Origin of the sequence: Micromonospora sp. NPDC047644 (assembly GCF_040704315.1) — a bacterium.
In the GTDB taxonomy this organism is placed as follows: domain Bacteria; phylum Actinomycetota; class Actinomycetes; order Mycobacteriales; family Micromonosporaceae; genus Micromonospora.
This window is the reverse complement of sequence record NZ_JBEYSY010000008.1, coordinates 172699-230036: the sequence shown is the minus strand read 5'-3', so window position 1 is coordinate 230036 and position 57338 is coordinate 172699. Positions and strand designations below refer to the sequence as shown.

The following is a 57338-nucleotide window of genomic DNA, read 5'->3' as shown; positions in this document are numbered from 1 at the left end:
CGTTCGGCCCCGCTGGGCCCGGCCAGCAGGTGTCGCAACTGGTCCGCGACGCTGGGTGCCCTGTCGACGCGCCGGACCACGGGGACGATGCGGTTGTTCCGGACCAGGCAGAGCGTCTCGACGGCGCTGCCGGCCGGTGCGGTGGTGTCGGCGGGAGCCGCGCTGCTCAACGGCCCTCGCGGGGCCGGCACCGCGCGTGGGGTGTCGTCGGTGGGGATGCCACATGCGCTCAGCAGCACGACGAGGGCCAACGGGACGAGACGGCGGGGCCTCACGACAGGCTCCCGGGCAGGGTGACCCGGAAACAGGCGCCCCCGCCCGGACGGTCGGCGACCGTCACCTGCCCCGCGTGCGCGGCGGCGTGCTGCGCGACCAGCGCCAGCCCCAGGCCGGTGCCGTCGCCGGCGCCACGGGTGTGGGCGGCTCGCCCCCGGACGAACCGGTCGAAGATCGCCTCGCGGTCCTCGACGGGAACGCCCGGACCGTCGTCGTCGACCTCGATGACGCCGCTGTCCCCGTCCCGGTTCAGGCGAACAGCCACCGGGCCACCGCCGTAGGTGGCCGCGTTGTCGAGCAGGTTCGTCAGGATCTGGGCGACCCGCCGCCGCTCGACCTGCCACGTCGCGGGCACGTCCGGTGCCAGGCGGACGAGGGTGCCCGGCAACTCGTACGCGTCGCAGGTCTCCCGGGCCAGCTCCACCACGTCCACCGGGGCACGGTGCGCCGGTTGGTCGCTGCGGGCCAGGTCGATCAGGTCGTTGACGAGCCGTTGGAAACGGTCGACCTCGTCGGCGACGAGCCCGGCGGCGGTGGCGGTCCGTTCGTCCTGGTGTTCCCGACGGCGGGCCAGGACGCTGGCCGCCGCGGCGAGGGTCTGCAACGGGGACCGCAGTTCGTGGCTGACGTCGGCGGCGAACCGGCGGTCCCGTTCGATGCGCAGGGCGAGGCGGTCGACCATCTGGTTGAACGACGAGGAGAGGCGGGTGAGGTCGGGGTCGGTGGCCGGGTCGAGCCGGGCGGTGACGTCACCGGCGGCGATCCTCTCGGCCGCGTCGGCGACGGCTGTCAGCGGCCGCAGCCCGTGTCGGGTGGCGTACCAGGCGAGGGCCGCCCCGGACCCGGCGACCAGAACCGCGACGCTGGTCAGCGCGAGGGCCAGCACCCGGAAGGTCTGCTCCAGCTCGCGCAGCGAGTTGACCTCGAAGTACGTTGCGGACGCCGACAGCGGCACACCGACCACCAGGGCCGGTTGCCCGTCGACGCGGACACGCTGCAGGGCCGGCTCCCCGGCGGAGACGACCCGGAGCAGTTCGTCGGGGATGGCGGCCGTGGTGCCGGGGTCGGCGGCCCTCGCGTACCACTCGCCGTTGAGGTGCAGCACCGGCCGACGGCTTCCGCCGGTGTCCAACGACCGGAGCACCTCCACCACGTCGGGGGTGTCGGTGTCGAGGCCGGCATGCACCACGGCGGCGTCGAAGTAGGCGGCCCGCAGGGCGATGCGTTCGCGGTCGTCGAGCAGGGACCGTCGGGTCAGCTCGTAGGAGATCAGGGCCATCGACGCCGAGAGCAGGAGCGCGCCGACGGCGAACGCGGCGGTCACCCGGGTACGCAGTCCGAGGCGTCTCATCGTTGCAGCTTGTAGCCGAGGCCCCGCAGGGTGACCAGGTGCCGAGGGTTCGCCGGGTCCGGCTCGATCTTCTGCCGCAGCCGACCGACGTGCACGTCGACGAGGCGTTCGTCGCCGCTGTCGTACCCCCAGACCCGTTGCAGCAACTGCTGACGCGACAGCACCCGACCGGCGTGCTCGGCCAGCTCACAGAGCAGCCGGAACTCGGTGCGGGTGACAGTCACCTGCTGGCCGGCCCGGCGCACCTCCCCCGCCTCCGGGCTGATCTCCAACTCGCCGAAGGCGACCGCCGGCACGGGCTCCGGCGCCGACGCCGGCCGGGCACGGCGGCGCAGGGCCCGCAGGCGGGCGGTCAGCTCCCGGATGGCCACGGGTTTGACCACGTAGTCGTCGGCGCCGGCTTCGAGGGCGGCCACGATGTCGTCGGTGCCGTCACGGGCGCTGACCACCACGATCGGAACGTCGTCGTCTCGGCGCAGCTGCCGGATGCACTCGAAGCCGTCGAGGCCGGGCAGCATCAGGTCGACGAGCACGTAGTCGGCCGGGTGGTGACGTTGGGCGCGCAGACCCTCCTCGGCCGTGGCCGCGCCGAGGGCGTCGTAGCCCTCCTCCTCGAGTGCCAGCAGCAGCGCGAGCCGGATGCGGTCGTCGTCCTCGATCACCAGTACGGCCGTCATCCCGGAATCATCCTCGGCCGACCGCCCGCCGGCCAACCGTGCCCGCCGGCCGGCGGTTTTGTCACACAACTGTCACAGAGCCTTGCAGTGACCGCCAACCCCGCCCAGCACCGTGGGGAGGAAGCAGGGTCGACGGAGAGGGGGACGGCGATGGCGACGCCGGTGCTGCCCGCGAGGTACACGCTGCCGCTGGTCGAGGTTCGCGTCACCGAGCTCGATCTGGCCTGTCTGCCGGAGGTCGGCGCGGTGTTCGACCGACTGTTGGCGCTGCGCCCCGCGCAGGTCGTGCTCGACCTGTCCGACTGCCAGCACCTCGACGCCGCCGCCATCGGCCTGCTGCTCGACGTGCACCGGCGGCTGACTTGCGCCGACGCGGCCCTCACCGTCCGCGATCCGAACCCCCGGGTACGGCGCATCCTGCACATCACCCGGCTGGATCAGGTGCTCTCGATCGTCAATGAGGAAGGACCAGCAGCATGACCGTCGTCCCGGACGAGTATCTGATGACCCTGATCTGCGACACGTGTGGCGAGACCATCCGCGGCACCGCGTGCGTGCTCCCCGACGCCGAGGTCGTCTGGACCCTGGTGGCCGAGCACGGCTGGAGCGGTTCGCCCTTCGCCACCGGGCCGCACCGCTGCCCGCACTGCAGCCTCCTGCCCGCCTCGACCGGTGGCCACGCCTCGTGCGACGGGCATGGCCCCGGTGGCATCCTCGGCATCGACCACCTCGACGGCACGACGGTCATCGCCGCCACCGGTGACATCGACCTCGACACCGGCGACAACCTGCGCACGGCGCTGCGGCACGTGGCCGATGTGGGCGGGCATGTGGTGGTCGACCTGAGCCGGGTGCACATCATCGACTCGACCGGCCTCGGTCTGCTCGTGCGCGCCCACCGTGATGCCCGCGAACGCGGTGTCACGCTCTGCCTCGCCGGGCCGTCGCGGTTCGTCCGCACGGTCCTGCACACGATGCGGCTGGACAAGGCGTTTCCGATCTTCGACAGCCGCGACGAGGCCCTCGCCCAGCTCTCCGATGGTGGCGGAAGGCCCCTCCCCGAGGGTCACGTGGTGGCCGTACCCCGTTGAGGGAACGGGGCGCGGTAACCGGGTGGCGAGCATGTTTCATGCTGGAGTAATGATTCGTTTCGTACTGAATGTGCTGTGGCTCATCTTCGGCGGAGGTCTCGTGCTGGCGGCCGGCTACGGCATCGCCGCGCTGATCTGCTTCGTCCTGGTCGTCACCATCCCGTTCGGCGTCGCCTCGCTGCGCCTCGCGGTCTATTCGCTGTGGCCCTTCGGCCGCACCGTGGTGCCCAAGCCGGGCGCGGGCGTCGGCTCCGGCCTGGCGAACGTCCTCTGGGTGGTGCTCGCCGGCTGGTGGCTGGCGCTCTCGCACATCCTCGCGGGCATCGCCCTCTGCGTGACGATCATCGGGATTCCGTTCGGCATCGCCAACTTCAAGCTCGTTCCGGCGGCGTTCTGGCCGCTCGGCCGTGAGGTCGTCGACGCGCCCTGAACACGGAAAACGGGAGACCTCTGGTCTCCCGCCACTTCCAACTTATAGCGCACTGGGGGGCTTGCGGCAAGACCCGGTTTATGACGCAGAATCGTCGGCCGAGGCCAGATTCTGCCGAAATGGAAGTCATGAATTGGATTCCTTGCCTACCTCCGTGTTCGATCTCCCCGATCACCTCGCCCCGAAGGCCGACCCGGCGCTCATCGCGCACGACGAACGGCACTTCGCGGCCATGGCGCGGGGCCTCGCGCAGCTGAACGCCGAGCTGTCCAACCGTCTGGACGCCGCTCGCCGGGCGCCCGGCGGCAAGGGCCGGCAGGCCGTCGACCGGGACGAGGAGGTCCGCCGGCTCACGGCTCGGCTGCGCTCGCTGAGCCGCTACGGGCTGGACCTGTGCCTCGGCCACGTGGTCGAGGCGGACAACCCCGAGCCGGTGTACGTCGGACGTCGCGGCCTCACCGACAGCACGGGTCGGCGGTTGCTCCTCGACTGGCGCTCCCCCGCCGCCGCGCCGTTCTTCGGGGCGACCCACGCCAACCCGATGGGCCTGACCAGCCGCCGCCGGTACCGCTGGACCCGCGGCCGGATCAGCGACTACTGGGACGAGGTGTTCACCCCGGACGGGTTCGTGGGGCACGCCGTCGCGCTCGACGACCAGTCCGCGTTCATCGCCAGCCTGGGTGGCGCCCGGTCGGCCCGGATGCGCGACGTGCTCAGCACGATCCAGGCCGACCAGGACGCCATCATCCGGGCCGGGTCGGCCGGCGCCCTCGTGGTCGACGGCGGTCCGGGCACCGGCAAGACCGTCGTCGCCCTGCACCGCACCGCATACCTGCTCTACTCCGACCCGCGCCTCGGTCAACGCCGGGGTGGAGTGCTCTTCGTGGGGCCGCACCAGCCCTACCTGGCCTACGTCGCCGACGTGCTGCCCAGCCTCGGAGAGGAGGACGTGCAGACCTGCACCCTGCGCGACCTCGTCGCCGAGGGTGCCACGGCAACCGTCGACGCCGACCCGGAGGTGGCCCGGTTGAAGTCCTCGGCCGAGCTGGTCCGGGCGATCGACGCGGCCGTCCGGTTCTACGAGGACCCACCGGTCGCCCCGATGACGATCACGGTCGGCGACTCCGATGTCCGCCTGAGCGCCGACGACTGGGCCGACGCGTTCCAGGCGCCGGGTCCGGGCACCCCGCACAACGAGGCGCGCGAGGAGATCTGGGAGGAGCTGCTGACCATCCTCATCGACCGGTACGACGGCGAGGAGCCGGACGCCGTGCTCCGCGACTCGCTGCTGCGCAACCGGGAGCTGCGAGCGACCGTCAACCGTGCCTGGCCGTTGCTCGACGCGGCCGATCTCGTGGGTGACCTGTGGTCGGTGCCCGCGTACCTGCGCAAATGCGCGCCGTGGCTCAGCCCGGAGGAGGTCCGCAAGCTGCAGCGCGACGAGCCCCGGGCCTGGACCGTGTCCGATCTGCCGCTGCTCGACGCGGCCCGGCAACGGCTCGGCGACGCGGAGGGGGCGGGCCGCAACCGGCGGCGCGACCCGGCCGCCGCAGCGGAACGCGAGCACATGGCCCGGGTCGTCGACGAGCTGCTCGCCGCCGACACCTACGACGACGGCGAGGGCCTGCTGTCGATGCTGCGCCAACCCGACCTGCGCGACGTCCTGACCGACGACGCCGCGCTGCCGGACGCCGACCCGGACCTGCTGGCCGGCCCGTTCGCCCACATCGTCGTCGACGAGGCGCAGGAGCTGACCGACGCCCAGTGGCAGATGCTGCTGGCCCGCTGCCCGTCGCGCAGCTTCACCATCGTGGGCGACCGCGCCCAGGCCCGGCACGGGTTCACCGAGTCGTGGCCGGAACGCCTCAAGCGGGTCGGGCTCGACCGGGTCACGGTGGCCTCGTTGAGCATCAACTACCGGACGCCGGCGGAGGTCATGGCGCAGGCCGAACCGGTCATCCGGGGCGTGCTCCCCGACGCCAACGTGCCCACCTCCATCCGCGACAACGGGCTCCCCGTCGTCCACGGCTCGGCCGCCGACCTGCGGTCGATCCTCGACACCTGGCTCGCCGACCACGCCGAAGGAATCGCCTGCGTGATCGGCGACCCGACCTTCGCGCCGACGTCGCGGGTCCGGTCACTGAGCCCGGATCAGGCCAAGGGCCTCGAATTCGACCTGGTCGTCCTCGTCGACCCGCAGGCGTTCGGCAGCGGCGTCTCGGGAGCCGTCGACCGCTACGTCGCGATGACCCGGGCCACCCAACAACTCGTGCTCCTGACCAGCAACTGAAAGCCGGGTCGCAGGCCGTCCCACACGCCCTAGTTGCCGAGCGTGACGTGCAGGATCCTCTCGTTGCTGTTGTTCGGGGTGCTGTCCTTGTCACCGACGTTGGTGGTGGTCAGCCACAACCCGCCGTCCGGAGCCGGCTCCACCGTCCGCAGCCGGCCGTAGGTGCCGCTGAAGTACGTCTGCACGTTCGTCAGGCTGTTGCCGCTGATCACCGCCCGGTACATCCGGGCGCCCCGGGCGCAGGCCACGTAGAGCGCGTCGCGGACGATCGTGATGCCGGAGCAGGAGCCCTCGGCGGTCGGGTAGGTGCGTGCCGGCGCGATGAACCCGGCCGTGCCGCAAGAGCCGCTGGTGCCCTCGCAGGCCGGCCAGCCGTAGTTTCCACCCTTGGTGATCAGGTTGGTCTCGTCCATCACCGAGTTGCCGAACTCCTGCTCCCACAGCCGGCCCTGCGAGTCGAACGCCAGCCCCTGCGGGTTGCGGTGGCCGTAGCTCCACACGTAGTTGCCGAACGGGTTGTCCGAGGGGACGGTGCCGTCCGGGTTGAGCCGCAGGATCTTGCCTTCGAGGCTGGACCGGTCCTGGGCGTAGTTGCCGTTCTGGGCGTCGCCGGTGCTGGCGTACAGCTTGCCGTCCGGGCCGAACCGCAGGCGACCACCGTCGTGGTACTTGTTCCGCCGGATGCCACTGAGCAGGACCTGCTCGCTGGCGGTGTTGAGTCGCCCGTTCTCCAGCCTGATCCGGACGATGCGGTTGTCGCTCGGCGAGGTGTGCATGATGTAGAGCCAACGGTCGCTGGAGTAGCTGCCCGAGATGGCGAGCCCCAACAGGCCACCCTCACCGTCGGTGCTCTGCACGTTCGGCACGGTGCCCAGGTTGGTCTTGGCCCCGGTGCTCGGGTTGAGCTGGATGATGTCGTGCGCGTCGCGCCGGTTGTAGAGCACGCTGCCGTCGGGCAACGTCACCAGACCCCACGGGATGTCGGTGTCGGTGGTGACCTGCCGCACCCCGCACACCGGGTTGGCGCACGCCGCGCCGGTGGTCACCGTCGCGGTGCCGCTGCGCGACGAGGCGTTGTCCTGCGCGTCCCGGGCCACCACGTAGTACTGGTACGAGGTGTTCGCCGTCAGGCCGCTGTCGGTGAACGTGGTCGCCGGCGGCGCGCCGGTGACCGTGCCCACCTTCGCGCCGGCCCGGTAGATGTCGTACGCCCGCACGCCGATGTTGTCGGTCGACGCGGTCCAGCGCAGCGTCACAGTGGTGCCCGACGCGGTGCCGGTGAGCTGTTGCGGCGCGGTGGGCGGCTGGCTGTCGGCCTGACAGGGCGGCGGAGTGATCGAGACGGTGGCGCTCGCCTGCGACACGTTGCCGGCGGCGTCGCGGGCGTTGACGTACAGGCCCCAGGTCGCCCCGGCCACCACGGTCAGGTTGGTGGAGAGCGTCGTACCGCTCACCGACGTCATCAACTGGCCGTCGTGGTAGATGTCGTAGAAGGCCACGCCGACGTTGTCCGTCGAGGCGTTCCACGCGAACGTCACCGAGTTGCAGGTCAGGCCGCTGACCCGAGGGCTGCCCGGCGCCGTCGGCGGCTGGCTGTCGGCGCTGCCGAAGGATGTCGTCCACCGTTGGTTGGACTGCCCGTTGCAGGTCCAGAGACCGACTGTGGTGCTGTTGGCGGTGCCGGCGCCGTTCACGTCCAGGCACAGACCGGACTGGACGCCGACGATCGTCTGCGAGGTAGTGGTCCGCCAGCGTTGGTTGGCCCCACCGGTGCAGTTGTTGATCTGTAGGGCGGCCGGCGCGGTGGTGTCCTGACCGACCACGTCCAGGCACATCGTGTCGTCGTAGACCCGCAGCTCACCGGCGGAGGTGAGGGTCCACGCCTGATTGGCCTGGCCGTTGCAGTCGTAGATGTTGATGCCGGCACCGGCGGTCCTGACGTTGCCGACCACGTCCAGGCAACGTCCGCTGGCCACGCCGACGACTGTCGACGGTGCCGCGGCGGCCGCCGGCACACCGACGGCCAGGCTCAGCAGCGTCACCGCCGCCATCGCCACCGGCAACAGCCGTCGTCGTGGGCGTAGTGGGTTGACTCGCATCAGTCCTCCAGGCTCAGGGCACCGACCGGCCCACCCAGACGACGAAGCGCCCGACCACGCCGAACAAGCACATCGACCATCAAAGATGCATTCGTCACACAAGTCAAACGATGTCTCTCGATCGGGGGCAAACCCACGAAACGCCGTACGCATCGCTCAGCTGTCCCGCATCGTCTCCCGGACGTGGCGACGGGCGTGATGGATCCGGGACTTCAGCGTGCCGATCGGGATGCCCAGCTGCCCGGCGATCTCCTGGTAGTCGAGCTGACACAGGTCGCGGAGCACGAGGGCCGTGGCCAGCTCCGGCCGGTGCGCCTCCAGCCGGTCCAGCGCGTCCAACAGGTCGAGGCGCGACCCGGCGATGACGCTCGTCGTCCGGGGGTCGGGCACGTCGACGGGCAGCAGCGCGCTGGGCCGCTCGGCTGCGCGTCGGCGCAGCGAGCGGTAGGTCTGGCGGGCACAGTTGGCGACCACGGTGTGCAACCAGGTGGAGAAGAGCGACCGCCCCTCGAAGCGTTGAATGTGCCGGGCCACCTGCAACAACGCGTCCTGCGCGGCCTCCTCCGCGTCCTGCCGACAGGGCAGGAACCGCCCGCACTGCTCCAGCACCCGTGGACCGATCGCGGCCAGCAGCGCGTCGAGTGCGGTGCTGTCACCGGCCGCCGCCCGCCTCGCCAGCTCCTCGGTGTCAGATTCCTTCACCACCCGCGCTCCCCCGCTCGTGGGCGTCACCGGAGTCCCGGTCGCCGGATAATACGACCGTGTCCATTCCGCCGCAGGTTGGTCGGTACCGGATCGCGCGCCCCGTCGGCGCCGGTGCGTTCGCCACCGTGTGGCTGGCGTACGACGACGAGCTGCACTCGTCGGTGGCCGTGAAGGTGCTCGCCGACAACTGGGCACAGCGGGCCGACATCCGGGGGCGCTTCCGCCAGGAGGCCCGGTTCATGCGGCAGGTCGACTCCGATCACCTGGTCCGGGTGTTGGACGTGGGTGAGCTGCCCGACGGCCGGCCGTACCTGGTGATGACGTACGCCGCCGGCGGCACGCTCGCCGACCGGCTGACCGGCGCGCCGATGCCGGTGCGCGAGGCGCTGCGGATCGCCGCCGCCATCGCCCGAGCGGTGGCGGTGCTGCACGACAACGGCGTGCTGCACCGTGACCTCAAGCCGTCCAACGTGCTGTTCGACAACACCCCGGCCGGCGACCGGGTGCTGGTGGCCGACCTGGGGCTGGCCAAGACGCTCGCGCACGCGTCCGGGTTCACGGTGGTCGCCGGCACGCCCGCCTACATGGCGCCGGAGCAGCTCGTCCCCGGCGGCGGGATCGACGTGCGCGCCGACGTGTACGCGATCGGCGCGCTGACGCACCACATGCTGACCGGCTCGCCACCCGGGCAGCCGGTGGTGGCGGCACCCCGCGTGCCCGTCGCCGTCGAGCGCGCCGTCCGCCGGGCCCTGCATCGCGATCCCGGCCGTCGCTGGCCCACCGCTGCCGCGTACGCCTCGGCGTTGGAGGGCCTGCTGGTCAGCCGACAGCTCACGGCCCGCACACCGCCGCGGCGCATCCGCCGTCTCCTCGCCGCCGTCGGCATCGTGGCCGCGACGCTGGTCATGGCCGGATCCGCCACCGCCTCCACCGCGCCGCACGGCTGGACCCGGGTGGATGACGCCACCGGCGCTGTGTCGGTGGCCGTCCCGGACGGCTGGGCGCGGCAACTGCGCGACGGCGGCTGGGACCCGGCGGTGATCGGTCTCCCGGACGAGCGCCGCCCCGGCCTGCTCGTCGGCGCGGACCTCAGCGACTGGTCCGATGTCGACAGCGTGACACCGGGGGTCTTCGTGGGAGTGCGCCGTGCCCTGCGCCCAGCGGAGCAACCGGCGCTGCCCGATCACAGCGGATGTACGCCCGTCGCCGGTCGGGCGGTCAGCGTCGCCGCGTTCAGTGGGACCGTCCGGCACTGGGCGCGATGCGGGGGCACCCGAACGTCGTTCAGCGAGGTCACCCTGGTCGATGCCGCCGGCACCTTCGGGGTGTACGTCCAGGTCAAGCAGATCGACGACGTCGACCGCACCGACGAGATCCTCGGCACGCTGCGAGTGGACACGTCGCGGGTCACGCAACGCTAGTACCGTTCCCACTCGCCGCCGAAGTTGACAGTGCGCCAGCGACGCGTCTCGGTACCGCCGTCCAGCTTGCGGACGGTGGCCTGCACGGTCTGGTCCACCACCCGGTACGAGACGAACGTCATGACCCGGTCGCCCAACGGACTGGAATCGTCTCCCAGAATGACCGGCCGCGCGTACCGCTCTCGGCCGTCGTACGAGAGCTGGACCGGCACGAGGGCCTGCCGCCGCGCCGCGCCGGGGTTGCCCAGTTCGACGAGGACGAGCGCGTCCTCGGTCGACGGCGCGTTCGCGGGCTCCTCGGTGACGAAGTCGGCGTACACCGGCCGGGCACCGTTCGGCAGGATCCGGCAGGGGATGTCGAAGCCGTTGGAGCCGTTGCGGAACTTCACCGAGTCGTCGGACTCGCCGCAGAACGTCAGATCGCGGATGACCGCGTTGGGCCAGTCGGTCCGCCTGATCTCGCTCACCGGCGAGGCCGGCCGGGAGGTGCGGGTGGCCGGAGCACCCGGGGTGGCGCTGCCGGTCGCCGGAGCGCTCGACACCGACGAGCTCGGCGGGCTCGCGCTGGTGGACGGAGAGCCGGCGGGCCCGGCGTCGCCGCCGACCCGATCAACCGGTGACGTGCAACCGGCGACGAACGTGAGGGTGAGCATCGCGCCGACGAGCAGGTTGCCGCGCATGGGTGGTCCTTCCTCCGCGGGGTCTGTCACAGGGTTTGATGCACCGGTGCGGGCGGTGGTTCACGCCACGGGGCGGCGCTTCTGCCCACCATCGGCGCACCCGCCCTCCTCCTCAAGTCGTAGGCGCATTGCCGTCTCCCGCCAGATGGCTCGGGGCGATCAGTCGAACAGGCTTGTTCCACGGCAACGGGTGACGCCGTACGGACCCGCTCCGGACACCCGCTCGCTGGGAAGGCACTGGCAGACGATGCGTCCACTCTCTCTTCTCCCGTTCCGGCGGCACCGGCCCGTCGTCCGACTCGGCGCGGTGCTCGCGAGCACTGTCGTCCTCGCCGTCAGCCTCGCCGGCTGCGGCGCCACGCAGCACAACCCCGCACCGCCCATCGACGCTCCGGCGGCACCGGCCGCCGCGAGCGGGGCGGGTTCCGCCGCCCTGACCGACACCGACGTCAACGCCTGGCTCGACGGCCTGCTGCCCGCCGCACTCGACCGCACCGGCATCGCGGGAGCCACTGTCGCCGTCGTGAACGACGGCAAGATCCTCACCACCCGGGGGTACGGGTACGCCGACACCGGCTCCGGTGGGAACCCGGCCGTACCGGTCGACCCGGACCGCCATCTGTTCCGGATGGGATCGGTGTCGAAGCTCGTCACCGCCACCGCGGTGCTTCAACTCGTGCAGGACGGCAAGCTCGACCTCGACACCGACGTCAGGACCTACCTCGACTTCGAACTGCCTCTCCGCCACGAGCGGGCCGTCACCCTGCGGCACCTGCTGACGCACACCGCCGGCTTCGAGGAGCGGATCGCCGGCCTCATCGGCACCGACAGCAGCGACCTCAACCTGCGCAGGGCCCTGATGACCGACCCACCGGAGCAGATCTACCAGCCCGGCACCGTCCCCGCGTACTCCAACTACAGCAACGCGCTCGCCGGCTACATCGTCGAACGCGTCAGCGGGACGCGCTTCGAGGAGTACGTCCAACGCAACGTCCTGGACCGGGCGGGAATGCCGTCGTCGACCTTCGCGCAGCCCCTCCCGGCGGTGCTGCGCGACCGGATGTCCAACGGGTACGACACCTCCGCCGGGCCTGCCGCGCCGTTCGAGATCGTCGGCACGCCTCCGCCCGGTGCGCTGAGCGCCCCGGCGACGGACATGGCGCGATTCATGCTCGCCCAGCTCGGCGAGCCGGTGGGCTTCGCGCCCCTGCTCGACCAACCGACCCGTGAGCTGATGCAGCGGCCGGCACTCGACGCGACGTCGTTGGGCACGCTCGCCGACGGGCCCCGGATGACCCTCGGATTCTTCGCCGAGGACCGCAACGGCCACCGGATCCTCGGCCACGGCGGCGACACCAAGTACTTCCACTCGCACCTGCAGATCTACCCCGACGACCGCGCGGGCATCTTCGTGTCCCTCAACAGCAACGGCTCCGGCGCCCTGGACAGCCACGAGCTGCGCGATTCGGTCGTGAACGGCTTCGCCGACCGCTACTTCCCCGCCCCCGCCGACCAGCAGACCGTCGGCGTGGACCCGGCGACCACCACCGCACACGCCGCGCTGGCCGCCGGCACGTACGAGTCGTCGCGAGCGATCGGGAGCAACTTCCTGACGGCGATCGGGCTGGTCGGTCGGACCACCGTCAGCGTTACCGACGGCGACCGGTTGCTGGTCGACCCGGGCCCGCTGTCGGCCTCTTCCGCCCTCTACGAGGAGGTGGCCCCCTGGGTCTGGCGCGAGGTCGACGGGCAGCGCACGATCGCCATGCGGGCGACCGACGACCGGGTCGAGGCGATCAGTGTCGATCCCGCGTTGGCGTTGCTGCCCGTCGCGCCGGCCCGCTCCTCCGCCGTGGCCGTCCCGGTGCTGGCCCTGTCCACCGTCGTGCTGCTGCTCGCCGTGCTGTCCTGGCCGGTCGGCGCGATCGTCCGCCGCCGGCTCGGGCACGCTCCCCGGGAACGGGCGGGGCGCACCGCGCGGATCCTGAGCCGCCTCGCCGTCGCCGGCACGCTGCTCGCCTTCGCCGGTTGGGTGCTGAGCATCGGCAGCATCATGAGCCTCCAGGACGTTCCCGGGCCCGCGCTGCGCGCCATCCAGGTGCTGCAACTGGTCGGTCTGCTCGGAGTGCTGCCCGCCACCGTCCGGCTCGTCGACGACGTGCGACGGCACCTCGGCTGGCGGCGGATCACCGGCAGCGGCCTGATCCTGTTCGCTCTCGCCGGTGCGGGCTGGTTCGCCGTGGAGTTCCACCTGCTCGCGCCTAGCATCTCCTACTGACCCGCCCGACCCGGGACGATCCGGAGCAAGGATGCGCACCGCATGAGGGACCACGACGACACCGAACCCGGCACACCGCGACTGACGAAGTGGCTCGACGGACGGCTCACCCGGCTCGGGGTGAACGACGTGTTCCACCGGGACTGCCTGCTGGCCGCGGCGCTGACCGGCCTGACGTTCGTACTGCTCACCGCGCTGTTCTGGGTCGTGGCACCGGAAGAGGGCGTGTCGTTCGACCCGGCGCGGGCCTGGCTGCTCGTCGCCATCTGCTGCGCGCAGGCGGTGCTGCTGTGCCTGCGCCGGGTCCGCCCGCTGCTCTGCCTCGCGCTCGTCGTCGGCCTCCAACTGCCCATCATCGGCATCTCCCTGCCCGAGGTGACCATCCGGGGGCTCGCACCGTTCGTCGCGGCGTACACCGTCGGGTTGTTGCTGCCGGTGCGCCGTGCGCTGCTGGCCGTCGGCGCGGTCGTGGTGGTGGAGTCGATCGGGGCGGCCGTCGTGGTGACACCGGATCTGGTGACGGCCATCGCGTACGTCTCGGCGAGCGCCCTGACCTACGCCGGCGCGGCCTTCGTCGGCGGCTACGTGGCCACCTACCGGCGCTACGTGGAGTTGGTCCGGGTGCGGGCGGACGAGGCGATCCGGGAGCAGCGCACGAAGGTCCAGGCGGCGATCGGCGCGGAGCGTTCCCGGATGGCCCGGGAGTTGCACGATGTGGCCGCACATCATCTCTCCGGCATGGTCGTGCAGGCGGCGGCGGTCGAGCGGCTGATCGACCGGGACCCGGCCGCCGCGAAGGCCGGTGTGGCCTGGATCCGGAGCCAGGGGAAAGAGACCCTGGACAACCTGCGGCTGGTCGTCGGTGTGCTGCGCGGCAGGCCGGGGCACGAGGGCGGCGACGGTGCCACTCCGGTGCCGGGGCTGGGAATGCTCGACGACCTCGTCCGCACGGCGGGCACCCTCGCCGGCCCGGTGGAGTTCGTGCGGGAGGGCGAGCAGCGCGAGGTGCCGCCGATCGCCGACGTCGCGCTCTACCGGATCGCGCAGGAGTCGCTCAGCAACGCACGCCAGCACGCCCCGGGCGCTGCGGCGCGGGTGGTGCTCCGCTTCGAGCCGCGCTCGGTGTCGCTGGAGGTGGTGAACGAACCTGCCGCGCCGCGACGCGTACCGGCGGCGCGCACCGGTGGCGTCGGCCTGGTGGGGATGCGTGAGCGGGCCCAGCTGATCGGGGCGACGTTCACCGCCGGCCCGACGGCGGCCGGTGGCTGGTCGGTCGCCGCGACGCTCCCGACGAACGGTCCCGCCGTACCCCGTCCGAAGCAGGAGGCCCCAGCATGATCAGAGTGATGCTCGTCGACGACCAGGCGGTGGTCCGCGCCGGCTTTCGCGTCATCCTGGAGCAGGCCGGCGAGATCGAGGTCGTGGCCGAGGCGTCGAACGGGTCCGCCGCCGTCGAGCTGGCCCGCCGGCTGCAACCGGACGTCATCTGCATGGACGTCCGGATGCCGCACGGCGACGGGCTCACCGCGACCCGACAGATCGTCGCCGAGGCGAGCGGGACGCCACCGGCGGTCCTGGTCGTGACGACCTTCGACCTCGACGAGTACGTCTTCGGCGCGTTGGAGTCCGGCGCCAGCGGGTTCATCCTCAAGGACTGTGAGCCCGAGGAGCTGATCGAGGCCATCCGCCGCCTGGCGAGCGGGTACGGGCTCGTCGACCAGGCCGTCACCCGTCGGGTGATCTCCGAGTTCGCCAGGCGTACGCCCGCTCCGCGCTCGGACGCGGCGGCGGCGCACCAGTTGACCGCGCGGGAGACCGAGATCGTGGAGTTGCTGGCGCAGGGCCTGTCGAACGTCGAGATCGCCGAGCGGCTCTTCATCGAGACCAGCACCGTCAAGTCGCACCTCGGGCGTGCCATGACGAAGATCGGCGCGCGGGACCGGCTACAGACCGTCGTGTGGGCGTACCAGAACGGGGTGGTTCACCGGTGACCGCGTCCCTGGTCGGCTGCCCGCTGGCGGTCGGTCCACCCGTGGTCGAGTGTGGACACAGTCGGAGTACGATCCGGGTCGTACCGCTGTGGTGACCTCCAGCTGACGACCCCTCGATAGGAGCCTGGCATGGCCGGCCCGGACCCCGAACTCGCCGCGAAGCTTCAGCCCGACGTGCCGCACGCGGCACGGATCTGGAACTACTGGATGGGCGGCAAGGACAACTTCCAGTCCGACCGGGCGGCCGGCGACGCTGTCGCCGAGGTTTACCCGGAGATCGTCCTCATGGCACAGCAGTCCCGGGTGTTCCTGGTACGGGCGGTGCGTTACCTCGCGGCCGAGGCGGGCATCCGGCAGTTCCTGGACATCGGCACCGGCCTACCCAGCATGCAGAACACGCACGCGGTCGCCCAGGGCATCGCGCCCGACGCCCGCATCGTCTACGTGGACAACGACCCGATGGTGCTGGTGCACGCGCGGGCGTTGCTGGCCAGCACGACGTCGGAGGGTGTCACCACCTACGTCCCGGCCGACTACCACGACCCGGAGAAGATCCTCGCCGAGGCGGCGCGGACGCTCGACTTCAGCCAGCCCATCGCCGTGATGTACATGGGCGTGATGGGCTACGAGCCCGACCTGGCCGAGGTGCGGTCGATCGTCGAGCGGACCATGGCAGCGATGCCGTCCGGCAGCTATCTCGTGCTCTGGGACGGCACCGACACCAGCCCCGCCGTGGTCGCCGGTGCCGAACGGCTGGCACAGAGCGGCGGAGTGCCGTACATCCTGCGCAGCCCGGAGGAGCTCGACACCTGCTTCGCCGGGCTGACCAAGGTGGAGCCCGGCCTGGTGCCGATCCCCCTGTGGCGACCGGACGACGCCGACGCGGTCGGGATCGACGCCTACGGGGCCGTGGCCCGCAAGCCCTGACCGACCCGACGCCGCCCCGCTCCCGCCGCCGCGCCGGAAGCGGGGCGGACGTCGTTCACCGGGCGCAGCTCATGGTCAGCCCGTCGGGAACCGCACTGGCAGTCACGAGCAGCCCGAACGTCGTTGCCCCGTCCAGGGCCAGCGCTCCGTTGTAGGACGCGTTGCGGACCGACACGTCGGCGCCGGTGGACTCCACCACTCCACCCCAGACGGTCTGGACGCGCTCGTCCTCGGCCCACCGCCAGGAGACGCGCCAGCGATCCAAGGGTTGCGTCCCGGTGTTGCGGACCGTGACCGTGGCGACGAAACCGCCGCCCCAGCGGGCGTCGATCGTGGCCGTCGCTCGGCACGTGGTCAGCGGGGCGGTCCGCGCCGGCCCGATCATGTACGGGTCGCGCTTGCCGTCAGGGTCGCTGAACCGGTACCAGTACTCCGTGTCGGGCGTCAGACCCCCAATGGTCACCGAACCGAAGCGCTCCGGCCCGGAAACGGCCTCGGCCACCGGCGTTCGCCACTGCTGGGCGTCCTCGCGGCTGGCGAAGAGGCTGACGGTCATCGGCGGGTCGTAGCCGCAGGGCGGCCGGAAGAAGATCGAGTACGAGATGGTCACGCTCGTGGTGGTGACCCCGGCGACGCTCCCGGTGATCGGCAGGGCCGGCGGGCAGGCAATGGTCGGCGACGGCGACGGCGTGGCCGACAGGGTGGGCGTCGCGTCGGTGCCGCTGGTCGTCCCGGTCCAGGTGGCCAGGGCCATGCTGGTGACAGCGAGGAACATGCGAAGCATCGGAACCTCCGTGGTCAGCGGACACCGATGACCGAGGTGGTAGCCGGTGCGCGCTCGGGTTTCCGGTCATCGACGAGGCTGCCCGGCACGGGTGACAGGGCCACCTCGCGCGCCTCGCGGACCGGAGGAGATCGGGTGCGCGCTGGCTCCCCGAGCACGACCGAATCACAGCATGGCAGTCGACCAGCATCGATACAAGCCGATCCCGGAGTCGTCGAGCACCGTCCGCTTTCTGGTCGCCGAACCGACATCCGCCGGGCGCTCGCCTCGAGAATGATCCATCGGGATCTATTCCTTTGGATACGGGAGCACACCATGCTCGACGCAAACAGCACGAACCGGCGACCCCGGGGAGTGAGGCTACTGATCGCTGTGGTGCTGACGACCGCCGCGCTGGCCGCACCCAGTCCCGCCGACGCCGCCGTCAGCCGGGCCGAACTGGCTCTCCGCTGGGCGCCCATCCACTACCAGGACGTCGACGCCACCGGCAGCCACGCCCTCAGCGGGCAGTCGGACTACGTCACCCGGGTCGATTTCGACGGCGACCTGGACGGACGCAACAACTGGGAACGGGCCGGCCAGGCAGGCACCTCACTCGCCGCGTACGCGTACTACTCCGTCGTGGAGACGAGCACCCACTGGTACATCACGTACTTCTTCTTCCACCCTCGCGACTGGACCGACCACCCGTTCTTCGAGACCGAGCACGAGAACGACGGCGAGGGCGTGCTGTTCGCGATCGAACGCGACGGCTCCACGTACGGCGTTCTCCGTTCGGCTGTCACCGTCGCGCACAGTGACTTCTTCTCCTACACGCCGACCGGCAGCACCTGGACCAGCGGCGGGGAGAGCGTCGACGGCACCCTGAGGTTCCAGGCGTCACCGCACGACACGTTCCAGCACCCGGTGACGGCGCAGGAGGCGCAGGGGCACGGCCTCAAGGCGCACCCGCAGTACGACATCAACGGCGACGGCCTGGTCTACTACCCGTCGACCCTCGCCGAGACTCCGAGCAGCGGCAACGACCGGGACGTGCGGTATCAGCTGATCGACATCTTCGCCACCGGTGGCCTGTGGGCGCAGCGGTCCAACACGAGCCTCTTCGCCAGCCTCGGCACCTTCGCCGGTGACACGTCCGGCGACTGCGGCGTCGGTACCTGGAGTTGTTCGACCAACTCGGCCAACGCGCCCTGGGGTTGGGACGACGGCAACGACGCCGCCGCGCGTGGCGAGATCGCCAGCGACCCGGCGAAGCTGGCGGCGGCGTACTTCACGGTGCCGAGCGGCCTGCCACGCACCTACAGCTACAACCCGTACGCCGGCGCGGCGGCAGCGCTCGCCGAGGCAGCGAGGACGGCTCCGCCGACCGTCGACTGACGCCTTCGTCTCCCCGGGTTCGACCGTGCTGGTCGGTCACCGGGGAGACGAACCGACCTGGACCCGGTCGCTCTCCCGGTCGGAGAGAAAGGACGCCACGGCCTGCCCCTGCTCGGTCACGGCATCCCGCTCCGACCGGGAGAAGCAGCCTAGTGGGCTGACGGTCACCGTGCCCGACTCGACGGTCCAGGTCGCCGCGACCCGGCCGTCGACGAGCACCACGCGCTCGCCGGCCACCGAGAGGAGACGGTGCGCGTCGTCGATGATCCGGCTGCGGTCGTCGTATCCCAGGATCGCGTTGTCGAACGCCGGCAGGAACCGCACCGGGGCGGGTGTGTCCGGGTCGGGGCGCGGCGCGTCGGCAAGGTCGATGAGCTTGCGGCCACGCTCGTCGCGAAAGGTCACCAGCTCGTCCCGCATGCCGGTCACCACCGCCGGCAGCCCGGCGAGACCGCACCAGGCGCGCAGGTCGGCCGTGGCCGCCGGGCCGAACGCGGCCAGGTAGCGGCGGACGAGCAGCCGGTCGACCTCGTCGACCCCGGTCGCGGCCGGCGGAGCGACGTCCCGGCCGAGCCAGGCGGAGAGCAGGACGTAACGGGCGCCTCCCTTCGCCCGCCACACCCCACGCGGCGGGACCTGCGTCATCGGGAGCAGCGCGACAGCGATCTCGCCCAGCACCCGCAGCCCCGGCGTCGGCCAGCGCTCGCCGAGCGCCCGCCCGATCTCGGGCATCGAGCGGGGCTCACCGTCGGCCATCACAGCGAGCGCGGCAGCGGCGAGTTCGTCGAGGTCCACCCCGTCGAGCTCGCCGCGGTAGACCCCGAGCACGCGTTGGCGCAGCATGGCGTCGTGACGGGTGCGCCAGGCCACGACGTCGTCGGCGACGAGCAGGTGGACGGTGCGGCGCATGAGGTGGGTACGCACCACGTGTCGCCGGGTCAGCAGGTCGGAGAGCACCGCCGGGTCGAACGCGCGCAGCCGCGACCACAGCCCGATGAACGGCTCCTGCGGCTCCTGGGCCTGTAGGCCGCCGAGGTGGGCGACGGCGTCGAGCACCGGCAGGTCGGCGCGGTCGAGCAGCAGTTGCCGGGCGAGCGTCGCACGGTTGAGCGCACGGCTGTCGAGAATCGTCATCAGGCCCCTTCGGTCGGGCTCATTATCCGACCCGGGCCGACAGTCTCGGGTACGCGGATTCGCCCCGCCCGGTGAGGCCGGACGGGGCGAATCCAAGCGGGGTGGACCGATCAGTGCCTGCCGACTGCGCACCTCGCCGTCCAGGCTCAGGGTGTCGACGCGCGCCTTGCCGTTCACCCCGACGCCGAACACGTCCCGGGTCGAGGTGCCGGGGCCAGGCCGGGGCCGAAGCGCTGCGCGGTCGGCACCGCGAACGTCAACTCCTCACCGTCGGCGATCTCCGGACCGGACGACGAGTAGGTGGGAGTGACGCCGGCGTGCGTCTCACTGTTGTTGACGAAGTCGCCGTTGACGCCGGCGACGGCACCCTGCTCGTTCGCCATCGCCGAGACGACAGCGCGCTGCGCCACCGCGTCGGGGTGCAGCAGGTCCAGGGAGACCTTGTTCTTCTGCAGGTCGGCGGTGAGCAGGTAGCCGACGGTGACGCCCCGGGGCGTTGTCACCTCGAACGAGCCGTACGTGACGCCCGGGGCGAGCTGCTCGGTCGAGGTCATGGTGATCGGAGTGCCAGCCGGCGGTACCGTGGCGGTCGCGGCGTGGGCGACGCCTGCCGGCGTGGCGACCGCGGTGAGTCCCGCCGCGAGCAGCAGCGCCAGACGTGGGCGTACGAGGTGCGGTGACCTCATTGCCGCTCCTTTCGTGGTGCGTTCCGGGCCTGGGCCGGGAGGGTCGGGCCGGGCCGGTTGTCGACCGGACCGGCGATGATCTTCCTGGTCAGCCGATCACCCGGGGGTGGACACGGGAGGCTGCGGGCGTGAATCGTCCGCACCGTCTTGATCAACTGCCGGGGCGGCCGGAGCCGATCGACGCAGCCCCGGGGGTGCCAAAAAGTTTTGTCGACTTCCTACAACTGAGGGACAGTGGGTTCGGTGGTTGCGCCATAGCGCTGGCCGCCGCCACCCGGAAAGGTGATCACTGCTGGGAGCCGTCGTCTCCCCGCACGCAGGTCGAGGTCTAGCTAAGGGGTTCTTCGGGTGTTCAACCGTGTCGCCATCGTCAACCGTGGTGAAGCCGCCATGCGGCTCATCCACGCGGTCCGCGAGCTGGCCGCGGAGACCGGCATCCAGCTCGAAACCGTCGCCCTCTACACCGATGTCGACCGCAACGCCACCTTCGTCCGCGAAGCGGACATCGCCTACGACCTCGGCCCGGCCTCCGCCCGCCCGTACCTCAACCTGGCGGTGCTGGAGCGCGCTCTGACCGAGACCGGGGCCGACGCCGCGTGGGTCGGCTGGGGCTTCGTCGCCGAGGATCCGGCGTTCGCCGAGCTGTGCGAGAAGATCGGCGTCACCTTCGTCGGCCCGAGCGCCGACGCCATGCGTCAACTCGGCGACAAGATCGGCTCGAAGTTGATCGCCGAGAAGGTCGGCGTGCCGGTCGCGCCGTGGAGCCGAGGCGCCGTCGAAACCCTCGCCGCCGCCCGGTCGGCGGCGGCCGACATCGGCTACCCGCTGATGCTGAAGGCGACCGCCGGCGGTGGCGGACGCGGCATCCGCGTGATCAGGAACGAAGCCGAGCTGGTCGACGCGTACGAGCGCACCAGTCAGGAGGCGGCACGGGCCTTCGGCAGCGGCATCGTTTTCCTGGAGCGCCTGGTCACCGGGGCCCGGCACGTCGAGGTCCAGGTGATCGCCGACGGGCAGGGCACCGCGTGGGCCCTCGGCGTCCGCGACTGCTCGGTGCAGCGACGCAACCAGAAGGTCATCGAGGAGTCGGCGTCGCCGGTGCTCGACCCGGCGCAGGCCGCCGAGCTGAAGACGTCGGCCGAGCGTCTGGCCGTGGCGGTCGGCTACCGCGGCGCGGCGACGGTCGAGTTCCTCTACCACCCCGGTGACCGGTTGTTCGCGTTCCTGGAGGTCAACACCCGCCTCCAGGTCGAGCACCCGATCACCGAGCTGACCACCGGGTTCGACCTGGTCAAGGCGCAGCTGCACGTCGCCTCTGGCGGGCGGCTCGACGGTGCGCCGCCGGCCGAGCGCGGGCACGCCATCGAGGCCCGGCTCAACGCCGAGGACCCCGACCGCGACTTCGCGCCGTCCCCCGGCCGCATCGCCCGGCTGGACCTGCCCAGCGGCCCCGGCATCCGGGTGGACACCGGCGTCAGCGAGGGTGACACCATCCCCGCCGACTTCGACTCGATGATCGCGAAGATCATCGCGTACGGCCGGGACCGCGACGAGGCCCTCGGCAGGCTGCGGCGGGCGATGGCGAACACCACGGTGATCATCGAGGGTGGGGCCACGAACAAGAGCTTCGTGCTCGACCTGCTCGACCAGCCCGAGGTGATCGACGCCAGCGCGGACACCGGGTGGATCGACCGCGTCCGCGCGGAGGGCCGCCTCGTCACGCACCGCCACTCCGCCGTCGCCCTGGCCGCCGCCGCCATCGAGGCGTACGAGGAGGAGGAGCGCGTCGAGCGTCAGCGGCTGCTGTCGACGGCCGCCGGCGGGCGCCCGCAGGTGCAGCACGCCAGCGGCCGACCGTTGGACCTCAAGCTGCGCGGCGTCGGCTACCGCACCCGCGTGGCGCGGGTCGGCGCGCACCGGTTCCGGGTCGGCATCGAGACCGGCCCCGTCGTACGCACCGCCGACGTCGAGCTCGACCGCTTCGACCGGCACACCGGTCAGATCGTCGTCAACGGCATCCGCTACCGCCTGCTCACCGGCACGTACGGGCCGACCCACCTGGTCGAGGTGGACGGCGTGACGCACCGGGTCAGCCGGGACGAGGGTGGCGTCCTGCGCTCCCCGATGCCCGCGCTGGTCGTCGCCACTCCGCTGGAGGTCGGCGCTGAGGTCGAGGCGGGCGCGCCGGTGCTGGTGCTGGAAGCGATGAAGATGGAGACGGTGCTGCGGGCGCCGTTCAGGGCGCGGCTCAAGGAGTGCGCCGTCTCGGTGGGCAGTCAGGTGGAGGCCGGTGCGCCGCTGCTGCGCCTGGAGCCGCTCGCGGACGACGCCGAGCAGACCGCCGACGACGCCAGCACCGAAACCGTCGAACTGGACCTGCCCACCGCCGCCACGGACATCCCGGCGTACGAGCGCAGCAGGCGCGGCCAGGAGGACCTGCGGGGTCTGCTGCTCGGCTTCGACGTCGATCCGCACGACGACCGCCGGGTGCTCGACGATTACCTCACCGCGCGGCGGACGGCCGCCGAAGCCGGGCAGCGACCCCTGGCCGCCGAACTCGACCTCATCGAGGTGTTCGCCGATCTCGCCGAACTGAGCCGCAACCGGCCGACGGGCGAGGACGGCGGCGCCGCGCACGTCCACAGTGCCCGGGAGTACTTCCACACCTACCTGCAGAGCCTCGACGTCGAGCGGGCCGGGCTGCCGGACGCCTTCCAGACCCGGCTCGGCAAGGCCCTCGGCCGGTACGGCGTCACCGACCTGGACCGCACCCCCGCCCTCGAGGCCGCCGTCTTCCGGATCTTCCTCGCCCAGCAGCGCGCCTCCGCGGACGCGCAGGTCGTCGCGGCGCTGTTGCGCGCCTGGCTGCTGGAGACCCCGCCGGACGAGACGCTGCGCGAGCCGGCCGGCCTCGCGCTGGAGCGGCTGATCGCCGCGACGCAGGTCCGCTTCCCCGTGGTCGCGGACCTCGCCCGGGGCGTGGTGTTCGCCTGGTTCGCCCAACCGCTGCTGCGCCGCAACCGCGCCCGCGTCTACGCCGAGGTTCGTGGGCACCTGCGGCACCTCGACGCGCACCCGGACGCCCCGGACCGCGCCGAGCGCGTCGCCGCGATGGTGCGCAGCACCGAACCGCTGGTCCGGCTGCTCGGCCAGCGACTCGTCCGCGACCACCTCGACAACGCCGTCATGTTGGAGGTGCTGACCCGGCGGTACTACGGCAACCGGTCGCTCACCGGCGTGCTCACCCGCGAGGTCGCGGGCTGCACGTTCGTGGTCGCCGGGCGCACCGACTCCAGCGTGGTCTCCGCCGCGGTCAGCTTCGACGCGCTGGGCAGCGCCCTGCGCGGGCTGGCCGAGCTGGCCGGCGGCGAGGACGCCGTGGACGCCGACATCTACCTCGGCTGGGAGAACCAGCCGGAGGACTTCGACGCGATGGCAGCCGCGCTGGCCGAGGTCATCACCGCGCACCCGCTGCCGCCGCAGGTCCGTCGGGTCACCACCACCGTCGCGGGTCGCGGCGGGGCGGTGATGCACCACCACTTCACCTTCCGTCCGTCCGGCGCCCAGCTGACCGAGGACCGGCTGATCCGTGGGCTGCACCCGTACATCGCGCAGCGGATGCAGCTGGAGCGGCTGCACAAGTTCGACCTGACCCGGCTGCCGTCGTCGGACGAGGAGGTCTACCTCTTCCAGTGCGTGGCCCGGGAGAACCGCGCCGACGAGCGCCTCGTCGCGTTCGCGCAGGTGCGTGACCTGACCGAGCTTCGCGAGCAGGACGGCCGCCTGGTCGCGCTGCCGACGGCCGAGGACGCCATCGCCGCCTGCCTCGACTCGATCCGGCGCGCCCAGTCGCGGCGGCCGTCGAAGACGCGCTTCAACACCAACCGGATCGTGGTCTACGTGTGGCCGCCGAGCGAGCTGACCCGCGAGGAGATGGAGATGATCGCCGGGCGGGTCCGCCCGACGACCACGGGTGCCGGCCTGGAGGAGATCCTGTTCATCGCGCGCCAGCGCGACCGCCGGACCGGCGAGCTTTCCAAGATCGCCGTACGGATCTCGTTCGACGCCGCGGGCGGTGCCGAACTGGCCGTCGGGGAGCCGCCGGTCGAGCCGCTCGAGCCGCTCGACGAGTACCGGCTCAAGGTGCTGCGGGCCAGCAGCCGCAACACCGTGTACCCGTACGAGCTGACCGGCCGGCTCGGCGACTTCGTCGAGCACGACCTCGACGACGACCACGCGCTGGTGCCGGTGGACCGGCCGAAGGGGCGCAACAGCGCCGCCATCGTGGCCGGGGTCGTCACGACGCCGACCGAGCGCTACCCCCAGGGGGTCACCCGGGTGGTGCTGCTCGGCGACCCGACGAAGTCGCTGGGCGCCCTGTCGGAGCCGGAGTGCCGGCGCGTGATCGCCGCACTGGACCTGGCCGAGCGGATGCAGGTGCCGTTGGAGTGGTGGGCGCTGTCCGCCGGCGCCCGGATCTCGATGACCTCCGGTACGGAGAACATGGACTGGGTCGCCGCGGCGCTCAAGCGGATCGTCGAGTTCACCCAGGCCGGCGGTGAGATCAACATCGTGGTCGCGGGCATCAACGTCGGCGCGCAGCCGTACTGGAACGCCGAGGCGACGATGCTCATGCACACCAAGGGCATCCTGGTGATGACGCCCGACTCGGCGATGGTGCTCACCGGCAAGCAGTCGCTCGACTTCTCCGGTGGTGTGTCCGCTGAGGACAACTTCGGCATCGGCGGCTACGACCGGGTGATGGGGCCGAACGGGCAGGCGCAGTACTGGGCGCCGAATCTGACGGCCGCACGCGACGTGGTGATGGCGCACTACGACCACTCCTACGTCGCGCCCGGCGAGGACGCGCCCCGGCGGGCGGTCACCACCGACCCGGCCGACCGCGACATCTCCGGCTTCCCGCACGACGTGGCGGGCAGCGCCTTCGCCACCGTCGGGGAGATCTTCTCCGTCGAGTCCAACCCGGACCGCAAGAAGCCGTTCGACATCCGTACGGTGATGCGGGCCCTCTCCGACCAGGACCACCCGGTGCTGGAGCGCTGGGCCGGCATGGCGGACGCGGACACCGCCGTCGTGCAGGACGTCCACCTCGGTGGAATCCCGGTCTGCCTGCTCGGCATCGAGTCCCGGTCGGTGCCCCGGCACGGCTTCCCGCCCACCGACGGTCCGGACACCTACACGGCGGGCACGCTGTTCCCCCGCTCGTCGAAGAAGGCCGCGCGGGCGATCAACGCGGCCAGCGGCAACCGGCCGCTCGTCGTGCTGGCGAACCTGTCCGGCTTCGACGGTTCACCGGAGTCGATGCGCAAGCTGCAACTGGAGTACGGCGCCGAGATCGGCCGGGCGATCGTGAACTTCCGGGGGCCCATCGTCTTCTGCGTGATCTCGCGCTACCACGGCGGCGCATTCGTGGTGTTCTCGAAGGCGCTGAACCCGAACATGACGGTGCTGGCGCTGGAGGGCTCGTTCGCCTCGGTGCTCGGTGGCGCACCCGCCGCCGCTGTGGTGTTCTCCGCCGACGTCAACGCTCGTACGGCTGCCGACCCGCGGGTGCGGGACCTGGAGGCCGGTGTCGCGGCCGCCAGCGGCACCGAACGCGCCGCGCTGACCGCGGAACTCGACGAGCTGCGGTCCTCGGTGCGCGCGGAGAAACTCAGCGAGGTGGCCGCGGAGTTCGACCGGGTGCACAACATCCACCGCGCCGTCGAGGTCGGCTCGGTGGACGCCGTGATCCGCGCCGCCGAGCTTCGTCCGCGCATCATCGAGGCCATTGAGGCCCGCCTGGGGTGATCCGACGAGACCGGACAGGGCCGGTTCGGTTCCCGCACCACAGGGGACCGGGCCGGCCCTGTCGGCGTCCGTCGGGACGCCCTGTGAGGCGGTGCCGACTATTGGCCGCGGGCCGGGTGCAATCGGCCTCCGGCTCGGCACGTGTCTGTGGTGGGAGTCCACATGTGGAAGAGGGGCCGTGCCAGGCGACCAGCCAGACGACCGCGTCACTTCGGCCGGTTCTTCCAGACCTCCTAAGGCCGGGTCACCGCGCAGATCCACGCGTACCTCGGTGACCGGACCGTGCCCACCCTCAGCCTGTCCGCCGGTCGTGGCTCGGGGCGCCGTCGAGCTGCCAGGCCGCGGCGAGATCCTCACGGGCCCGGGCCACCCGGGACCGGATCGTGCCGACCGGGCACTGGCAGATCTCCGCCGCCTCGGCGTACGACAGGCCGAGCACCTGGGTGGCGACGAACGCCTCGCGGCGCTCGCGGGCCAGGCCGGCGATCAGCTGGTGCACCGTCACGCTCTCGTCGGCCCCGGCGGTGATCGCCCCGGCGGCCTCGGCCGCCGCCTGCCAGTCCGGCACGGACGCCAGCCTCGGCCGGGCCACCGCCGTGCGCACATGGTCGACGGCGACCCGTCGGGCGATCGTGAACACCCACGTGCGGGCCGACGAGCGGCCGGCGAAGCCGGGGAGGTTGCGCAATGCCCGCAGGAACGTCTCCTGGGTCAGGTCGTCCGCCTCACCCGGCCCGGCGAGATGCGACAGGAACCGCCAGACCTGGTCCTGGAGGGCCCGGATGAACGCCGTCGCGGCCTGCCGGTCGCCCTGGCCCGCCTCCTGCGCCCACCGGGTGACCTGGGCGTCGTCAACGCCGCCGGTCCGCACAGACCACCGTCCTGTGTGCCACGGGCGCTCCTTTTCGGCCGAGAGGCCGTCGTCGGGACGCCGCCGGTCAGCCGCGCACTCTGGTTGTCGCCGGCGGGTCCGGAAAAGTTCCCGGGGCTCCCACATTCGGGTGACCGTGGTCCAGGATCCGCTCGGTGCTCTTCCGGGCCGGCGGCGGCACCGGTTCGGGCGTACGCCAGGACCGCCACAGGTTGCTGTAGCCGCCACCGGCCGCGAGCAGCTCGGCGTGCGTGCCGTGCTCGGCGACGCGACCCTGGTCCAGGACGACGATGCGGTCCGCGGTGGCCGCCTGGCTGAGCCGGTGGGCGACGACCAACGTGGTACGGCCCTCGGTGGCCGCCACGGCGGCCCGGTCGAGGTCGCGCGCGCCCGCGCTGCCCGCCTCCGCGGTGGCCTCGTCGAGGACCGCGACGGCGGGGTCGGCGAGAACCAGGCGGGCCAGCGCGAGATGCTGGGCCTGCGCCGCGGTGAGCTGCCGGCCGCCCTCTCCCACCGCGGTCGCCAGCCCGTCCGGCAGGGTACGCAGCCACCCGGTGGCGCCGACGAGGTCGAGGGCGCGGGTCAGCTCGGCGTCGGTGGCGTCCGGGTCGGCCAGGCGCAGGTCCTCGGCGAGCGGTCCGGCGAACACGTGCACCTCCTGGCTGATCAGCGCGATCTCCCGCCGGAGCTGGTGTTCGCCGAGGTGGGCCAACGGCACGCCGCGCAGGCGCACCGAACCCTGGCTGGGCTCGACGATGCCGGCGATGATGCCGGCGAGGGTGCTCTTGCCCGCGCCGCTCGCGCCGACCAGCGCCACGCGCTCCCCGGGCGTGAGACGTAGGGCGACGTCCCGCAGCACGACCGGTCCGTCGTCGTAGCGGTGTTGCGCGACGGTCACCTCCAGCGCCGCGGGCTCGGGCCGCTCCGGACGGGCCGGCCGGCGACCGTCGGGCGACGCGGTGTCCGGCAGTGTGGTCACCCCGACGAGCCGGGCGAGGCTCGCGCCGGCCTGGAGCACCGAGTCCGACTCGAACAGCAGCAGGCCGATGGGGTTGAAGAGGCGGTGGAAGTAGAGGGCGGCGGTGGTCGCCGCGCCGACGGTCGACAGGTCCTCGCGGACCAGCAGGAAGCCGGCGAGCAGCACGGCGGCCAGCCCCACGAACTCGGACCTGTTGATGCGCAGCCCGAACCGGGTGAACAGGCCGAAGATCTCCAGCGACAGGTCGCGGGCGACGCCGGAGCGAGCCGCGATCCGGGCGACGTTCGCGTCCTCCATCCGGTAGGCGCGTACCGTCGCCGCGCCGCGCAGCGCCTCGGCCGTCGCCTGCGTACGCTCGCCCGTCGCCACCCGCTCACGGGCGTAGTACGGCGCCGAGCGTGTGAGGTACCACCGCAGCGCCAGCGCGTACGCCGGTGCGGCGGCCAGCCCGGCGATGCCGAGCCGCCAGTCGAGGGCGAAGAGCCCCAGCGCGGTCAACACGATGGACAGCGTCGCGCCGAGGAAGGCGGGGCCGCTGGTGGCGATCACGTTCGTCACCACCGCCACGTCGTCGCCGGCCCGGGCCACCAGGTCGCCGGTCCCGGCTCGTTCCAGGGTGGCCGACGGCAGGTGCAGCGCACGGTCGAGGACCCGCTCCCGGAGCCGGGCCAGCACCGTCTCGCCGAGACGTGCGGAGACCGCGGCTCCGGCCGCGGTGAGGAGCCCCGCGAGCACCGCCGCACCGGCGATCACGCCCGCCCAGGTCACGACCTGCGGTGTGTCGGTGCCGGCGATGACGTCGTCGACGAGGCGACCGAGCACCCACGGCGCGACGAGCCCGGTCGCGGACGCGGCGACCAGCAACGTGCCGGCGACGGCGCTGAGCAGCGGCAGGCGGGACAGTTCGATCCGGAGGGCGGCCCAGGTCTGCCGGCCGGTGGCCGTCGGCAGCAACTGCCGGCCGCTCGCGGTCGACGGGTCGGTCATCGCAGGACCTCTTCCCGGTAGCGGGTGTCGCTGGCGAGCAACCGCTCGTGCGGCCCCTCGGCGACGACCCGACCCTTGTCGATCACGGCGACCCGGTGCGTGACGTGCAGCAGGGCCGGGCTGGTGGTGATCAGCACCGTGGCGCGGGTGTCCGCCGCGCGTACCGAGGCCAGCCCTTCGGCGAGCAGCGCCTCGGTCACCGCGTCGACGGCGGTGGTGGGGTTGTGCAGCACCAGCACGGGTGGATCGGCGACGAGCGCACGGGCGAGCCCGATCCGCTGCCGCTGGCCGCCGGACAGGTTCGCTCCCCGCTCGGTGAGCCGGCGGTCGAAACCGTCCGGGTGTGCGGTGAGCACGTCCTCGGCGGCGGCGGCCCGCACGGCGGCCCGCAGGACCGTGTCGTCGACCTGGGCATCGGCGCTGAGGTTGGCGCGCAGGGTGCCCTCGAACAGCGCCACGTCGTGTGGCTCCACCAGGACCACGGCGCGAGCGGCGTCGATGTGCAGGTCCTCGACGGGTACGGCGTCGACGTACAGCGTCCCCCGGTAGTCGGCGTGGTGCACCCGGCCGGCCAGCAGCGCGACAAGCGCTTCGGCCTCGCTCGGGTCGTAGGCGAGCACGCCCACGATCTCACCGGCGCGGACGTGCAGGCTGACGGCGTCGAGGCCGGCGTGCGAGACCGCATCGAGGGCAAGCCGGGACGGGCTCGGGGTGGGCGGTCCGGCGTCGCCCGGCGCAAGGACCGGCGCCGCGCCGAGGACCCGCGCGACCCGCGCCGCCGAGGCGCGGGCCATGGCGAACAGTTGTACGCAGTACCCGAGCGTCTGCACCGGCTCGGCGATGAACTGGGCCAGCCCGACGACGGCGACGAGTTCGCCGATGGTGAGCCGACCCTGGAGCGCGAGCCAGCCCGCGACACCGGCGACCGTCGCGAGGAAGAGTCCGTTGACCATGGTGGTGAGGCCGAGGTGCAGGCCCTTGGTGGTGGCGGCGCGGAGGGTCACGTCGAGGGCGTGCCGGCTGGTGCCCGCGTACCGTCGGGCGGCGTGGTCCTGCGCGCCGATGCCGCGTAGCACACGCAGCCCGGTGACGAGGTCGACGGCGAGTGCCGTCGTGGCCGCGAGGGCCTCCTGCTGCGACGTGCTGCGCCGGGTGAGCAACGGCGCCATCCGCTGGAGGGCGACGACCAGCAGCGGTACGCCGACGAGCACCCCGAGCCCGAGGGGCACGTCGACGACGAGCAACGCGACGGCCGCGACCACGATCGCGGTGAGCGCCGCGGCGGTGAGCCCGGCGACGCGTACGACCAGTGCGGACAGCTCAGCGTCGGAGGCCGTGACGGACAGCAGTTCGCCATCGCGCAGACCCGAGCGGTGTCCGCGCGGGTCGAGGGCGCTTCGGACGATCTCGACGCGGGTCGCGTGCGCCTCGTGTTCGACGGCGGCGTAGGCGAGCCGGGCGCCGGCGCGGTAGGCGAAGGCGAGGGCGGTGAACAGGGCGGCGAGGCCGGCGAGGGAGAGCAGCAGCGCGGCGACGTCCCCGGTGGCCACCGCCCGGTCGATGATCACGCCGATGGCAACCGGTACGAGGGCCTCGGTGGCCTGGTGGGCGCAGAGCAGCACGATACCGAGCACCACCCGGCGGCGCTGTCGGCGCAGAGCGCGGCGGAGCACCACGCTCCCGCTGATCTCGGCGACTGTCATGCTCGGATCAATGGGGGCATGGCGGCAGACTCCACTAGGTGAGGGCAGGCTAACCTAACATGCCCTCGGCCAGCCGCAGCCGCCGGAGTGCGGTGACGCCGGCCGCCTTGCCGTGGACGGCAGGGGCCGGCGTCGACGGTCCGCATCCGCCTCGGCTACCGCTCCCCCGCCGCAGTCCAGATGGGCAGGCCGAGCCTCCTGACGGCTATCGCGACCAGGGCTCGCGGCGGGAGCGAGACGTCGAGCACGAGCACCGACTCGTCCGGCTCGGCCGGTTCGAGCGTGGCGAGCTGCGACTCCAGCAGACTCGCCGGCATGTAGTGCCCCTCGCGTCGCGCCATTCGCTCCCGGATGACCTCCGCGGGCCCGTTGAGGTGCACGAAGTCCACCCGCGGCGCGCCCTGGCGGAGCACGTCCCGGTACGACCGCCGCAAGGCCGAGCAGGCCAACACCGTCGAGCTGCCCTCCGCGCCGCGGTCGGCGATCCACCCGGCGATGTCTGCCAGCCAGGGCCACCGGGCGGTGTCGTCCAGCGGTACGCCGGAGCGCATCCGCGCCACGTTCTGCGGGGAGTGGAACTCGTCCGCCTCGGCGAACGTCAGCCCGGTCGCCGCCCCGATCCCACGTGCCACAGTGGTCTTGCCGGACCCGGAGACGCCCATCACCACCACGTGCCGGCCACCCGGCTCACCAGTCATGGACCGTGCCGTCCTTGAGCCGGTTGAACGGCAGGTACGCCGGCTCGTACGGGAACCGGGCCGCCGCCTCCTCGTCGAGCTCCACCCCGAGCCCCGGCTGGTCGCCCGGATGCAGGTAGCCGTCGGTGAAGGTGAACGACTGCCGGAACACCTCGTTGGCCAACGGGGTGTGCTTCATGTACTCCTGGATCCCGAAGTTGTGGATGGCCAGGTCCAGGTGCAGGGCCGCGGCCATCCCCACCGGGGAGATGTCGGTCGGGCCGTGGATGCCCGACTTGATCTGGTACTGGGCGGCGAAGTCGAGCAGCTTGCGCATCGCGGTGATGCCGCCGGTGTGGGTGACGGCGGACCGGACGTAGTCGATCAACTGCTCCCGGATCAGGGTCTGGTAGTCCCAGACGGTGTTGAAGACCTCACCGATGGCCAGCGGGGTGGTGGTGTGCTGGCGGACCAGCCGCAGCGCCTCCTGGTTCTCGGCCGGGGTGCAGTCCTCCAGCCAGAACAGGTCGTACGGTTCGAGGGCCTTGCCGAGCTTGGCGGCCTGGATCGGCGTCATCCGGTGGTGACCGTCGTGCAGCAGCGGCAACTCCGGGCCGAACTCGCCGCGCACCGCCTCGAAGACCGACGGTAGGTGGCGCAGGTACGCGCGGGTGTCCCAGTCCTCCTCGGCGGGCAGCGGGGTGCGCTGCGCGGGCTCGTAGTCGTAGCGCTGGCCGGTGGCGCTGGGTTGCGCGGCCACGCCGTAGACCGCGTTGATCCCCGGCACCGCGGTCTGCACCCGGATCGACCGGAAGCCCTCGTCGAGGTGGCTGCGGATCGAGTCGAACAGCTCGGGGATGTCCCGCCCCGACGCGTGCCCGTACGCCATGATCCCGGTGCGGGACGCACCACCGAGCAGTTGGTACAGCGGCATGCCGGCGGCCTTGGCCAAGATGTCCCACAGCGCGACGTCCACCGCGGCGATGGCCGCCATGGTGACCGGACCCCGACGCCAGTACGCCGAGCGGTACAGGAACTGCCAGGTGTCCTCGATCCGGTGCGGGTCCCGTCCCATCAGCAGTGGGGCGACGTGGTCGCGCAGGTACGAGGCGACGGAGAGCTCGCGGCCGTTGAGCGTGGCGTCGCCCAGACCGGTGATGCCCTCATCAGTGGTGATCTTGAGGGTGACGAAGTTCCGGTCGGGGCTGGTCACGATGATGTCTGCTGCGACGATCTTCACGGGGTGCCTTTCGTTCTCGCCGGTCGGGGTCTCACCACTCCGCGTAGGAGCCGTCGGGGTGCCGCCAGGTCGGGCTGCGCCAGGCGTGCCCGCGCTTGTCCGCGGTCCGCACCGCGTGTTCGTCGATCTCGATGCCGAGACCGGGCGCGGTCAACTTCTTCACGTACCCGTCGACGAAGGTCAGCGGAGTCTGGTCGAGGCAGTAGTCGAGCACCTCGGCACCCTGGTTGTAGTGGATGCCGATGCTCTGCTCCTGGATCAGGAAGTTGGGTGTGGCGAAACCGACCTGGAGGCAGGCGGCGAGGGCGATCGGCCCGAGCGGGCAGTGCGGGGCGAGCTGCACGTCGTACACCTCGGCCAACGTGGCGATCTTGCGAACCTCGGTGATGCCGCCGGCGTGCGCGAGGTCCGGCTGGGCCACGGCGATGCCGGCCTGCAGGACGGGCAGGAACTCCTGCCGGCTGTAGAGCCGCTCCCCCGTCGAGACGGGGATGGTGGTGCTGCGGACGACCTCACCGATCAGATGCGAGTTCTCCGGCACCACCGGCTCTTCGAGAAAGATTGGCCGGTACGGCTCCAGCAGCGGGGCGACCCGCCGGACGTTGGCGACCGTGAACCGACCGTGGAAGTCCACCGCCACGTCTCGGTCGTCACCGAGGACCTCCCGGGCGACGGCCACCCGCTGCACCACCGCGTCGAGGTCGGCGACCGAGGCGAGCGCGCCCATCCGCCCGGACGCGTTCATCTTCACGGCGGTCAGGCCCGCCTCGATCCGGGCGCTGATCTGGTCGCGAATCTCGGCGGGCTCGTCACCACCGATCCAGCCGTAGACCCGGATCCGGTCCCGGACCGGCCCGCCGAGGAGCTGGTGCACGGGGGCCCCGTAGTGCTTGCCGGCGATGTCCCAGAGCGCCTGGTCCAGACCGGACACCGCGCTGGCCAGGATCGGGCCACCCCGGTAGAAGGACCCCTTGGTCAGCACCTGCCAGTGGTCCTCGATGCGCAGCGCGTCACGTCCCGTGAGCAGCTCGCTGAGTTGGTGGACGGCCGTGCGCACGGTCTCGGACCGGCCCTCGCAGGTCGCCTCGCCCCAGCCGACGATGCCGGACTCCGTCTCGATCCGGACGAACAGCCAACGCGGCGCGACCAGGAACGTCTCCACCTTCGCGATCGTCGTCATGTCCCGGTCAGCCCTTCGTGGCACCGGCGGTGAGGCCGGAGACGACGTACTTCTGCACGAACAGGGCGATCAGCATGATCGGCAGGGTGACCACCGTCGCGGCGGCCATCAGGCCGCCCCAGTCGATGCTGGCGTAGCCGACGAAGTCGAAGATCGCGACGGGCAGCGTCTTGGTGTCGGCGCCGGAGAGCACCAGGGCGAACATGAAGTTGTTCCAGGAGAAGATGAAGGAGAGGATGCCGGCGGTCGCGACGCCGGGCACCGACAGCGGCAGGGTGATCCGCCGGAACGCGCCGATGTGGGTCAGCCCGTCGACCAGCGCCGCTTCTTCCAACTCGGTCGGCAGGCCGTCGAAGTAACCCATCATGATGTAGACGATCAGCGGCAGCGACACGAACATGTGGCTCAGGATCAGCACGGTGAAGCCGCCGACCATCTTCAGGTTCGAGAAGACGTAGTACCAGGGCACCAGGAGCGAGACGCCGGGGATGACCCGGGCCATGAGCACGACGAGCGCGGACTTCTTCATGGTGAACCGGCTCATCGAGTACGCGGCGGGCACCCCGAGCAGGAGCGAGAGCGTGGTGGCCGCGAACGCCACCCAGAGGCTGTTGCCGATGAACTCGAGGTAGTTCGCCTGCTGGAGAACGGTCTCGTAGTTCTTCAGGCTGGGCGAGAAGACGAACGCCTTGGCCGTGTCGTAGATGTCCACGTTGGTCTTGAACGACGCGGCGATCATCCAGAGCAGCGGTGCCATCAGCGCGAACACCACGACGACGAGAGCCGAGTTGCGGAACACCCGGTACGGCTTGCTCGGCTTCATCGGCCCAGCCCCTTCTTGCGATAGGTGAGGGCCCACATCACCCCGATGATGATCAGGAAGAAGATGATGAGGACTGTCGACGAGACGCCGTAGTCGTTGTAGTCGAAGCTGAGGCCGTACGCGTAGACGTTGAGGGTCTCGACCTCGTGGAAGGACCCGCCACCGCGCCCCTTGGTGGCGTAGAGGATGTCGAACGTCTTCAGCGCGTCGATGCCGCGCAGCAGGATGGCGACGATCACCGTGGGCATCAGCAGCGGGAGGGTGACGTGCCGGAACCGCTGCCAACTGCTGGCGCCGTCGATCCGGGCCGCCTCCTGGGGCTCGTCGGAGAGCGAGGTGAGCCCGGCGAGCAGGATCAGCACGACCATCGGCGTCCACTGCCAGATGTCGATGAACATCGTCGTCGGCAGGGCCGAGTGCTGCCCGGCCAGCCAGGGCTGGGGGCCGATGCCGATCCAGCCGAGCAGTTGGTTCGCCATCCCGATGTTGGGGTCGAAGATCAGGCGCCACATCATGCCGACCGCCACCGGAGTGGCCACCAGCGGCAGGAGGATCGCGACGCGGACCCACTTCTCACCGCGGAAAGGCCGCCACAGCAGCAGGGCGATCGCCATGCCGAGAATGACCTCGAAGAACAGGACGACGCCGGTGAAGAGAACCGTACGCCAGACCGCCGGCCAGAACCGGTCGGTGTCGGTGAGCACGTCGAGGTAGTTCTGGACGCCGATGAACTCGAAGTCGGCGCGCACCGAACCCTCGGCGTCGGTCAGGCTCAGGTACCCGGTCCACGCCACCGGGAAGATGATCAGCACGGCGACGAACGCCATGGCGGGTGCCGCGAAGAGCCACTTGCGGTGTTCGTTGGCCCACCGTGACCAGGCGGAGTCTTGCGGGGGTGCCGTAGCGGCCTCGGGCGTGTCGGTGCGGGGGGTGATGACGGCTGACATGAGGGGTCTCCGGGTTCGCGGGTCAGGTCCCGGCGGGGCGGCGGAGCCCGTCGGCCCCGCCGCCCGGCGGTCGGGCTACTTCGCCTCGTCGTCGAGGAACTTCTGGAACGCCGCGTTCGCCGTGTCCGCCGAGCTGGCGGCGTCCTTGCCGGTGATCGCGTCGACGATCGGCTGTCCGACGATCTCCCGCGCCTGGGCCACCTTGACCACCAGCGGACGGTCGTGCCCGACCCCGTTGGCGGTGCTGACCGTGTTGGCCTCGGCGAGGTCCTTCGGGTAGGAGGCGGTACCCGCCGGGTTCGCCCAGACCGAGGTGCGGGCACCGGGTACGCCGGCCGTCTGCTGCGCCAGCGCCTGCTCCTTGCCGGCCGCCCACTGGATGAACTTCCAGGCGTTGTCCTTGTTCTCCGAGCTGTCGTTCACGCCGAGCGCCCAGGACGGGGTGTTGTACGGCTTCGATCCGGCCGGGCCGGCCGGGAAGGCGGCGAAGCCGACGGTGTCGACGACCTTGGACTTGGTCGGGTCGGTGGCGTTCTTGTAGAGCGAGTTGGCCTCGGTGTAGAAGGCGGCCTTGCCCTGCGTGAAGATCGCCATCGCCTCCGACCAGCTCATGTCGGTGCTGATGTTCTCGGGGCCGTGCTCCCGCAGAAGGCCGCCGTAGTAGGCGTACGCCTGCTTGGCCTGCTCGGTGTTGACACTGGCCTTCCCGCTGGCGTCCACGAAGTCGCCGCCGAAGCTGAAGAGGAAGCTGGAGAACTGCGTGACGGCGGCGGCCTTGCCGGTACGAGCGACGAAGCCGGCGACGCCCGGGTTGTCGGCCTCGATCTTCGCGGCCTGCGCCTTGAGCTCGTCGAGGGTCTTGGGCGGCGCGGTGAAGCCCGACTTCGTCAGCAGGTCCTTGCGGTAGTAGAGGACCTCCTGCTCGGTGATGATCGGCACCCCGACCACCTTGTCCTCATAGGTCGTCGCCTGCATCGGCCCGGCCTGGAAGTCACCGATCTCGAAGGCGCTGTCGGACTCGGCATCCTTGCTCAGGTCGGCGAGGTACTTGTTCTTGCCGAACAGCTTCCCCTCCTGAAGGGGCCGGTACATCATCACGTCGAGGTCGTCGGACCCGGCGTTCAGCTTGACGTTGTACTGGTCGGAGAGCTGGTCCTCACCGAGCTGGGTGACTTCGACGGTGAGGCCCGACTGCTTCTCGAACTCCGGCAGGACCTTCTTGATGTTCTCTGTCCACACGTGGTTGACCAGTGTCACGCGAACGGTCTTCGAGTCCTCGCCGCCGCCGTCGCCGCCGCAGGCGGTCAGGCTCACGGCGGCCACCACCACAGCCAGAGAAGTGCCGATTATCGATCGACGTCGCACGCTTGTCTCTCCTTCTGTCGTGGTCGCCGCCCCCGAGAGGACAACTACCTCGGCGTTACATCCGCTTAACATCCGGATGCTAGGCCGAAAAAGCTGATTACCTCAAGAGGTAGATGCAAATGATATGATCTTTGAGTGGAACCGTCCTCACCAGAGGTTGCAGCCGTTCCGGCCCGTCCCGCCGAGTCCGGGCTGCACGCGCGCGTCCTCGACCACCTCGGCACCGCCATCTGCGGCGGCGAGTTGGCACCCGGTTCGGTCCTCAACATCGACGAGCTGGTCGACCGGTACGCCGTGTCCCGCTCGGTCGTCCGCGAGGTGCTACGGGTGCTGGCCTCGATCGGATTCATCGAGGCGCGCCGACGGGTGGGGGTGATGATCCGACCGGCGAGCGCGTGGAACGTCTTCGATCCGCAGGTGATCCGTTGGCGTCTCGCCTCGGCCGGCCGGATGGCCCAGCTCCGCTCGATAACCGAGCTACGCACCGCCGTCGAACCGCACGCGGCCTATCTGGCCGCCAGCCGGATCGGCCGTGACGAGGCGAGCGACCTCGTCGGGCTGGCGGCGAAGATGTGGGCGGCCGGCGAGGCCGGGGACGAGGAGCGCTTCCTGCACCTCGACATCGAGTTTCACCGGCGCGTCCTGCTCGCCTCCGGCAACGAGATGTTCCTCCGGCTCCAGGAGCTGGTCGCGGAGGTGCTCACCGGCCGGCACAAGCACCACCTCATGCCGCACCACCCGCATCAGCAGGCCCTCCAGATGCACGCCGACGTTGCCCAGGCGATCCAGCGGCGCGACGGTGAGCGCGCCCGGCAGGCCATGGTGCAGCTGATGGGGCAGGCGTTCGACGAGATGAAGTCACTGTGGGAGCAGACCGGCGAGCCCGACCGCGGGGCGACCATCCGCTGACCGGTCACCCCATGATCGACTCGGCCTTCCGGATGTCGCGGTTTCGGATCACCCCGGACACCCCGACATCCGTGAAGCCGAGTCGATCACCCAGCCAGAGCCCAGGGGGTACGCCTCAGCGGACCACGCCGATACCCGTGAACGACCTGTCGTACTCGGTGAACGACCGGTTCGTGTACGGCGCGTAGATCCAGGTCCGCAGCGAGTTGGCGGCGGTGTCGACCTCGACCAGGCGCACCGGGTTCGTGCTGTTGGAGTGGAACGTCTGGAGGAACGAGTAGATCTTGTTGCCGTTGACCCCGGTGTCGACCCGGTTGGCGGCGATGCCCGTGTGGCCGGAGAAGACGAACCGGATGTTGGTGTACTGCTTGACCAGGTTGTCGAAGAGGTACTGCGGGCTCGTCGCGCCGTACCCGGCACTCTGCTCGATTGCGCCGTTGCCGTCGATGTAGTCGTGGGTGACCACGATGACGTTGTGCCGGGGGTTGGCGGCGACGACGCTCCTGGCCCAGTTCACGGCCGCGACCCGGGGCCAGAGTTCCAGGGTCAGCACCATCCACTGCACGCCACCGGCCGTGAAGGTCGAGTACGAGTTGTCGACCTTGCCGGCCTCGAACTGCCCTCTGACCGCGCGGTACTGACTGACGGTGAAGTACTGGTTGAACACGCTGGTGTCGCGGATGAGTTCGCGGGTGCGGGCGGGGTCGCGGGCGGAGCCGCCGACGCCGGTCGCCTGGGTGTCGTGGTTGCCCAGAGCCAGCGCGTACGGGATGGCGGCGTTCTCGATCGGCCGCATCGCGTTACGGGCGATGACGTACTGCGCGTGGTCCGGGGTGTCCCAGTTGACCACGTCACCGGAGGAGGTCACGAAGCGCAGGTCCAGCGCCGACCGGTTCTGCGCCAACCAGTTCGTGCGGTTGAGGAACCGGGTGTCCGAGCTGTTGAGCACCTCCTGCTGGGTGTCCGGCAGGACGGCGAAGCTGAACGTCGGGTCGGTGGTGCCCGCGGTCTCCATCCGCGCGGACGCGATGTGGACGTTGCGGTCGCAGGAGCCGACCCGGAAGTCGTTGACGAGCTGGATCCGCACCGTGTGCTGGCCGGCGCCGACCGCAGCGCCGACCGGATAGGTGCCGTAACTGGTCGCGCTGACGATCGTGGTCTGGCCGACGTCGACACCGTCGACCGTCACCCGGACGGTGGGCCAGCCCTGGCAGTTGTCCCCGATGGCTCCGATCAGCACTCGCCCGGAGCCGCTGATGCTGGTGCTGGCGTAGCTGGAGTTGCTCCAGAGCGAGGCGTGCGTGCCGGAGGCGGGGACAGGGGTGCCGGTGGCCGTACGGATCGCCCCGTTCACGACGGTGAACGGAGAGGGCTCGGCGGCGCTCGCCGTGCTGCCGGCGAACGCTCCCCCCGCGATGACGACCACTGTCGCCACAGCCATCGCACCGATCGTGGACCTTGATCTCCTGATTCGCACTGCTGATCCTCCCTTGACGACGTATGCCCAGAAGCGGGGCATACGTAGCCTAGGAGGAATCGGGATGACACATGTGAATACGTAACGGCCATCCTGCGTACCCGGGCGGGCGGCCACCGGAGTGACCACCCACCCGCTCGAGAGAGACTGTCAGCGTCGGTCGGTCCGGGCACGGAGGCTTCGTGCCAGGACGGGAATCATCACCGCCGCGGCGACGACGTGCAGCCCGACCAGGGCGGTGACGGTGGCCGCGTTCCCCCCGGCGATGAGGGGCGGGACCAGCGAGAGCACGGTCAGGGCCACCGCCGTCCACACGAACCGGTCCGCGGGCCGAGCACTCCACCGGAGCAGCGCCACGGCGATGACGACACCCACCACCGAGAAGAAGCCGGTCACCACCGCGATCCCGGACAACGGAATCACCTCGCCACCATCGGGGATCTCGAAATCGACACCGGCGGCCCGGGCCAGCGCGGCGGCGAGGGTGGTGCTCACCACCGCCGCGACCGTCGCGATCACGCCGGTGCCGGCGAGCCCACGGAATCGGTGGGTGTGGCGGATTGGGCCCGATGCCGGGCCGGCGACGATCCCGGTGTCCTTCATGCTGTTCATGTCGTCTCCTTCAGACGGAGGCTGTCGTACCGGATGTGGTGGCTGAGGTGTGACGGCACCGGGCGTGAAGACCCGCACTCGCGCCGTGCGACGGTCGGGGTTGCACAGCGCACGGACGCCGGTGCCGCGCAGCCAGAAGCCGGCGTCGCGCCCGAGGACCGGCCCGGGTTCACCGTCGCGCAGCTCCAACTGCACCCGCCCGCTGGTGACCACGCCGAACGCGTCGTGCCACTCCGCCGCGACCACCTCGGCACGCGCGCCGCCGGGCAGGGTGAGCGTCCGCACCGGGACTACTCCGTGCCGTCCGCCGGCAGGCGTTCCGGCAGCCCGAGCCGCGGGAACTGGTCGCCGTGGAAGATGAAGACCTCGGTGATCGCGCCGCCGGTGATGCGCAGGACGTCGATCGTCAACGGCAGGTACGCGCCCTCCTGCTCCCGCCAGTGGTAGAAGGCGACGGCGGGCTGGCGGTTCACCGAGGTGGGGACCGCCCGCAGGCCCTTCATGCCATCGAAGCCGTCCTCCACCCAGCTGTTCACCACCGCGTCGCGGCCGACGTACAGGCCCGGCGTGGGCGGCATCGAATAGCGGACGTCGTCGCGCAGCATGGCGGCGAGCGCGTCGACGTTCGTGGCCACGCTGGCGTCGGTGAAGCGCCGCACCAGCTCGCGGGTGCCGGCGTCCTCGTCGCCGCCGGTCCAGTCCTGCCGCTCGGCGGGCAGGTGCTCCCGCATGCCGGCGCGAGCCCGCTGCAAGGCACTGTTGACCGAGTTGACCGAGTCACCGAGCAGCTCCGCGACGTCCCTGGCGGGCCAGCCGAGCACGTCCCGCAGGATCAGCACGGCTCGTGGACGCGGTGCGAGGTGCTGGACCGCGACCAGGTACGCCAGCTCGATCGTCTCCCGCGCGACGGCGACGGTCTCCGGCTCGTCCGCGTCGCCAGCGGGCAGCTCGTCGAGCAACCGGTCCGGGTAGGGCTGCAACCACAGCACCTCGCCGCCGGTCGCCGGCTCCGGGCGGCGCTTGGCGAGCAGGTCCAGGCAGGCGTTGGTGGCGATTCGGTACAGCCAGGCCCGGAACGTCGACCGCCCCTCGAAGGTCTCCCGCCGTCGCCAGGCACGCAGGAATGTCTCCTGCACGGTGTCCTCGGCGTCCTCGAACGAGCCGAGCATCCGGTAGCAGTGCACGTGCAGTTCCCGCCGGTGCCGCTGCGCCAGCCCCGAGAACGCCGGCTCGTCGACCTCGCCCAGACCGCTCACGCCCAGCTCCTGCAGCCGCGTGTCCGCACTCATCACGTCATCCTTCCGCCTCGTCATGTCCTGTCGTAGGTATGACGGGCGCGGATGCGACAACTCATCACTCCGGTCGCTCTGAACGACCTGAAAGGCGACGGGAGGCGACCCGCCGGCCGCAGGCACGGGTCACCGGGAGGCGACGATCGTCGCGCTAGTGCGAGGTGCCGCCGCTCGATCGACTCGTGCCGGCGGCGGACGGTCGGTGCGCGATGCGGGGCGCCCGCACCGCGGAGGCGTTGCCCGACCCCGGGCGGTAGTCCCGTGCCGCGCTGGCCACCATCTCGTCGGCGTCGCGGGTGAGCGTCTCCCGGATGTGCGGCGGAACGACGTCGGACGTCGCCATCGCCAGTCGGACCTGCACCGCGCGGTCGTCGACCAGGCGGGCGAGGTCCGCCTCGCTCAGCTCGACCGCCCGCACCAGCGCGGCGCGGACATCGACCACCGGGTCCACGGCGAGCGCGCTGCGCTGCGCGGCGGTGGTCCGCGGGTTGCGGGCGACCCCCTTGCGTACGCGTGCGGTGCGATCGGCCAGCAGGGCGTCGATCACGTCGGGGTCGTGGGTGTGCGTGCCGAGTCGTTCCCGCACCTCGGGTGACACATCGTCGATCAGCTTGGCGGCCAGCTCCGGCTCCAGTTGACGACTTTCCGCGAGGAGCCCGCGAAGCTCCTTGTCCGAGGTCTTCGACATGACCTGGCGGATCGACTCGTCGCAGGCCGGATTGCCGGCGACGGCCCAGCGGACCCACCGGTCGGCGTCCTTGACCAGGCGCATGAGGTTGGCGATCGACGCGGAGGGGTTCCTCGCCACGGCCTCCCGGACCTGACGATCATGGTCGCGGGTGAGCGGTCGCAGGGCCTGCGCGGGTGCGTCGACCCGAGAGGCGACCGCCTTGCGGACCAGGACCGACGGGTCGGACGCCAGGTCGATGAGGGTCATGTGTGGCGTCGTGGGGTCCTGAGCGATGGCGAGCCGAGCGTCAGCGCTGCCACCGATCGGACGGTGGGCGGTGGTGCCGGACGCGCGGTGACGGTCGGACGCGCCGACGTCCTGCTGTTTCCCCATGCCGCAATCATGTCACGCGCCCGATTCGGCAGGATTGGCCACGGGCCGGACGGGGGCGGGCAGGCGCAGGCCGGACATGCCGCCATCCACCGGCAGCGACGAGCCGGTCACCGACCTGGTCGCGGGCGAGGCCAGGTAGACGACTGTGGCGGCCACCTCGTCGGCGGTCACCAGGCGGCCGGTCGGCTGCCGGGCGGCCAACTGCCGCTTCTCCGCCGTCGGGTCGGCCGCACCGGCGAGCAGGCGGGCCACCCAGGGTGTGTCGACGGTGCCGGGGGCGACACAGTTGACCCGGACGCCTGCCGTCACCAGGTCGGCGGCCATGGCGAGGGTGAGGGCGTGCACGGCGCCCTTCGACGCCGAATAGAGGGCGCGTTTGGGCAGACCGGTGGTCGCGGCGATCGAGGAGATGTTGACGATCGCCGCGGACGACGACCGGCGCAGGTACGGCAGGGCGACGGCGCTGGTTCGGGCCACACCGGAGACGTTGACGTCGAGCACCCGGCTCCACTGCTCGTCGTCGTTCTCCTCCACGGTGCCCACGGCCGAGATGGCGGCGTTGTTCACCAGGATGTCGATGCCGCCGAACGTCTCCGCGACCGAGGCGACGGCCGCGGTGAGGGAGGACCGGTCGGCCACGTCCGCCTGGACGCCGAGCACCCCGGGTGCCTCCGGCAGCCCGGACAGCTCCAGGTCCAGGACACCAACCCGGGCGCCGGCGGCGACGAACGCCCGCACGCAAGCGAGACCGATCCCCGAGCCACCTCCGGTCACCACCGCCACCAGACCGTCGCACCGCATCAGGCGTCCCGGAGCGTGTTGCGCTGCCGACCGAGGCCGTCGATCTCGACCTCCATCACGTCGCCGCCGGCCAGGTACGGGAATCGGCCGGAGAGTGCCACTCCCTGCGGGGTGCCGGTGTTGATGACGTCGCCCGGGTCCAGGACGGTGTACTGGGACAGGTGCCAGACCAGGTACGCCACGTCGAAGATCATGTCCTTGGTGCTGGAGTCCTGGCGGGGCTCGCCGTTGACCCAGGAGCGCAGCCGCAGCGCCTGCGGGTCGCCGATCTCGTCGGCGGTGACCAGCCACGGGCCGAGCGGTTGGAACGTCTCACAGGACTTGCCCTTGGACCACTGGCCGCCGGAGACCGCCAGTTGGAAGTCCCGCTCGGAGACGTCGTTGGACAGCACGTACCCGGCGATGTGCCCGAGGGCGTCGGCCGGCGAGGCGAGGTAGCGGGCCGTTCGGCCGATCACCACCGCCAGTTCCACCTCCCAGTCGGTCTTCGTCGATCCGCGCGGGATGAGGACCTCGTCGTACGGGCCGACGACGGTGTTGGGCGCCTTGTAGAAGATGATCGGCTCGGTCGGTGGCGTGGCACCGGACTCGGCGGCGTGCGCGGCGTAGTTCTGCCCGACGCAGAGCACCACCCCCGGCCGGGCGACCGGTGCGCCGACCCGCTGCCCGGTGACGTCGATCTCGGGCAGGTCGGTGGCCTCGCGGGCCCGCCGAACGCCGTCGCCGGCAAGGAACTCGCCGTCGATGTCGACGGTGAGTGACGAGAGGTCGAAGTGCCGCCCATCGACGTACAGCACGGGGCGTTCCCGTCCCACCGGCCCGACGCGCATGAATCTCACGAACCGACCTCCACCGCCTGGGTCGTGAAGACCCAATTTCCTATAGGATGCTGTTCGGCTCGTGTGTACTCGCTCACACCGGCACAGTCAAGGGGTCGCTGAGGAGACGAGATGGCCCAACAGGAACCTCGCGAGGGCCGACTCCGACCCGCCCGTCGACTCACCCTCGCCGAGGACGTCTACGAGTCGATAAAGACGCTGGTCATGGACCACATCCTGCCGCCCGGCGAACGGGTCAACATCGACGCGCTCGCCCGGGAACTGGACGTCTCCCCCACCCCCGTCCGTGAGGCCCTCGCCCGGCTGGAGGCCGACGGTCTGGTCCGCAAACGCCCGCTCTCCGGCTACACCACGACACCACTGCTCAGCCGTGCCGAGTTCGACGACCTCTTCGACGTCCGGCACCTGCTGGAGGGCGCCACCGCCGGGCGAGCCGCCACCCACGCCTCCGCCGAAGCGCGCCGACGGATCAGCGTCGAGGCGGCGGCGAGCATCGACGTGGAGGCCGGCGACGGATATCGCCGCCACGCCGCCTTCACCGCACTGGACGCGACGTTCCACGGCCTGATCGCCGAGGTCTCCGGCAGCCCGTTGCTGCGGGACACCATCACACGGCTGCACTCACACCTGCACCTGCACCGGCTGTACTTCCCGGTCGCCGGCGCAGCGGACACCAACACCGAGCACCAGCGCATCGCCGCCGCTATCGTCGCCGGCGACGCGACAGCCGCCACCGAGGCGATGCGGGCGCACCTCAGCGCCGCCCGGGAGCGCCACCTGCCCGCCTTCGACCGGCTCCCCACCCCCGCGACGCCGCGCGACTCGGCCTGACCCACCCCCACGGATCCGAGGAGCCGCCATGCGGATCGCCCTCTTCATCACCTGCGTCAACGACCTCGCGTTCCCGGCCACCGGCATCGCGGTCACCCGCATCCTGCGGCGACTCGGCCACACCGTCGACTTCCCCGCCGACCAGACCTGCTGCGGGCAGATGCACGCCAACACCGGTTACCGGACCGAGGCCATGCCGATGGTGCGCAACTACGTCGACGTCTTCGACTCCTACGACGCCATCGTCGCGCCGTCCGGGTCGTGCACCGCGATGATCCGCGACCAGTATCCGCGCCTGCACGCGCCGGCCACGTCGGTGGCCGCCCGCACGTACGAGCTGTCCGAGTTGCTCGTCGACGTTCTCGGCGTCACCGACGTCGGCGCCGAGTTCAAGGAGACGGTCACCTACCACCCGACCTGCCACGGCCTGCGGATGCTGCGTCTCGGCGACCGACCGCTGACCCTGCTGCGCCAGGTGCGCGGGATCCACCTGGTCGAGCTGGGCGACGCCGAGGAGTGCTGTGGTTTCGGCGGCACGTTCGCACTGAAGAACCCGGACGTCTCCACCGCGATGCTCACCGACAAGTGCGCCCGGGTCCGCGACACCGGCGCACGGGTGCTCGCCGCAGCCGACAACTCCTGCCTGGCGCACATCGGCGGCGGCCTCGACCGCCACCGCTCCGGCGTACGGGCCGTGCACTACGCCGAGATTCTCGCCGAGACGGGAGCCAGCTCATGAGCCATCCGGTCGCACCCGCCACCGGGGACGGGCGGATCCGTACACCACTGCCGTTCCCCACCGCCGCCCGGCCGGCCGTCGCCGACCCGCAACTGCGGGCCAACCTGCACCGGGCCACCCGCACCATCCGGGCCAAGCGGGCCCGGGTCGTCGACGAGGTGCCCGACTGGGAGGCGCTGCGCGACGCCGGCTCGGCGATCAAGGCGGACGTCCAACGTCGGTTGCCGGAGTTGCTGGAGCAGTTCGAGGCGTCCGTCACCGCCGCTGGCGCCACTGTGCACTGGGCGCGCGACGCGGCCGAGGCGTGCCGGATCGTGGTCGAGCTGACCCGGGCCACCGGGGCCGACGAGGTCGTGAAGGTCAAGTCGATGGCGACCCAGGAGATCGAGCTCAACGAGGCGCTGGAGGCCGCCGGGATCGCCGCGTACGAGACCGACCTCGCCGAGCTGATCGTGCAGCTCGGCGAGGACACCCCCTCGCACATCCTGGTGCCGGCGATCCACTACAACCGGTCCCAGATCCGGGAGATCTTCGAACGTCGCATGGCCGACGCGCCGCCGGACCTGAGCGACGAACCGGCCGCGCTGGCCGAGGCGGCCCGCGCTCACCTGCGACGCCGTTTCCTCTCGGCCCGGGTCGCCGTCTCCGGGGCCAACTTCGCCGTCGCCGACACCGGCACGCTCGTGGTCGTCGAGTCCGAGGGCAACGGCCGGATGTGCCTCACCCTCCCCGAGACGCTGATCAGCGTCGTCGGCGTCGAGAAGCTGCTGCCGACCTTCACCGACCTGGAGGTCTTCCTGCAACTGCTGCCGCGGTCCTCGACCGGGGAACGGATGAACCCGTACACCTCGATGTGGACCGGTGTCACCCCCGGCGACGGCCCGCAGGACGTGCACGTCGTGCTCGTCGACAACGGCCGCTCCGCGGTGCTCGCCGACCCGGTCGGGCGGCCCGCGCTCTCCTGCATCCGCTGCTCCGCGTGCCTCAACGTCTGCCCGGTGTACGAACGGGCCGGCGGGCACGCGTACGGCTCGGTCTACCCGGGCCCGATCGGCGCGATCCTGTCGCCGCAGCTGACCGGCGTTGCCGACAACGCCTCACTGCCGTACGCGTCGACCCTCTGCGGCGCCTGCTACGACGTGTGCCCCGTGAAGATCAACATTCCGGAGATCCTGGTCCACCTCCGCCAGCAGGCACCGCACCCGCCCGCCGAACGGGCCACCATGCGGCTGCTGTCCTGGGTGATGCGCAGCCCCCGACGGTGGGCCGCCGCCCTGCGCCTGGGCCGGGCCGGAGCGGGGCCTCTCGGGGCGTACCGTCAGCGGCGCACCGGCGCTCGCACGCTGCGGCGACTGCCCTGGCCAGCGTCGGCGTGGACCCGGTCGCGTGACCTGCCGCTGCCCGCGCCGCAGACCTTCCGGGAATGGTGGGGAAAACAGTGAGCGCACGTGACGAGATCCTGGCGCGGCTCCGGACGGCCCTGGCCGACAGCCCGCCGCCGGTGCGGGTGCCCCGCGGCTATCGCCGGGTCGGCGACCACCCCGACCTGGTCGAAACCCTCGTCGACCGCCTGGAGGACTACCGGGCCGTCGTCCACCGTGGCACCGGGGCGCTGCACCGGCTGCTCGGCGAGATCGGCCGGCTCGCCGTTCCCACCGACACCCCCGCCCATTGGCTGGACGGCTACGCCGGAGAGCTGCACCGCGACGCGCCCCCGCTGTCACCGGCCGCGCTCGACGGCCTGGACGCCGTCCTGACCGGCTGTGCCGTGGCGGTCGCCGACACGGGCACCATCATCCTCGACGCCGGCCCGACGCAGGGGCGACGCGCGCTCACCCTGGTGCCCGACCGGCACATCTGTGTCGTCCGCACCGACCAGGTCGTCGGCCTGCTCCCGGAGGCGCTGGTCCGGCTGGACCCACGCGCGCCGCTGACCTGGATCTCGGGCCCCTCCGCGACGAGCGACATCGAGCTGAACCGGGTCGAGGGAGTGCACGGCCCGCGCCGCCTTGAGGTCGTCCTGGTCGAGTCAGGAGTCTGACGACACCTGCTCGCGGGGCTCGCCCGCCGGGTCCCGCAGCGGGACGCCGCGCACGTTGAGCAGCATGACAATGCCCACGCCGACCACCAGGGCGATGTCGGCGACGTTGCCGACGAAGAACCCGGCGTAGTCGATGAAGTCCACCACGTGCCCCCGCGCGAACCCCGGCTCGCGAAAGAGTCGGTCCAGCAGGTGCGTCGTCGCGCCGCCGAGCACCAGGCCCAATGCCACCGCCCAGGGACGCGACGTGACCCGCCGGGCCACCACCGTCACCGCGACCACCGCCGCCGCCGCGAATACCGCGAAGATCCAGGTGTACGCGGAGCCGATCGAGAAGGCCGCGCCCGGGTTGTAGACGAGGCGCAACTGCAACAGCTCACCGAGGAGCGTGATGATCTGCCCGTCGGACAGCGCCGACTCGGCCCAGAACTTCGTGGCCTGATCGGCGGCGAGCACCACGGCAGCGATCAACACGACGGCGCGGAACATCCCGGAACCCTAGCCGGTCACCGGTGACCGTCACCACCGACAGAGCGAGGCCCCGTCCGACGGGCCGCACCCGAGAATGATGCACATGACTCGCAATTGCCAATGAGTTGCAACTGTGTCACCGTGATCATCAACTGTAGGCGGCTGCACCTGCGCGCCCACGCCCCGTTCCCCACACCACAGGAGCATTCCGTGACCCGGATCCGTCCGACCTTCCGACGCCTTGTGGCGTCGACAGCAGCGGCCGGGATGCTCGTCCTCGCCGCCTGCTCGGCCCCGACCACACCGGACAGCCCAGCCGGCGGCGCGACCCTGGTCGTGGCCACCTCCGACGAGCCCGACGCGCTGAACCCGGTGCTCAACTTCGGCGTCGACGGCGCCGCGCTGATCTTCGACGGACTCGTCGCCCGCGACGGTGACAACCGCCTCGTCCCGGGGCTGGCCACCGCCCTGCCGACGGTGTCGCCCGACGGGCGCACGGTGACCGCGAAACTGCGTGACGGGGTGCAGTTCCACGACGGCACCACGCTGGGCGCGGCGGACGTGGCCTTCACCTACCAGGCGGTGTTGGACCCGACGGTGGACTCCACGCTCCGCTCGGACCTGGACATGGTGGAGTCGGTGACCGCGCCCGACGCGGCCACCGTCGTGTTCCGGCTGCGCTACCCGTACGCGCCGTTCCTCCAGCGACTCACCCTCGGCATCGTGCCGTCGAAGCTGCTGCTCGGGCAGGACATCAACACCACCGGGTTCAACCGGAAGCCGATCGGGACCGGCCCGTACAAGGTCGAGTCCTGGACGCCGGGTGACCGGCTGGTGCTCACCGCGAACGAGCGCTACTTCGGCGGCCGGCCGGCGAACAACCGGGTCGTGGTGGCGTTCGTCGCCGACGACAACGTCCGCGCCCAGCGGATGCGGGCCGGCGAGTTCGACGCCGCCGAGCTGCCGCCGAAGCTCGCCTCCGGCTTCGACTCCGACACCGCGTACCGGGTGCAGCGGGTGCCGACCGCCGACTACCGGGGCGTGATGCTGCCGATGGGAAACCCCGTCCTCGCCGACCCGGCCGTCCGCCGGGCGCTCAACCTCGCCGTCGACCGGGCCGCGATGGTGTCCGGCATCCTCGGTGGCGCCGGCGAGCCGGCGTTCGGGCCGGTCCCCCCGACCTCCGAGTTCGCGGACCCTTCGACAGTCGGCTCGCCGACCGCCGACGCGACGGCGGCGAGCGCGCTGCTCGACGCGGCCGGCTGGAAGCCCGGTGCGGGTGGCGTGCGGGCCAAGGACGGTCGGCCCGCCCGGTTCACGCTGATGTACCCGGCGACCGACACCCTGCGCAAGGACCTGGCCCTGGCCGTCACCGCCGACGCGAAGAAGATCGGCATCGAGGTCACCCCGGCCGGGCTCACCTGGGACGCCATCGACCCACGGATGAAGTCCGATGCCCTGCTGATGGGCTACGGCACGCCGTACGACCCGGACTTCGTCTCGTACAAGCTGTTCAGCTCCCAGTTCGCCGGGCAGGGCTACTTCAACCCCGGCTCGTACCGCTCCGAGGTGACCGACCGCGCTCTGCAGGAGGGCCGCGACCAGATCGACCCGGCTCTTCGCAAGGCCGCGTACGCGCAGTTCCAGAAGCAGTTGGCCGCCGACGTGCCGTGGCTGTTCCTCACCTACCTGCGGCACACCTACGTGCTGAAGTCCTCCGTCCAGGGCACGACCCCCCGGGTCGAGGCGCACGAGCACGGGGTGGCGAACAGCATCTGGTGGAACATCAACACCTGGACGCGCTCATGACCCGCACCGGGCGACTGGTCGGGGCCGGGGCGGTGATCCGACGCCGCCTCCTGGTCGCCGTGCCCGTGCTCGCCGCGACGAGCATCGGGATGTTCGCCCTGGGGGCCGCCTCACCTGTCGACCCCGCCAAGCAGTACGCGGGCGCGGCGGCCTTCACCGCCACCGAGGAGAACCTGGCGCAGATCCGGGCCAACTGGGGTGTCGACGACCCGCTGCCGGTGCAGTACCTGCGCTGGATCGGCAATCTGGTCCAGGGCGACCTGGGCTGGTCGACCAGTCGTCACGAGCCGGTCGCCTCGGTGCTCTCCGCCCGGGCCGGCTGGACGCTGTTGCTGATCGGGGTGACCCTCGCCCTGGTCCTGGTCGCCAGTCTGCTGCTGGGCGCGCTGGCCGCGTACCGCCGGGGTGGGTTGTTCGACCGGGGTCTGCGGGCGGCGGCCTACGCGGTCGAGTCGATGCCGGTGTTCTGGCTGGGCCTGGCCGCGATCGCCGTGTTCGCGCTGGCCCTGGGCTGGTTTCCGGCGGGCGGGCTCACCGATGTCACAGCGACCAGCACCTCCTGGGCCGACGTGGCGCACCACCTGATCCTGCCGGTCGCGGTGCTGGCCGTCTCCCAGGCACCGTGGTTCGTGCTGTTCGTCCGGGACGCGGTGGCGGAGAGCATGCGCGACGACCACGTGCTCGCGGCGCGGGCCCGCGGGTTGCCTGGACGGACGATCCTGTTCGGGCACGCGCTGCGGACCGCGCTGCTGCCGTTTCTCACCCTGGTCGGCACCCACCTGCCCGAGCTGGTCGGCGGGGCGGTGCTCGTCGAGACGGTCTTCTCGCTGCCGGGCCTCGGTGCCGTCACGGTGGCCGCCGCGCTGGGCAGCGACTTCCCGCTGTTGGCGGCGATCACGCTGGTCACCACCGCCGTGGTGCTGGCCGCGAACCTCACCACCGACCTCGCCTACGCCGCCGCCGACCCGAGGGTGCGACTCGATGGCTGACCTTGTCACCCGACCGCCGCTGCTGCACCTGGCCCGGTCCCGGCTGCGGCTACGGCCCGGTCAGACCGGTCTCGTCATCGCCGGTCTCGTCCTGCTGGTGGCGGTCGCCGGCTCGCTGCTGGCACCGCTCGTCTGGCCGCTCGACCAGAGCGCGGTCGCGCTGGACCAGACCCGGTTGGCACCGTCCTGGACCCACCTCGCCGGCACCGACGACCTGGGGCGCGACGTGGCCCACCGGGCCGTCTACGGACTGCGGGTCTCGTTGCTCGTCGGCGCGGTCGCCGCCCTCGTGGCCACGGTGCTCGGTGGCGTCATCGGCGGGATCGCCGGCACGCTCGGCGGCCGGGTGGACCGGATCCTGATGCGGGTCGTGGACACCATCGCCGCGATGCCCCACCTGCTGCTGGGCATCTTCATCGTCGCCATGCTGCGTCCCAGCCTCGGTGCCGTGATCGCCTCCGTCGGGCTCACCCACTGGCTCTCCACCGCCCGCATCGTCCGATCCGAGTTGTTGAGCCTGCGGACCCGACCGTTCATCGACGCCGCCATCAGCGGTGGGGCCGGCCGACTCCGGGTCCTCACCCGGCACCTCCTGCCGCACGTCCTGCCCCGGCTGGCGCTGGCCACCACCCTGATGATCCCGCACGCGGTGTGGCACGAGACCGCCCTGTCGTTCCTCGGCCTCGGCCTGCCTCCGCACCTCGCCTCACTGGGCAACATGATCAATGACGGCCAGGGGTCGCTGCTGACCGGTGCCTGGTGGGCGAGCCTGGCACCGGGCGCGGTCATCGTCGTCGTCACCCTCGCCATCGCGGTCCTCGCCGCCCGCTGGCGCGACCGCCTCGATCCCCGGATCCGAGCGGAGCTGCACCTGTGACCACCAGCGAATCGGTTTCGGCCCCGGCGTCTCTCCGCGCCGCCGCGGGTCAGCCACTGCTCACCGTGGACGACCTCGGGGTCGAGTTCCGGCTCCGCGACACGACGGTGCGTGCCGTCAGCGACCTCAGCCTCACCGTACGGGCCGGCGAGCTGCTGGCCATCGTCGGCGAGTCCGGCTGCGGCAAGTCCGTCCTGGCCCACGCCCTGCTCGGCCTGCTACCCGGCAACGCCACGACCACCGGCCACGCCGTCCTGCACGACCCGGGCAGCGAACCGGTCGACCTGATCACCTGCGGTCAGCGCCAGCTGGCGCGCCGGGTACGCGGGCGTCGCGTCGGGCTGGTGCCGCAGAGCCCGGCCACCGCCCTGAACCCGGTGCGCACCGGACGTCGACTGCTCGCCGAGACGCTGCGGGCGCACGGGCGCGACCGCGCCGAGGCCGACCAACTCGCTGTCGACGTCGGGCTCGACCCGGCGGACCTGGACCGCTACCCCCACGAACTCTCCGGTGGCATGGCGCAACGTCTGGTCACCGCACTCGCGCTGGCACCCGACCCGTCGCTGCTCATCGCCGACGAGCCCACCACCGGGCTGGACCGACCCCTGGTCGACCACACCCTCGACCTGCTGAGACGTCGCTGCGACAACGGCTCGGCGGTCGTGCTCATCACGCACGACCTGGCTGCCGCGCAACGCGTCGCCGACACCGTCGCCGTGATGTACGCCAGCCGCATCGTGGAACACCGCGACACCGGCCAGCTCTTCACCGCGCCGACCCACCCGTACGCCTCGGCGTTGCTCGACGCCCTGCCGGACCGGGCCTTCCGGCCGGTGCCGGGCGACCCGCCGATGCTCACCGCGCTGCCCGCCGGCTGCGCGTTCGCACCCCGCTGCCCGCGCCGCACCGACACCTGCGCGGACCGACCAGAGCCGACACCGGTCGCCGGTGGCGGCACGGTGGCCTGCCACCACCCGATCCCCACCGGAGCCACCACGTGACCAGCCCGCAGCACCTGCTCGCCGACGAGGTGACCGTCGGGTACGGCCGTCAGGTCGTCCTCGACGGCGTCACGCTGCGGGTCGGTCGAAACGAGACGGTCGGACTGCGCGGGCCCTCCGGCTGCGGAAAGTCGACGCTGGTCCGGGTCCTGGCCCTGCTGCACCGCCCCGATCAGGGTCGGGTCAGCATCGACGGCACGCAGGTGCAGGGAGTGCGGCATGCCGTACCGGTCGCCCTGCGGACCCGCGTCGCCGTGTTGTTCCAGAGCCCGCGCGCCGCTGCCGATCCCCGACTGAGTCTCGCCGACCTGATCGCCGAGCCGTTACGCGCCACCCGGACGCCCGAGTCGACGGTCCGGGAGCGGGTGGCCGACCTCGCCGATCTCGTCGGCCTCACCGCCGACCTGCGCGGTCGACGGCCACACGCGGTGTCCGACGGGCAACTGCAACGCGCCTGCCTCGCCCGCGCCCTCGTACATCGGCCGGACTACCTGCTCTGCGACGAGGCCACGGCGATGCTCGACGCCTCGACCCAGGCGCACGTCGCCGCCGTCATCCGCGACTACCAGCGGACCCAGCGGGCCGGTGTCCTGGTCATCAGCCACGACCAGACTTTGCTGGACCGCTGGACCGACCGGATCGTCGACCTCGCCGGTGCGGCGAGGGCGCGCACCTGACCCTCCGTCCGGGGCGTTGCGAATGCCGGGGGCGACCGGGCGATCGGCATCGGAGGTCCGCGTCCGCCACCCGGGCGCGACGGCGTCAGCCGACGTCGAGGGGCACCCGCCGAGCGCGGGAGTCGGGGCGGCCGGCGAGGATGCCGGCGAGGATCTCCGCCCCGTCGACGACCCGCGGGCCGGGGCGGTTGAAGTAGGCCGGCCCGTCGACCACCCACACCTGCCCGGCACGCACCGCGGGCAGGTCCGCCCAACCGGGCTGCCCGACCGCCACGGACAGCTCGTCGACGGTTCGCTCCGGCGTGAACCCGCACGGCCCGAACACCACCACGTCGGGGGCCAGGTCGGCGACCACCGACCACGGGTGCGGGGTGCTGTGCGCACCCGCCCCGAGCAGCAGCGACCGCCCACCCGCATGGGTGATCTGCTCCGGAACCCAGTGCCCGCCCGGCATCAACGGGTCAAGCCACTCGACGAACAGCACCGTCGGCGCGCCGGGCACCGGCCCTGGCAACGCGGCGAGGCGACGCTCGGCGTCAGCTCGGATCTCCGCCGCCCGGCCTTCGGTGCCGGTCAGCGCGGCCACCGCATCGACAGTGTCCAGGATCCCGTCGATGGTCCGCGCCTCCAGGGACATCACCCTGGTGTCGAGATCGATCACACCAACCGCGTCGTTGACACGCTGGTAGGAGACCGCACACACGTCGCACAGATCCTGGGTCAGGATCAGATCCGGCTTCAGCCCCTCCAGCATGGCGACGTCGAGCTGGTACAGCGACGAGCCTCGGTGCGCGTCACCGGCGATCGCCGCTGAGATCTCCCGGCTCGTCAAGGTCTCCGGCAGGGACGTCGCGGTCACCGCCGGGACGTCGGCCAGGGCCCCCGGCGGCCAGTCACACTCGTGGGTACGGCCAACCAGGTGCCCGGTCAGGCCGAGCATGGCCACGATGTCCGTGGCCGCCGGCAGCAGGGAAACGATGCGCACAACCGCCTGCCTACCAGGCGCGACCGCACCACGTCCACTTGTGCGAGCCGTCGCTGTAGTGGAACTAAGGGCCGAGGCGCTAACGGATGGTGAAGGTCAGCGGGTTCGAGATGCCGATGCCGCCGTGGGAGTCATGGACCCGCACGGTGAAGGTGGACGACGTGCCGGCCGACAGGGCCGTCTGGAACTGGTAGCGCTGTCCGCTGCTGGTCGGCGTCACGGCCAGCCGGGTTGCGCCGAGGTACAACTCCACCCGGCTGACGAGGTCCCCGGGATCGGTGTCGGCGACGTCGGCGACGTCGGCGACCAGCGTGACGGTCGTCGGCTCGAGGAAGTAGGTCTGCCCTCCGGGGGTGCTCAACGCCACCGCCGGCGGGTGGTTGGTGCCGGTGGACGCCGGCGTCACCACAGTGACCAGCAACGGCGGCGCACTGCCAGACAGCGACTGGTCGGTGCCGGCCGAGACGTACAGCACGAAGGTGGTGCTGGTGCCGGGCTCCCCGATCGGTGGTGTCCACAGCGCCTCGTACCGGTCACCGGTCGTCCTCACCCCCCGGGCCACCGTGACGCCGTCCACCCGGAACGACACCGAGGTGATGCTGTGTCCGCCTCCCACGGTCGCGGTCGCCGCCAGCGGGACGGCTCCCGGCGTGGTGTAAACCGCGCCGGCGGTCGGGCTGAGCCAGGTGACGATCGCCGGCCAGTCAGCGACCGGCGGTGTGGTCGTCCGGGTCGGCGTCACGCTGGGCAGGACGCCGCCGGTGCACGTGACGCCGTTGAGCGTGAACGACGCCGGTATGGGGTTGCTGCCCGACCAGGCGCCGACGAAACCGATGTTCGCGGAGCCATTGGTGCCCAGGGTCGCGTTCCAGCCGAGATTGGTCGCGCTGACCTGCTGGCCCTCCTGGGCCCAGGTGGCGCTCCAGGTTTGCGTGAGCCGCTGGTCGACTGCAGGAAACGCGAACCGCAGCGTCCACCCGTTGACCAGGTCACCCAAGTTGGTGACCGCGATGTCGGCGTGGAAGCCACCGGTCCACTGGCTGGTGACGACGTAGTTCACCCGACACCCGGCCGCCGCGTTCGCCGCACTGGCGTGTGAGATCGCGGCCATCATCGCGACCATGGCAACAGCGATGGCGGCCACAGCAGTCAGCGACTTCCGCATGGCACACCTCGCCGTAAATAGTTCAACGTCGATGAATATGTCGACTGTCCTGCTGCTCCGCCTTCCTGTCAAGGCACGCACGGCAGTCCTGCCGCCGGCAGGACAACGGAGAGCCCGCCCATGGCTGATCGGTAGCGGCCACAGCGCCGAGCAGGCAGAAGAGTGGATAGCGCAGCTTCCCGTCTGGACCGCGACTGACCGCCAGATCCTGGACGACTTCGCGTGAAAGAACGCAACGAAGTGGGCGGCCAAGTCCGGCAAAAATAATCGACCGCCGGGTACGCGACCTCGCAATGTGGACCGGCGAGTGGGCAGAGCACCGAACTACCGCCATCAGTCAGCCTGCGAGTCAGAGCGCGGGGGCACCCTCTCGTGATGTGGGCGCCTGCTCCCAACCTGCTCCCCCTAAACCGGTCTCGCGCCGGGCCGCCGACCGCCGGCCGGTGTGTGAGCGGCCTGCCCAGTGCTTGGTTGGCACCAGCACTGGCTCCCGCAGCCGCATCGGTCGATCGGGGAGCACGCTCACCACCGCCGCGCCTTGCCAGCGGTTACTTGTGCGAGCGTAGGTCGGCGTACCGCGTCGGCGCGATGTGAGCCGGTGATGGCGCGTCGGTGCGTCGGCTTTCGAAACGATGGGGGTCGGGCCATAGTGGACAATCGCCCGCCTCGCCGCGTTTCGGTTCGCCGCGATCAGGGATGTCTGGTGACGGGCAGCGGGCCAGCGGTGCGGACGATGTCGCGGTAGACGGCGAGGGCGGGCTTGGGTCGGTAGGTGTCGGTGACGATGCCGAGTGTTCCGGTGGGTTCCGTGGAGTTGCTGTCGGCGTCCCTGAGGCTGAACAGTTCGTAGTGGGTGATGTTCAGACGCTCTTGTTCGGTGAGGATGACGCCGAGCATGTCCGACAGCGAGTCGCACTGTGCCTGCTCGGTGCGCGGTGACCCGCTCGGGGTGCCGTTCTCCACGATGTGGATGGGAGTGTTGGGCGGGATGTGCGCGCGGGGCAGCGACCCGCCCCGCAAGTGGTGCAGGGCGTGTGTGGTGAGGGATGCGGTGTCTCCCGGGTTGCCCCGCGGGGCGACGGGCGAGAAGGCGTCGGGGTACAGGCCCAGGCCGACGTAGTCGACGTGGGCGGCGAAGTCCTGGTACGGGACCGAGGAAAGGTACGACCAGAACTGGTCGTCGCCGCCCAACCACTCGGGTGGTTCGGCGACGGAGAAGCCGGTCCGTACGTGCTGGAGACCCCGCCGGTCCAGTGCGGCGCGTGCGTGCGGGATGCCGAGGACCAGGGCTTCGAGCACGCCGGGTGCGCTTCCGTCGATGAGCGGGATGGGGAAGTTCGGCTCAAGCGTCACCTGGAGGTACCGCGTCAGGTGACCGTAGCGGTCGATGATGGTGTCGAGGAAGGTCAGCCATCCGGAGAGGTCGGCGGCCCGGGGGATGTAGCTGACCACGAGGTCCAGCTCACGGTTTCCGTCGACGTACCACTCGTCGGGCATCGTGAGGTGCGCGAGTTCGTGTTCGGCGCCGAGCGAGGTGACGACGTCCGGCGGTGCTGGGTCGCCGAGGAAGTGCACGTACTCGCGGATGACGAAGGGGCGACCATTCGAGAGGTCGTCGACGAGGTGGCGGATCGCGGCGACATCGGGTGGGTGGGAGCAGACCGTGCCGGCCCGCCCGCCCGGATAGATACCGAACTTCACGCTTCTGCACTCCCGTATTGGTGGGTTTGCTGGGTTGGCCAGCGGATCTCGCGCGCGCAGATCCGCCGCACCAGAGTCCTGATCCAGGTGGCTTCGGTGGCGACGATGGTGCGCCAGTAGGCGACTTCGAGCATGTGCACTTCGAGCACGTCACCGTCGGGCAGCCCCGAAAGGGCAGCCAATTCTTGGTCGAGCCGGTCGGCGCGACCGTCCAGGATGCACGCCGCCTGGTCGATCGGAAGAATTCCGACGTAGGCGACCGCCATGACGAAGTCCACG

At 71.4% G+C, this 57338-nt stretch carries 51 protein-coding genes (2 of these 51 only partly in view); 22 read left to right on the top strand and 29 right to left on the bottom strand.

From position 1 onward, the window contains the following. The 3 genes in view from AB0877_RS15580 to AB0877_RS15570 are tightly spaced (each overlapping or abutting the next) and all read right to left on the bottom strand, a layout consistent with a single transcriptional unit that may run on beyond the window. Nucleotides 1-275, bottom strand: the beginning of a protein-coding gene (locus AB0877_RS15580) for a GerMN domain-containing protein (protein WP_366609286.1). It extends 289 nt beyond the left edge of the window; 275 of the gene's 564 nt are visible here — the first part of the coding sequence; it begins with the start codon at nt 273-275; the stop codon falls past the left edge of the window. After that, entirely contained in the window at nt 272-1627 is a 1356-nt protein-coding gene (locus AB0877_RS15575; RefSeq protein ID WP_366609284.1) for a HAMP domain-containing sensor histidine kinase, read from the bottom strand. The genes AB0877_RS15580 and AB0877_RS15575 overlap by 4 nt, the downstream gene beginning before the upstream one ends. Continuing rightward, nucleotides 1624-2304 carry a response regulator transcription factor gene (locus AB0877_RS15570; protein ID WP_366609283.1) on the bottom strand — a complete coding sequence of 227 codons (681 nt, stop codon included), beginning with the start codon at nt 2302-2304 and terminating at the stop codon, nt 1624-1626. Before AB0877_RS15570 ends, AB0877_RS15575 begins: the two co-directional genes overlap by 4 nt. Before the next feature lie 150 nt (nt 2305-2454). Here AB0877_RS15570 and AB0877_RS15565 point away from each other — a divergent pair, with 150 nt between their 5' ends. The 4 genes from AB0877_RS15565 to helR all read left to right on the top strand — a co-directional run bounded on the left by AB0877_RS15565 (nt 2455) and on the right by helR (nt 6115). Then, nucleotides 2455-2784: an STAS domain-containing protein gene (locus AB0877_RS15565; protein ID WP_366609282.1), complete on the top strand. Its 330-nt coding sequence runs from the start codon at nt 2455-2457 to the stop codon at nt 2782-2784. Further along, on the top strand, nt 2781-3395 hold the full coding sequence (locus AB0877_RS15560; protein WP_366609280.1) for an STAS domain-containing protein: 615 nt from the start codon (nt 2781-2783) through the stop codon (nt 3393-3395). Before AB0877_RS15565 ends, AB0877_RS15560 begins: the two co-directional genes overlap by 4 nt. A gap of 49 nt (nt 3396-3444) precedes the next feature. Beyond that, a complete protein-coding gene (locus tag AB0877_RS15555) occupies nt 3445-3825 on the top strand; it encodes a YccF domain-containing protein (RefSeq protein WP_366609278.1) in 381 nt (126 codons plus the stop codon). 154 nt (nt 3826-3979) lie between these two features. Then, nucleotides 3980-6115 carry an RNA polymerase recycling motor ATPase HelR gene (gene helR, locus AB0877_RS15550; RefSeq protein WP_366609277.1) on the top strand — a complete coding sequence of 712 codons (2136 nt, stop codon included), beginning with the start codon at nt 3980-3982 and terminating at the stop codon, nt 6113-6115. Nucleotides 6116-6144: 29 nt separating this feature from the next. Here the strand turns inward: helR and AB0877_RS15545 are convergent, their stop codons facing one another. Both AB0877_RS15545 and AB0877_RS15540 read right to left on the bottom strand, forming a co-directional pair. After that, a complete protein-coding gene (locus AB0877_RS15545; RefSeq protein WP_366609275.1) occupies nt 6145-8214 on the bottom strand; it encodes a PQQ-dependent sugar dehydrogenase in 2070 nt (689 codons plus the stop codon). Nucleotides 8215-8370: 156 nt separating this feature from the next. Continuing rightward, entirely contained in the window at nt 8371-8919 is a 549-nt protein-coding gene (locus tag AB0877_RS15540; RefSeq protein ID WP_366609274.1) for an RNA polymerase sigma factor, read from the bottom strand. Nucleotides 8920-8975: 56 nt separating this feature from the next. Here AB0877_RS15540 and AB0877_RS15535 point away from each other — a divergent pair, with 56 nt between their 5' ends. Beyond that, nucleotides 8976-10340 carry a serine/threonine-protein kinase gene (locus AB0877_RS15535; RefSeq protein WP_366609273.1) on the top strand — a complete coding sequence of 455 codons (1365 nt, stop codon included), beginning with the start codon at nt 8976-8978 and terminating at the stop codon, nt 10338-10340. Here the strand turns inward: AB0877_RS15535 and AB0877_RS15530 are convergent. Continuing rightward, nucleotides 10337-11020: a hypothetical protein gene (locus AB0877_RS15530; RefSeq protein ID WP_366609271.1), complete on the bottom strand. Its 684-nt coding sequence runs from the start codon at nt 11018-11020 to the stop codon at nt 10337-10339. The two genes, AB0877_RS15535 and AB0877_RS15530, sit on opposite strands and share 4 nt — an antisense overlap. Nucleotides 11021-11267: 247 nt before the next feature. On the opposite strand from AB0877_RS15530, the gene AB0877_RS15525 reads away from it, so the two are divergent. The 4 genes from AB0877_RS15525 (at nt 11268) to AB0877_RS15510 (ending at nt 16216) form a co-directional block, all read left to right on the top strand. Then, nucleotides 11268-13298, top strand: a complete 2031-nt coding sequence (locus AB0877_RS15525; RefSeq protein WP_366609269.1) for a serine hydrolase domain-containing protein — start codon at nt 11268-11270, stop codon at nt 13296-13298. 42 nt (nt 13299-13340) lie between these two features. Then, nucleotides 13341-14636, top strand: a complete 1296-nt coding sequence (locus AB0877_RS15520; RefSeq protein WP_366609268.1) for a histidine kinase — start codon at nt 13341-13343, stop codon at nt 14634-14636. Beyond that, on the top strand, nt 14633-15289 hold the full coding sequence (locus AB0877_RS15515) for a response regulator transcription factor (RefSeq protein WP_357198724.1): 657 nt from the start codon (nt 14633-14635) through the stop codon (nt 15287-15289). The genes AB0877_RS15520 and AB0877_RS15515 overlap by 4 nt, the downstream gene beginning before the upstream one ends. Nucleotides 15290-15418: 129 nt before the next feature. Continuing rightward, nucleotides 15419-16216, top strand: a complete 798-nt coding sequence (locus AB0877_RS15510) for an SAM-dependent methyltransferase (protein WP_366609265.1) — start codon at nt 15419-15421, stop codon at nt 16214-16216. A gap of 55 nt (nt 16217-16271) precedes the next feature. Here the strand turns inward: AB0877_RS15510 and AB0877_RS15505 are convergent, their stop codons facing one another. Beyond that, the gene (locus AB0877_RS15505; protein WP_366609263.1) at nt 16272-17000 is read right to left on the bottom strand and encodes a cellulose binding domain-containing protein; all 729 of its coding nucleotides are present in this window, start codon (nt 16998-17000) and stop codon (nt 16272-16274) included. 315 nt (nt 17001-17315) lie between these two features. On the opposite strand from AB0877_RS15505, the gene AB0877_RS15500 reads away from it, so the two are divergent. Continuing rightward, nucleotides 17316-18377 (top strand): hypothetical protein, encoded by a 1062-nt coding sequence (locus tag AB0877_RS15500; RefSeq protein WP_366609262.1) that lies wholly within the window; start codon nt 17316-17318, stop codon nt 18375-18377. Between the two features lie 36 nt (nt 18378-18413). Here the strand turns inward: AB0877_RS15500 and AB0877_RS15495 are convergent, their stop codons facing one another. After that, nucleotides 18414-19511 (bottom strand): winged helix DNA-binding domain-containing protein, encoded by a 1098-nt coding sequence (locus AB0877_RS15495; RefSeq protein WP_366609260.1) that lies wholly within the window; start codon nt 19509-19511, stop codon nt 18414-18416. A 173-nt stretch (nt 19512-19684) separates the two neighbouring features. Then, entirely contained in the window at nt 19685-20197 is a 513-nt protein-coding gene (locus tag AB0877_RS15490) for a hypothetical protein (RefSeq protein WP_366609259.1), read from the bottom strand. 348 nt (nt 20198-20545) lie between these two features. Here AB0877_RS15490 and AB0877_RS15485 point away from each other — a divergent pair, with 348 nt between their 5' ends. Beyond that, nucleotides 20546-26008 (top strand): carboxyl transferase domain-containing protein, encoded by a 5463-nt coding sequence (locus AB0877_RS15485; RefSeq protein WP_366609257.1) that lies wholly within the window; start codon nt 20546-20548, stop codon nt 26006-26008. Nucleotides 26009-26300: 292 nt separating this feature from the next. On the opposite strand, the gene AB0877_RS15480 is transcribed toward AB0877_RS15485, so the two are convergent. The 9 genes from AB0877_RS15480 to AB0877_RS15440 form a co-directional block, all read right to left on the bottom strand. Next, nucleotides 26301-26879, bottom strand: a complete 579-nt coding sequence (locus tag AB0877_RS15480; protein ID WP_366609256.1) for a sigma-70 family RNA polymerase sigma factor — start codon at nt 26877-26879, stop codon at nt 26301-26303. Between the two features lie 67 nt (nt 26880-26946). Continuing rightward, nucleotides 26947-28845, bottom strand: a complete 1899-nt coding sequence (locus AB0877_RS15475) for an ABC transporter ATP-binding protein (protein ID WP_366609254.1) — start codon at nt 28843-28845, stop codon at nt 26947-26949. Next, the gene (locus AB0877_RS15470) at nt 28842-30548 is read right to left on the bottom strand and encodes an ABC transporter ATP-binding protein (protein ID WP_366609253.1); all 1707 of its coding nucleotides are present in this window, start codon (nt 30546-30548) and stop codon (nt 28842-28844) included. The genes AB0877_RS15475 and AB0877_RS15470 overlap by 4 nt, the downstream gene beginning before the upstream one ends. 155 nt (nt 30549-30703) lie before the next feature. Beyond that, nucleotides 30704-31246 (bottom strand): gluconokinase, encoded by a 543-nt coding sequence (locus AB0877_RS15465; protein ID WP_366609251.1) that lies wholly within the window; start codon nt 31244-31246, stop codon nt 30704-30706. Next, the gene (gene manD / locus AB0877_RS15460; protein WP_366609249.1) at nt 31236-32465 is read right to left on the bottom strand and encodes a D-mannonate dehydratase ManD; all 1230 of its coding nucleotides are present in this window, start codon (nt 32463-32465) and stop codon (nt 31236-31238) included. Before manD ends, AB0877_RS15465 begins: the two co-directional genes overlap by 11 nt. Nucleotides 32466-32496: 31 nt before the next feature. Then, nucleotides 32497-33645, bottom strand: coding sequence for a galactonate dehydratase (gene dgoD / locus AB0877_RS15455; RefSeq protein ID WP_366609248.1), 1149 nt, complete (start codon nt 33643-33645; stop codon nt 32497-32499). A 7-nt stretch (nt 33646-33652) separates the two neighbouring features. Further along, nucleotides 33653-34468 (bottom strand): carbohydrate ABC transporter permease, encoded by an 816-nt coding sequence (locus AB0877_RS15450; RefSeq protein ID WP_366609247.1) that lies wholly within the window; start codon nt 34466-34468, stop codon nt 33653-33655. Beyond that, nucleotides 34465-35415, bottom strand: coding sequence for a sugar ABC transporter permease (locus AB0877_RS15445; RefSeq protein ID WP_366609245.1), 951 nt, complete (start codon nt 35413-35415; stop codon nt 34465-34467). Before AB0877_RS15445 ends, AB0877_RS15450 begins: the two co-directional genes overlap by 4 nt. A 75-nt stretch (nt 35416-35490) precedes the next feature. Further along, a complete protein-coding gene (locus tag AB0877_RS15440) occupies nt 35491-36729 on the bottom strand; it encodes a sugar ABC transporter substrate-binding protein (RefSeq protein WP_366609244.1) in 1239 nt (412 codons plus the stop codon). A 186-nt stretch (nt 36730-36915) separates the two neighbouring features. Here AB0877_RS15440 and AB0877_RS15435 point away from each other — a divergent pair, with 186 nt between their 5' ends. Further along, on the top strand, nt 36916-37689 hold the full coding sequence (locus tag AB0877_RS15435; protein ID WP_366609243.1) for an FCD domain-containing protein: 774 nt from the start codon (nt 36916-36918) through the stop codon (nt 37687-37689). Nucleotides 37690-37804: 115 nt separating this feature from the next. Here the strand turns inward: AB0877_RS15435 and AB0877_RS15430 are convergent, their stop codons facing one another. The 6 genes from AB0877_RS15430 to AB0877_RS15405 all read right to left on the bottom strand — a co-directional run bounded on the left by AB0877_RS15430 (nt 37805) and on the right by AB0877_RS15405 (nt 43773). Further along, nucleotides 37805-39130: a carbohydrate-binding domain-containing protein gene (locus tag AB0877_RS15430; RefSeq protein ID WP_366609241.1), complete on the bottom strand. Its 1326-nt coding sequence runs from the start codon at nt 39128-39130 to the stop codon at nt 37805-37807. Nucleotides 39131-39316: 186 nt separating this feature from the next. Further along, entirely contained in the window at nt 39317-40063 is a 747-nt protein-coding gene (locus tag AB0877_RS15425; protein ID WP_366609239.1) for a DUF6069 family protein, read from the bottom strand. Between the two features lie 5 nt (nt 40064-40068). Continuing rightward, on the bottom strand, nt 40069-41067 hold the full coding sequence (locus AB0877_RS15420; RefSeq protein ID WP_366609238.1) for an RNA polymerase subunit sigma-70: 999 nt from the start codon (nt 41065-41067) through the stop codon (nt 40069-40071). A gap of 154 nt (nt 41068-41221) precedes the next feature. Beyond that, entirely contained in the window at nt 41222-42133 is a 912-nt protein-coding gene (locus AB0877_RS15415; protein ID WP_366609237.1) for a hypothetical protein, read from the bottom strand. A gap of 12 nt (nt 42134-42145) precedes the next feature. Beyond that, a complete protein-coding gene (locus AB0877_RS15410) occupies nt 42146-42934 on the bottom strand; it encodes an SDR family oxidoreductase (RefSeq protein ID WP_366609235.1) in 789 nt (262 codons plus the stop codon). Then, nucleotides 42934-43773, bottom strand: coding sequence for a fumarylacetoacetate hydrolase family protein (locus AB0877_RS15405; protein ID WP_366609234.1), 840 nt, complete (start codon nt 43771-43773; stop codon nt 42934-42936). The genes AB0877_RS15410 and AB0877_RS15405 overlap by 1 nt, the downstream gene beginning before the upstream one ends. A 111-nt stretch (nt 43774-43884) precedes the next feature. Here AB0877_RS15405 and AB0877_RS15400 point away from each other — a divergent pair, with 111 nt between their 5' ends. Genes AB0877_RS15400 through AB0877_RS15385 form a run of 4 tightly spaced genes read left to right on the top strand, consistent with a single transcriptional unit; the run spans nt 43885 to nt 47384 of the window. Further along, nucleotides 43885-44604 carry a GntR family transcriptional regulator gene (locus tag AB0877_RS15400; RefSeq protein WP_366609232.1) on the top strand — a complete coding sequence of 240 codons (720 nt, stop codon included), beginning with the start codon at nt 43885-43887 and terminating at the stop codon, nt 44602-44604. 28 nt (nt 44605-44632) lie between these two features. Next, complete coding sequence (locus AB0877_RS15395) at nt 44633-45343, top strand: (Fe-S)-binding protein (RefSeq protein WP_366609231.1); 711 nt, start codon at nt 44633-44635, stop codon at nt 45341-45343. After that, nucleotides 45340-46785, top strand: a complete 1446-nt coding sequence (locus AB0877_RS15390) for a LutB/LldF family L-lactate oxidation iron-sulfur protein (protein WP_366609230.1) — start codon at nt 45340-45342, stop codon at nt 46783-46785. The genes AB0877_RS15395 and AB0877_RS15390 overlap by 4 nt, the downstream gene beginning before the upstream one ends. Next, nucleotides 46782-47384 carry an LUD domain-containing protein gene (locus AB0877_RS15385; protein WP_366609229.1) on the top strand — a complete coding sequence of 201 codons (603 nt, stop codon included), beginning with the start codon at nt 46782-46784 and terminating at the stop codon, nt 47382-47384. The genes AB0877_RS15390 and AB0877_RS15385 overlap by 4 nt, the downstream gene beginning before the upstream one ends. Here the strand turns inward: AB0877_RS15385 and AB0877_RS15380 are convergent. Next, a complete protein-coding gene (locus AB0877_RS15380; protein WP_366609227.1) occupies nt 47373-47873 on the bottom strand; it encodes a signal peptidase II in 501 nt (166 codons plus the stop codon). The genes AB0877_RS15385 and AB0877_RS15380 overlap by 12 nt on opposite strands. 192 nt (nt 47874-48065) lie before the next feature. On the opposite strand from AB0877_RS15380, the gene AB0877_RS15375 reads away from it, so the two are divergent. From AB0877_RS15375 to AB0877_RS15355, 5 genes are read left to right on the top strand one after another with little or no spacing between them, the layout of a single operon-like run. Further along, complete coding sequence (locus AB0877_RS15375; RefSeq protein ID WP_366609225.1) at nt 48066-49664, top strand: ABC transporter substrate-binding protein; 1599 nt, start codon at nt 48066-48068, stop codon at nt 49662-49664. After that, nucleotides 49634-50653: an ABC transporter permease gene (locus AB0877_RS15370; protein ID WP_366609224.1), complete on the top strand. Its 1020-nt coding sequence runs from the start codon at nt 49634-49636 to the stop codon at nt 50651-50653. The genes AB0877_RS15375 and AB0877_RS15370 overlap by 31 nt, the downstream gene beginning before the upstream one ends. Beyond that, on the top strand, nt 50646-51530 hold the full coding sequence (locus AB0877_RS15365) for an ABC transporter permease (protein ID WP_366609222.1): 885 nt from the start codon (nt 50646-50648) through the stop codon (nt 51528-51530). Before AB0877_RS15370 ends, AB0877_RS15365 begins: the two co-directional genes overlap by 8 nt. Continuing rightward, nucleotides 51527-52531 (top strand): ABC transporter ATP-binding protein, encoded by a 1005-nt coding sequence (locus AB0877_RS15360; RefSeq protein WP_366609221.1) that lies wholly within the window; start codon nt 51527-51529, stop codon nt 52529-52531. The genes AB0877_RS15365 and AB0877_RS15360 overlap by 4 nt, the downstream gene beginning before the upstream one ends. Continuing rightward, entirely contained in the window at nt 52528-53208 is a 681-nt protein-coding gene (locus AB0877_RS15355) for an ATP-binding cassette domain-containing protein (RefSeq protein ID WP_366609219.1), read from the top strand. Before AB0877_RS15360 ends, AB0877_RS15355 begins: the two co-directional genes overlap by 4 nt. Nucleotides 53209-53293: 85 nt before the next feature. Here the strand turns inward: AB0877_RS15355 and AB0877_RS15350 are convergent, their stop codons facing one another. Further along, nucleotides 53294-54193 (bottom strand): ABC transporter substrate-binding protein, encoded by a 900-nt coding sequence (locus AB0877_RS15350; protein ID WP_366609218.1) that lies wholly within the window; start codon nt 54191-54193, stop codon nt 53294-53296. A gap of 79 nt (nt 54194-54272) precedes the next feature. After that, nucleotides 54273-55304, bottom strand: a complete 1032-nt coding sequence (locus AB0877_RS15345; RefSeq protein ID WP_366609216.1) for a cellulose binding domain-containing protein — start codon at nt 55302-55304, stop codon at nt 54273-54275. A gap of 10 nt (nt 55305-55314) precedes the next feature. Between AB0877_RS15345 and AB0877_RS15340 the strand changes: the two genes are divergently transcribed. Continuing rightward, complete coding sequence (locus tag AB0877_RS15340) at nt 55315-55584, top strand: hypothetical protein (protein WP_366609215.1); 270 nt, start codon at nt 55315-55317, stop codon at nt 55582-55584. A gap of 464 nt (nt 55585-56048) precedes the next feature. Here the strand turns inward: AB0877_RS15340 and AB0877_RS15335 are convergent, their stop codons facing one another. Next, nucleotides 56049-57059 carry a hypothetical protein gene (locus tag AB0877_RS15335; protein WP_366609213.1) on the bottom strand — a complete coding sequence of 337 codons (1011 nt, stop codon included), beginning with the start codon at nt 57057-57059 and terminating at the stop codon, nt 56049-56051. Then, on the bottom strand, nt 57056-57338 hold the final stretch of the coding sequence (locus tag AB0877_RS15330) for a PadR family transcriptional regulator (protein ID WP_366609212.1). It continues 302 nt past the right edge of the window; only the last 283 of its 585 coding nucleotides appear in the window; the start codon falls outside the window, past its right edge; its stop codon occupies nt 57056-57058. Before AB0877_RS15330 ends, AB0877_RS15335 begins: the two co-directional genes overlap by 4 nt.

Bases quoted from the DNA above. Each gene is read 5' to 3' on its own strand.
- AB0877_RS15410 (WP_366609235.1), bottom strand. From the start codon at position 42,934: ATGCGGTGCGACGGTCTGGTGGCGGTGGTGACCGGAGGTGGCTCGGGG.
- AB0877_RS15545 (WP_366609275.1), bottom strand. From the start codon at position 8,214: ATGCGAGTCAACCCACTACGCCCACGACGACGGCTGTTGCCGGTGGCG.
- AB0877_RS15420 (WP_366609238.1), bottom strand. From the start codon at position 41,067: ATGAGTGCGGACACGCGGCTGCAGGAGCTGGGCGTGAGCGGTCTGGGC.
- AB0877_RS15340 (WP_366609215.1), top strand. From the start codon at position 55,315: ATGGCAACAGCGATGGCGGCCACAGCAGTCAGCGACTTCCGCATGGCA.
- AB0877_RS15575 (WP_366609284.1), bottom strand. From the start codon at position 1,627: ATGAGACGCCTCGGACTGCGTACCCGGGTGACCGCCGCGTTCGCCGTC.
- AB0877_RS15380 (WP_366609227.1), bottom strand. From the start codon at position 47,873: ATGTTCCGCGCCGTCGTGTTGATCGCTGCCGTGGTGCTCGCCGCCGAT.
- AB0877_RS15365 (WP_366609222.1), top strand. From the start codon at position 50,646: ATGGCTGACCTTGTCACCCGACCGCCGCTGCTGCACCTGGCCCGGTCC.
- AB0877_RS15530 (WP_366609271.1), bottom strand. From the start codon at position 11,020: ATGCGCGGCAACCTGCTCGTCGGCGCGATGCTCACCCTCACGTTCGTC.
- AB0877_RS15490 (WP_366609259.1), bottom strand. From the start codon at position 20,197: ATGAGGTCACCGCACCTCGTACGCCCACGTCTGGCGCTGCTGCTCGCG.
- AB0877_RS15390 (WP_366609230.1), top strand. From the start codon at position 45,340: ATGAGCCATCCGGTCGCACCCGCCACCGGGGACGGGCGGATCCGTACA.
- AB0877_RS15445 (WP_366609245.1), bottom strand. From the start codon at position 35,415: ATGTCAGCCGTCATCACCCCCCGCACCGACACGCCCGAGGCCGCTACG.
- dgoD (WP_366609248.1), bottom strand. From the start codon at position 33,645: ATGACGACGATCGCGAAGGTGGAGACGTTCCTGGTCGCGCCGCGTTGG.
- AB0877_RS15345 (WP_366609216.1), bottom strand. From the start codon at position 55,304: ATGGCCGCGATCTCACACGCCAGTGCGGCGAACGCGGCGGCCGGGTGT.
- AB0877_RS15400 (WP_366609232.1), top strand. From the start codon at position 43,885: ATGGCCCAACAGGAACCTCGCGAGGGCCGACTCCGACCCGCCCGTCGA.
- AB0877_RS15560 (WP_366609280.1), top strand. From the start codon at position 2,781: ATGACCGTCGTCCCGGACGAGTATCTGATGACCCTGATCTGCGACACG.
- AB0877_RS15555 (WP_366609278.1), top strand. From the start codon at position 3,445: ATGATTCGTTTCGTACTGAATGTGCTGTGGCTCATCTTCGGCGGAGGT.
- AB0877_RS15500 (WP_366609262.1), top strand. From the start codon at position 17,316: ATGCTCGACGCAAACAGCACGAACCGGCGACCCCGGGGAGTGAGGCTA.
- AB0877_RS15475 (WP_366609254.1), bottom strand. From the start codon at position 28,845: ATGACCGACCCGTCGACCGCGAGCGGCCGGCAGTTGCTGCCGACGGCC.
- AB0877_RS15465 (WP_366609251.1), bottom strand. From the start codon at position 31,246: ATGACTGGTGAGCCGGGTGGCCGGCACGTGGTGGTGATGGGCGTCTCC.
- AB0877_RS15520 (WP_366609268.1), top strand. From the start codon at position 13,341: ATGAGGGACCACGACGACACCGAACCCGGCACACCGCGACTGACGAAG.
- AB0877_RS15505 (WP_366609263.1), bottom strand. From the start codon at position 17,000: ATGCTTCGCATGTTCCTCGCTGTCACCAGCATGGCCCTGGCCACCTGG.
- AB0877_RS15415 (WP_366609237.1), bottom strand. From the start codon at position 42,133: ATGGGGAAACAGCAGGACGTCGGCGCGTCCGACCGTCACCGCGCGTCC.
- AB0877_RS15495 (WP_366609260.1), bottom strand. From the start codon at position 19,511: ATGACGATTCTCGACAGCCGTGCGCTCAACCGTGCGACGCTCGCCCGG.
- AB0877_RS15450 (WP_366609247.1), bottom strand. From the start codon at position 34,468: ATGAAGCCGAGCAAGCCGTACCGGGTGTTCCGCAACTCGGCTCTCGTC.
- AB0877_RS15510 (WP_366609265.1), top strand. From the start codon at position 15,419: ATGGCCGGCCCGGACCCCGAACTCGCCGCGAAGCTTCAGCCCGACGTG.
- AB0877_RS15395 (WP_366609231.1), top strand. From the start codon at position 44,633: ATGCGGATCGCCCTCTTCATCACCTGCGTCAACGACCTCGCGTTCCCG.
- AB0877_RS15565 (WP_366609282.1), top strand. From the start codon at position 2,455: ATGGCGACGCCGGTGCTGCCCGCGAGGTACACGCTGCCGCTGGTCGAG.
- AB0877_RS15515 (WP_357198724.1), top strand. From the start codon at position 14,633: ATGATCAGAGTGATGCTCGTCGACGACCAGGCGGTGGTCCGCGCCGGC.
- AB0877_RS15525 (WP_366609269.1), top strand. From the start codon at position 11,268: ATGCGTCCACTCTCTCTTCTCCCGTTCCGGCGGCACCGGCCCGTCGTC.
- AB0877_RS15430 (WP_366609241.1), bottom strand. From the start codon at position 39,130: ATGGCTGTGGCGACAGTGGTCGTCATCGCGGGGGGAGCGTTCGCCGGC.
- AB0877_RS15570 (WP_366609283.1), bottom strand. From the start codon at position 2,304: ATGACGGCCGTACTGGTGATCGAGGACGACGACCGCATCCGGCTCGCG.
- AB0877_RS15470 (WP_366609253.1), bottom strand. From the start codon at position 30,548: ATGACAGTCGCCGAGATCAGCGGGAGCGTGGTGCTCCGCCGCGCTCTG.